The organism is Winogradskyella sp. A3E31 (assembly GCF_046720935.1).
In the GTDB taxonomy this organism is placed as follows: domain Bacteria; phylum Bacteroidota; class Bacteroidia; order Flavobacteriales; family Flavobacteriaceae; genus Winogradskyella.
Genome location: NZ_JBHNWH010000012.1, coordinates 1 through 57,671, shown reverse-complemented (window position 1 = coordinate 57,671; position 57,671 = coordinate 1). Strand labels below are relative to the sequence as shown.

Below are 57,671 nucleotides of genomic sequence, written 5' to 3'. Positions count from 1 at the left end.
AGTTTTACTGCTCCTGTAGGGGTTACCGAAATTAACATCAATTGGACTGATGATGCTGCTTGCAATGAAACTAGTTCTTGTTTTTCAACCACTATTCAATGCACTAGTTGTGCTGGGACGCCACCAGCTGCAAATGATGAGCCTGGAGGTGCTATCCCAATAACACCTTCTGCGTCAGGAACAGGATGTGCATCTTTTACATTTTCTTATACGGCTTCAGGTACTTCTGATAGTGGAAATGATAACTCTTGTTTAGGGACCGATGTTGGGTTAGATCGTTTTTATACGTGGACATCTACTACTGATGCTTTAATATGGAATGACGGTAGCGGCGACCCAGGAATCACTATATGGGATTCGACAGGGACGACAGAAATTGATTGTAGTGGAACATTTGCTTCAGCAGATACCGTTTTATCTGGTTGGACAATAGGTCAAGACCTTTTAATTCAAATTTATGATTTTGATGGCTCAACTTCAGATATTTCTTTTTGCTTAGAAGAGTTTTCTCTACCGCCTGCACCAAATTGTGCAGAAACACCAATTTCACCGACCGATGGTGCAACAGGTGTAATAGTAGGAACTCCGGTCACTGTAACTTGGACTGCGCCATCTTCTGGACCAACTCCTACTTCGTATGACTTTTATGCAGGAGTTGAAAGTGATGGAAGTGACTTGACTTTAGTAACAAATGTAGCTTCTGAAACTGCTGATATTACTTTTAATTTTTATAGCACAACATATTATTGGCAGGTAATCCCAAAAAATGGTGATAGTGAAGCTTCTGGTTGTCCTTTATGGAGCTTTACTACAGAAGATTTTGCTGGCTCTACGCCTACAACTTTACAAACGATTACTATTAATTCTTGTGGTGATATGCAAACAGCAACAAATGCTTATGATGCTAGTGTAGATGGAATTCAATGGATTGAACTTGTTTATTCGGGTGGTTGCGAGGATATAGTAATTGACACGGATTCAACAACCGGGTTTACTGATACCGAATTGGGTATTTATGATTCTAACGGTAACTTAGTTGCAAGTGATGATGACGGGGGTTCTGGTACATTGAGTCTAATGACTTTAACAAATTTAGAAGCAGGTACCTATTTTATTGCGGCAGGTGCTTGGAACGTAACATATGCTCCTGGATATGGTGCAAGCTCAAGTAGTACTACAGCTGCAGGTTCAATGGTTATTGATTTTGTTTCTGGTGCTACACTAAGTAATGATGAGTTTAATAAAACTCAATTCACATACTATCCAAATCCAACAAAAGATAAACTTCATTTTAATTCAGTAGAAACTATAGATGAAATAGCTGTTTATAATTTGTTAGGCCAAGAGGTGCTAAGACAAAGCCCACGTTCTATAGATCCAGAGTTAGACTTATCTAATCTTAGATCCGGCAACTACTTTCTTAAGATTAGGATTGAAAATCGAATAGAAACCATAAAAATTATTAAGGATTAAGTTTTAAATTACTAAAGCTAAAAGCCATCTTTTTATATTAAAGATGGCTTTTTTGTGTTCTGGGTTTGTAAATTTGTTTTGATGGACAGTTTAAAGTATTCTTTTATTATTCCTGTTTTTAATAGACCTCAAGAAATCAGAGAGCTCTTGGAGAGTTTTGAAAATCTTGAAGGTGATTTTGATTTCGAAATCGTTATAATAGAAGACGGTTCAACCCAGTCGTCCGAAGAAATAATAAAGAGATTTGTTGACCATTTAAACATTTCGTATTACTACAAGGATAATTCGGGGCCAGGCGACTCTCGCAATTATGGAATGCAAAGAGCAAATGGTAATTATTTTATCATTTTAGATTCTGATGTTATTCTGCCTAAACAATATCTTGTTGAGGTTGACACTTCTTTAAAAGAGGAATTTTATCATTGTTTTGGTGGACCAGATGCAGCTGATAAATCTTTTACTAACCTTCAAAAAGCGATTAATTTTACAATGACCTCCTTTTTAACTACAGGAGGCATTAGAGGCGGTTCAGAAAGTGTTAAGAATTTTCAACCTCGTAGTTTTAATATGGGACTATCAAAAGAAGCGTTTATTAAAACTAATGGTTTTGGGAAAATTCACCCTGGCGAAGATCCTGATTTGTCTCTTAGGTTAAATGCTCTTGGTTATAAAACAAAACTTATTAAAAATGCCTATGTGTATCATAAACGACGTATTTCTTGGTCTAGTTTTTATAAACAAGTCAATAAGTTTGGGATGGCGAGACCTATTCTAAATCGATGGCATCCTCGTTCAAAAAGCCCAGTTTTTTGGTTGCCAACTATATTTTCGTTAGGCTTTATTTTGGCTTTGGTGTTACTACTATTTAAAATTCAATGGTTTTTTTGGCTTTATGTATCTTATTTTGTTTTGGTCACGATTACTTCTGCTGTCCAAAATAATAGTATAACCATAGGCATACAGTCTGCGTTTGCTATAGCCATTCAGTTTTTTGGCTATGGATTGGGATTTCTTATATCATCAATGAGATTGATGATTTCATCAAAACCAGCTGAAGAACTTTTTCCTAAATTATTTTTTAAATGAAAATACCAAGGCGTAAGTATCATTTTTGGAAGGGTAAAAACATAAAAGGGTTTGGCTTTTTTATCATTGCAGCATTTGTATTCTTGGTTTTGACTAAGCTATCCGAAACATATACCCAGAACATTGAAATTGTGGTTAAAGTCGATGGAGTTGAAGAAGAAATGAAATCTGTTGGAGATTCAACAAACAAGTTGAGTGTTTTGGTAAAGGGAAGAGGGTTTAATTTTATACCTTTTATGTTTAACAGCCCTGAGACAGTACATTTGAATTTTAAGAAAGATCTAAAAAAAGTTAATGATGCTTATAGATGGGATGCTTTTAATAATGCTTTTAAACTTAATGAAAGTTTGGGGAATTCCCTAGAAGTACTATCGATGAATCCAGATACGCTCTATTTTAGATACGATCTTTTAGCCTATAAATATGTGCCTCTCAAAATAAACAAAGACCTTTTTTTTGATTCTGGTTTTGACCTATTACAAGGCCTTATTGTAGAAGTAGATTCGGTGAAAGTCGTAGGATTAAGTGAAGAGCTAAAAGGGATTGACTTTGTAGAAACAGAAACGATTACAATACATAACATTTCCTCTGATTTTGAGAAAACCACAGATGTAATACAACCAGAAAACTCTAATATTGAAATGGTTCCAAACAAAGTTTCAGTTAAAGGTGAGGTTGCCAAGTTTACTGAAGGTGAGGTTAAGGTACCTGTAATTTTAGAAAATGTACCGAGTGGAGTAAGTGTCAATTTTTTTCCAAAAGAGGTTGATTTGTTATTCTATGTTAGCTTAGAAGATTACAATGATATAGAGTCTGAGGACTTTAAGGTGATTTGTGATTATAGTTCAAAAAGTAATAATAATCAACAGTTTTTAATACCTAAGGTTGTTGTTAAACCAGAGAAAGTGAAAAGAACACGTCTAAGACAGAGCCGTATAGAGTTTATTATCTTAGAGTAATAGTAGGATAAGATGAAAATAATCGGACTTACAGGTGGCATCGGTAGTGGAAAAACAACTATGGCTGTGACCTTTGAAGATTTAGGGGTTCCTGTTTACAATGCAGATAGGGAGGCTAAAGACTTAATGGGTCGTTCTAAAATTATAAAAAGGAAGCTAACGGCCCTATTTGGGGATTCTGCTTACACAAACGAAAAACTTAATAGGGACTACATTAGAAAACGAATATTTAATGATGATACCTTAAGGATGCAGATGAATGCTATAGTGCATCCCAAAGTAAAAAGTCACTTTAATCGGTGGTTAAAAAAACAAAATTCAGCTTATGTTATTAAAGAAGCAGCCATTATTTTTGAGATTGGCCAACAAGACAGTTATGATAAAATAATAGTGGTTGTTGCTGATAAGGAAGCACGTATTAAAAGAGTATTAAAGCGAGATGATACGGATAGACAGTCTGTTTTAAAAATTATTGACAAGCAACTTCCAGATGAAGAAAAAACAAAACGCGCCGATTTTGTCATCGTTAATAATGACTTACAAAAAGCTAAAAATCAAGTTGTTGAAATTCACAGGGAATTACTCAAATTCTCGAAAGTCCGATAAATTTTAACATTTGTGTTAATGTAAGGTTAAACCCAATTTGTACTAAATGTTAAAATGTTAAATTTGAGCGATGGGCAAGAAGCTATTTGTGTTGCTGGTGGTTTTGATGAGTTTGTCACTCATCGGTATAATTTTCGTTCAATCCTTTTTTATAAACAATAGTTTACAAAATGAGGAAAAGAATTTCGTTTTAAGTGTAAAACGTTCTTTGAGTTTTGTGTCTAAATCTATTGAAGATATAGAGTTTAGAAACTTTATGGTCAATGTTCAACCGTATCTCTTAAAAGAGGAGAACATAGATTCCACTAACTTGCAAAACATAATCTTAAGAACGGAGAATGACGACAAAACCATTATCCATCGTAATACAGTATTAGAAGAGCGCTTTAAGGTGCCATCATTGTTCTTTGAAATTGATGCAGACAGTATAAATTTTAGTCGTTTTAAAAATGAACGAGTAACAGATGTTTTTAGTACTGGCGGTTTAGATGAGGGCACTAACCTGTCTCCACTTTACACGTTGCGGGAATTTTCTAATCTATCAGATTTAGAAAGAAATATGTGGGAAAAGAGCTATAGATCTACCTTCACAAATTACCCAATATATAAACGTATTAAGCCAGAGCAGGTTAAGATACTTTTAAAAAAGTTTCTCAAGAACGAAGGCATAGAAATCGACTTTGAATTCGCTATTTATGATGATGACTTAGCGACAAAAGTCATTTCGGATAATTTTGAAATGACCGAAGAGGCTAGAGGAGTACCTATATTTTTGGACAATAATAACGAAAGTAGCTATACACTTTGGGTAGAGTTCCCAGAAAGAAAGCAATTTTTGTTATCCACTATAATGTGGATGATAGTACTTTCGGTAATTTTTACTTCGGTTATTATTGTGGCCTATTCTGGTGCTATTTATCAGCTGATAAAGCAACGTCAGATTTCCCAGATTAAGTCAGATTTTATAAATAATATGACCCATGAGTTTAAGACGCCTATAGCAACCATAAATTTAGCGTTGGATTCCATTAAGAATCCTAAAATAATTGATGATAAGGATAAGGTGAAGCGTTATTTGGGAATGATTAGAGATGAAAATAAGCGAATGCACGCTCAAGTGGAAAACGTTTTAAGAATTTCTAAACTCGAAAAGAATGAGCTTAATATCAGCAAGGAACGCTTAAAATTACATGACTTAGTTGAAGATGCTGTCACCCATGTAGAACTGATTGTAGAAGACCGTAAGGGTTATATCAAACTACATCTAGAAGCATCAAAATCGTCTATTTTAGCCAATGAGACACATTTTACAAATGTGATTGTTAATATGTTAGATAATGCCATTAAATATTCGGATGAGGCTCCGAAAATTGATGTTTATACCGAAAATGTTGGCAATAATATTCTCTTAAAGGTACAAGACCAAGGAAATGGGATGTCTAAACAAGTGCAAAAAAGAGTGTTCGAAAAGTTTTATAGAGAACACACGGGCAATGTACACAATGTAAAAGGGCATGGATTGGGATTGGCTTATGTTAAGCGTATAGTGGACGACCATCAAGGACATATATCAGTAGAAAGTGAAAAAGGAAAGGGTAGTGTATTTACAATCAACCTACCATTAATATCATAAATTATGGAAGAACAAAATAAAAAGATTCTCTTAGTTGAGGATGATCCAAATTTCGGAACTGTTTTAAAAGATTATTTAATGATGAATGACTATGACGTCGTACATGCAAAAAACGGAATGGAGGGTTTCGAAAAGTTTAAGAAGGACGACTATGATCTATGCATTTTAGACGTAATGATGCCTTATAAAGATGGATTTACCCTTGCCAAGGAAATTAGAGAGAAGAATGCAGATGTACCAATCATCTTTTTAACGGCAAAAGCTATGAAAGAAGATGTACTTAAAGGGTATAAAGTTGGTGCTGATGACTATCTCAATAAGCCTTTTGACAGTGAAGTTCTTTTGATGAAAATAAAAGCCATTATGCAGCGTAAGGCTACAGATTCAGTGGCTGATAGCAAGCAATTTGAATTTAAGATTGGACGTTTTGACTTAAACTCAAAGCTACGGTTCTTAAAATTCGATGGAGGTGAACCAGAAAAATTGTCACCTAAGGAAAACGAATTGTTACGCTTATTGGCATTGCACGAAAATGATTTAATGCCAAGGGAATTAGCACTAACAAAAATCTGGAGAGATGATAATTATTTTACGTCTCGCAGTATGGATGTATATATAGCCAAGCTAAGAAAGTATTTAAAACCAGACCCGGATGTTGAAATTTTAAATATCCATGGCGAAGGATTTAGATTGGTCATCAATAACCAAGAAGATTCTAAAGACTAAATATAAAAATCCAGCTTTTTTAAGTTGGATTTTTTAATTTACCAACTTCAGCTTCAGTATAATTTATAATTTCAGAAGTCGGGGTTTTATAGTCAAACCACCGAATAGATGTGTCTTTTCTAAACCAAGTTAATTGCCTTTTTGCAAAACGTCTGGTGTTTTTTTTAATCTCTGATATAGCAAATTCTTTAGTCCACTCACCATCAAAATAATTAAAGAGCTCTTTATACCCTACAGTATTGAGGGCGTTTAAATGTTTAAAAGGATAAAGTTTTTTGGCTTCCTCAATCAATCCATTTTCAATCATCATATCTACTCTCTGATTAATTCTTTCATAAATGACAGAGCGTTCCGCAGTTAATCCAATGGAAATAGCCTTAAAGTTTCTTTCGGTAGTTTTATTACTAAGATATGAAGAATAAGGTTTACTCGTTCCTATGGTAATTTCTAGAGCTCTGATAAGACGTTGGGGATTGTCAATTGCAATAGTGTTATAGGATTTTGGATCCAAATCGTTGAGCTGATTTTGAAGAACCTCTATACCGTCAGTTTTCAGTCTTTGGTTCAATTGTTTTCTAATACTATTATCTACTTCCGGAAAATCATCAAGCCCTTGAATTACTGCATTAATGTATAACCCAGAGCCGCCAACCATTATAACAGTTTTTTGCGATTTAAATAATTCGTCTAATTTTTTTATAGCATCCTTTTCAAATTGGCCAACACTATAGTCATTATGTATTGATTTGTTGTGAATAAAATGATGAGGAACTTGGGATAGTTCCTTTTTTGATGGGGCAGCAGTGCCAATAGACATTTCTTTATAAAACTGTCTAGAGTCCGAAGAAATTATTTCAGCATTAAAATGCTTGGCTAATTCAATGCTTAGAGCAGTTTTGCCAATGGCAGTTGGACCAACAACAGACAACAATACCTTTGTCATAAATGTAAACTTTCACCGCATCTATAACAATATTGCGCACTGTCTTTATGCCTTTTGGCATTACAATTACTACAGGACTGGGAATTAAGATCAATCGGTGGTGGTTTATTGGGGTCTTTGGAGGCAGTGGCATATTCAGCAGATACAATTCCCGTTGGGACTGCAATAATACCATAACCTAAAATCATTATAATAGCAGCAATAAATTGCCCTAATGCTGTAACAGGAGCAATATCCCCAAAACCTACGGTTGTTAAGGTCACAATGCACCAATAGACGCTTTTAGGAATATTTGTAAAACCATTTTCTTCACCTTCAACCAAATACATTATGGTACCAAAAATGACACAGGCTATTAACACGGCAAATAAGAATACTGAAATTTTAGCACGGCTGGCCTTTAAAGCATTTGCTAAATGTTGAGAGGCACCTAAGTATCTGGCTAATTTTAAAATTCTAAAAACTCTGAGTAATCTAAGCGCCCTTAGGGCTATTAATCCCTGTGTGCCAGCAAAAATAATCGATAAATATTTTGGGATTGTGGACAATAAGTCGACGACTCCATAGAAGCTGGTGATATACCTCCACGGTTTTTTTACAGTAATTATTCTTAGAACATATTCTATAGTAAAAAGGATGGTAATAATCCATTCAGAGATATTCAAGAAGCTGTGGTATTTTATATCAAAGCTTTTAACGCTCTCTAACATTACTAAAACGATGCTAAATATAATAGCAATCAGAAGAACAATATCAAATACCTTACCTGTAGGAGTATCTGCTTCATAAATAATTTCATGAAGTTTATCTTTCCAATGAGGTTTAGTTTCCTTGTTTTTCATGCTTAAAGATATAAAATCTTAACGCTAAAGTCTTTTAAGAACTATTACTTTGTTGTTTTGGGTTTCGATGACTTTATTCATAAATTCTTTTAGGTAGGGGTAATATTCAGAATTATAAATAGGTTCGTTAAACCTAAGTCTCATAAAGGCTCTAATTGTATTATTTTCTTCCTTAATACTAAAGGTAAAAGAACCAGTATTATTTGGTAACCCAATGTTGATTGACTGTGGTAGTTCAACAACTTCAAGTTTATCGTTTAAATCAATCTCTAATCCGTAGCTATATACTTGTTTATACCCAAAATCTATAGGATACGTCCTTTCTTGAAGCTTAAAGGGGTTTTCTTCGAAAAATCGAAACAAAATGGGATTAAAGAAAATTTTATCACCTACAAATTCTTCATCGACGACAACTTCTAGTTCTTCTTCAAAGAAACCAGAATTTTCATCAGGATTTAAGATTTTATGACTTTTTATTTCTATAAACTCATATTCATTTTTCAATTTTTCTAAATACAATTCTGGATTTTCGTCATAATGTCTTTTTTTTCTATGAGAAGGGTAACTAGCTAATTTATGAGTTGCAACTCCAGATAATTTATTATCCTCGTTTAACTCTAATTTGGTAAGAAACTGCTGTACACCATAATTTTTGGCATTAATATCCTCCCAATAACTTGCCGTTTCAAAGTCAAACAACCTACCGTAATGGTTTAAGGTTCTATAAGGTATTTCACCAAAGGTTAAATAAGGGTCAGTTGCGTCTAAGAGGTATTCTTTTTCATCAATTATAGCTTTTATTAAAATATAATTAAAATCAGTGAGTACAGGATAGACTTTAGTGATAAATCCATTATTGCGTGTAGACGTTAATATGGGATACACTTCGATATCTTCTATGTACAATAGGTTTTCTAGAAAAATATTAAGTTCAAAAGCACTACCGCCTTTGTCGTCTATTAGTCGCTTTATATCAACATCATAACGACCATATTCATTGTTCCACTTGTAATTGTCAATAACAAAACTGTAAATTGCTTTTGCTTTTTCTAATGTTTCAGTTATAGACGTAATTGACTCGGGTAAAATATTTTTAACTAACGCTTTTCTGTTAATAACTCTTCCAAAATCTTTATCTCCTTTTAATTCATCATCTACATCTGACCACGATTTTGAAATTTTATCTACACTACCATCAAAACGTCTAATAACGCTCCTCTCATATTCAATTCTTGATAGGTAATTCGATGAGGTAGTTGTATATGCTTCAGGTTTATATGCTGGTATGTTTTTCATCACATACTTAGTATTAGCACAATTGGCAGAGGCGCCAGCACCAGCTTCTAAGCAGTGGTATTCGATGTCTGTGACTTCTTCATCTAACGGTATTCCACCTACCAACTTTATGTTATATTCATAGTTCCCAGGTATACTTGTGTTAAATTCACTGTAAATTACAGGGTCTTGGCCTTGAAAATACCAAGGGTAATATTTATTAGAATAGCGAGTAGATTTAGTATAGCTAAACGTGAAAACACTACCTACTTTAACATTTGGCAGGGTAAGTTTTACAATGTTAAAGTCTTCATTACTTTCCTCGAAAATTCCTGATTTGGTCAAAGAAGTTGTTGTTACTTCATTGTTTTCAAGAGTATAGGTGGTGCCTCTGATGTCTTTTATGTTTTCTTTTGGGTTTTTTCCTACGTAAATAGGTATTTCTATTGTAGCTCTATCCAAACCATCTACAGTTAAAACCTTAATTTTCTTCTTTATTTCTACATTTAGCCAGAAGGATTCTTTATTAAAAAAAACGTTACCGTAATCATAAATCACTACTGCGCTGGCAGTTGTGTCTTTACTGTAGGTCATATTTGTAAGATCTGCCCTTGAAACTTTAAAACCTGGTGAGTATTCTTGAGCCCAAGAAATGGAATTAAAAATGAAAGTAAGTAAAAGAAGTAGTTTTTTCAATGTCTTAAAAATTAATGAGTTTAAGTCTTTTTTTATTCTTCCTAACATAACTTTGAATGATATGCTGGTGATCTTTGTTGTCTTCCATATTTGTAATTAAAGATAACAAAACCTCTTTATTGTTTATTTGATGGTTTAAATCAAAAAAGCCAAGCCCTATAAACTTCCCATCTTCAATGACCACAACACTTTTTTCATTTACCGTACGTCCTCTATCTATTATCAATAGGCTTTTATCTTCATAGCTGTAATGATTTATAATTTCTAAAACCCGTTCATTATAAGATTCTGGAGATTCTTTTTCAATACAGGCGCCATGGCACTTTTCAATTCCATAATTAAAACACGATGTTTTGGTGGCTGAAAGGTGTGTCAGTTTTTCACACAACTCATAGTTTTCGGTAATTCTACTTAAAAAAGCAATACCGCTTTGACGATTGGTAAATGTGGTTATAATTTCTCCTTTTTTGTTGGCATGATCTACCCTAAAATGAATGTAGCCTTTGTCATCTTTAAATGTGAATAGGGCATGGGAGAATATATTTTTACGTAAAGCTCTATTAAGCTGAGGTTTATTGCTTTTAATTTCTGCACTTTCTTTGAGTAAAGCAACCAATTCACTGCCTGTTTTTTCGTAAGTCACCGAGCTTACTAATGCTTGTATTTTCTTTGACTTGGAGTTTTTATTTGTAAAATGCTGAGTTATCCGTTTTTTAATATTATTGCTTTTACCGATATAAATAATATCCCCTTTTTTGTTATGGATATAGTACACACCTGTCTCAGAAGGTAACTCTTCGATAATAGATTTTAGGTTCGATGCTATTTTTGGCTGCTGCTCAGTTTTAATAAAAGTCTTTACAATCGACTTTTTCGAATCTTTATTAAGCAACATTTTAAAGAGTTTAACAGTGGCTTGTGCATCTCCAGAGGCCCTATGTCTATCACCAACAGCAATACCTAAAGCCCTAGAAAGTTTTCCTAAACTGTACGAATCCATATCAGGAATCAATTGTTTCGACAACTCTACTGTACACAGTGTTTTACGTTTAAACGGAAAACCAAGACGCTTAAATTCCGTTCGTAAAATACGGTAGTCAAAACTACTATTATGTGCTACAATAACGCAGTCTTCTGTAATTTCAACAATGCGTTTTGCCACCTCATAAAATTTAGGAGCATTTCTTAACATATTACCATTGATACCTGTAAGGTTAACTACAAAAGGCTGAATCTCTCGCTCAGGATTTACTAAACTGATAAATTGATCTGTAATTTGGTGCCCATCAAATTGGTAGATGGCTATCTCGGTAATACCTTCCTCATTGTATTTACCACCTGTAGTTTCTATGTCTAGTATTGCGTAAATGGACTCTTATGTCTTAGGAATTTGAAGGCGAAAAGTTAATTGATTTAAAAAGAGTATCAAAGTCTTTAATCATAATTTCTGGCACCAAAAATACTACTGCCAATGCGTACCATAGTACTACCACAGTAAATGGCTAATTCATAGTCCCCACTCATACCCATACTAAGTGTTTTTATGTCATAGTTGGGTAATTCAAACGTTTTGAATTCTTCAAAAATTGTTTTTAAATATTGAAACTCTCTTTTTATCTGGGCTTGATCCTCTGTAAATGTTGCCATTCCCATAAGTCCACAAATTTGAATATTTTCAAAAGATTTAAAACTATCAGAATTTAAAATGGCTTTAGCATCTTCAGCGGATAGGCCAAACTTGCTTTCCTCTTCAGCAATCTTTATTTGAAGCAAACAATTAATAGTGCGTTGAGAACGTTTTGCCTGCTTATTGATTTCCTTGAGTAATTTTAGGCTATCCACACCATGGATAAGGCTTACGTATTCAGCCATGTATTTCACCTTGTTGCGTTGAACATGGCCAATCATGTGCCATTGAATATCTTTTGGCATTTTTTCAAATTTCTCGGTCATCTCTTGGACTTTGTTTTCGCCAAAAATGCGATGACCTGTCTCGTAGGCCTCCATAATTTCAGAAACAGATTTTGTCTTTGATACAGCAACTAATGAGACGTGTTCTGGTAATTCTGATTTTATGGAATTGATATTTTCTTTTATGGACATAAATTAAAATTCATAAATAGTGATTCCACTCCTTAATTTGGGCAATATGTAAGTGCTTTTTGGTGGCATTTTTAAACCTTCGTCGGCAATTTTCTTCATCTGTTCAACTGTTGCAGGCAGCATACCAAAACCCACTTTAAATTTACCGCTATCAACACTGTTTTTAAGGGTTATCACTTCATGATTGCCATCAACATATTCAATTCTTTTATTATCCCTTAAGTCATCGATTCCTAAAATTGGATCTAAAACGGCTTTGTATAGGATTTGGGCGTCCAAACGATCTAATGCTGTGGTAAAGGTGTAATCTGTTTGCCTTAAATATAGCGAGTAATAATCTCCATCCAAATACATACTGAAATGATGTTTTTTAGAAGGCATATACGGAAATTGTCCTCGGTTTTCGATTCTGAAAGCCGTATCTAACTGTATTAAAAACGCCTCCTTGCTTAAACCATTTAAATCAGTCACCAATCTATTGAACTCCTGAATAACTAAATCAGATTCTGGAATGAGATACGACATAAAATGGTTATAGGGCTCTTTACCATTATGGTTTGGGTTTTGTGATTTTAGATCCTTATATAGCAAATAAGATGAGGAAGACCTGTGATGACCATCGGCAATATAAACGGTATCCATAGCCTCAAACTCCTTTTGTAGCTTCGCTATGATTGTATCATCATCAATTTTCCAGAGATAATGCGTGTCTCTATAGGTCATGGCAAACTCAAATTCTGCATGTTTCTTTTGAGCGTCCTTAATAATTTTTGAAATCACCGAATTATCAGGATAGGTAAGTAGTACAGGTTCTGCATTAAAACCTACCGTTTTTAGATAGGTTTTAAATGTTTCCTCTCTACTAGACAATGTGTCTTCATGTTTTTTTATAACATCATTTTCATAGTCTTCAGCACTTGCAGCAGCAACGATACCATTAAATTCCTGATTGTTTCGATTAACTATTTTATAAACGTAGTAACACGGTTTTTCATCTTGAATAAAGATATTTTCTTCCTTAAACTCTAAATACCGATTGCGTACTAATTTGTAGCGCTCTTCACCAGTAACCACCTTATCATATTTATAACCAGGGTTTATAATATGAAGAAAACTAAAAGGATTGTAACCCATACGAGAATCGCGCTCATCAGCTGTATAACTTTGATAGGGCCTCGTGGCAACCAAACCAACAAGTGAACGCTTAGGTTTTACTGCTTTAAATGGAATTATTTTTGCCATTTTTAGTTCCTTTGAGGATAGGGGGGAATTATTTATTTTATAAATTGACTGGAAACCTTTTCAGCCTTTCTACTTTCAGAATAATCGTAAAAACCTTCACCAGACTTTACTCCTAATTTCCCTGCACGAACCATGTTGACTAACAAAGGGCATGGTGCGTATTTGGGGTTTTTAAAGCCGTCGTACATTACATTTAAGATAGACAAGCATACATCTAACCCAATAAAATCGGCGAGTTGTAGAGGTCCCATAGGATGCGCCATGCCTAATTTCATTACGGTGTCGATTTCCTCAACACCTGCAACTCCGTTGTACAGAGTTTCAATAGATTCGTTAAGCATTGGCATTAATATTCGGTTAGCTACAAAACCTGGGTAATCATTAACCTCTGTGGGTACTTTTCCTAGAGTTTTAGAAAGCTCCATGATGATTTCGGTAGTTTCATCACTAGTATTATAACCTCTTATGATTTCTACCAATTTCATAATTGGTACAGGGTTCATAAAGTGCATGCCGATAACCATTTCTGGCCTTGAGGTGACTGAAGCTATTTGGGTAATAGAAATAGAGGAGGTGTTGGTTGCTAGAATAGTATCTTCGGGACAGTCATTATCTAGCTGTTCAAAAATCTTTAATTTTAAATCAATATTCTCCGTAGCCGCTTCAACTACCAGGCTTGCATATTCTACACCTTCAGTAATATCTGTATAGACGGTTATGTTGTTTAAGGTTTCTTCTTTTTCAGCTTCAGTAATCTTTTCTTTGGATACCATCCGATCTAAGTTTTTGGAAATGGTTTCAATTCCTTTTTTTAGAGATGCTTCACTAATATCTATAAGTTGAACTTTAAAGCCTGACTGCGCAAAAGTATGTGCAATACCGTTACCCATGGTTCCGGCTCCTATGACTGCTATATTTTTCATTAAAAGTTTATTTTGTTATTTATTCTCAGGTTTATTTATGGTCTTTAAGGCTCTCTAAGAGACTTTTCATAAATTTTGATTCATTGGTGCCTTTAAGAACCTCAGACATCACTATTAAAATTGATTGATAATCATGTTAGCAACACGCAAAGCTTCTGTTCCATCATGCAAAGTCACAATTGGTTTAGTGTTGTTATTTATGGCATCAGCAAAGGTTTCCAATTCATTTAAAATAGCATTATTGTTCGATATTTCAGGATTGTCGAAATAAATTTGCTTTTTCACACCTTCAGCATTTTGTAAAATCATATCAAAATCACCCGGATTTTCAGGAGCGTCCTTCATTTTAACCACTTCACAAGCTTTCTCTAAAAAGTCCACAGATATATAAGCATCCTTTTGAAAGAATCGAGTTTTGCGCATGTTTTTCAATGAAATTCGACTTGCCGTAAGGTTAGCGACGCATCCATTTTTAAATTCAATACGAGCATTTGCAATATCTGGAGTATCACTAACAACAGAAACACCACTTGCCGAAATATGTTTAACAGGTGAATTCACAACACTTAGAATAATATCAATATCATGAATCATTAAATCCAACACCACTGGCACATCTGTACCTCGGGGGTTGAACTCAGCTAAACGGTGAGTTTCAATAAACATTGGATTGTCAATATTGTCTTTCACAGCTATAAAGGCTGGGTTAAATCGCTCTACGTGACCAACCTGACCTTTTACTCCGTGCTCCGCCACCAATGTTCTAATGGTTTCGGCTTCTTCTACAGTATTAGTAATAGGCTTTTCAATAAAAATATGCTTGCCTTTGGCAATCGCTTTTTTAGCACAATCGTAATGCGATAGTGTTGGTGTAACGATGTCAACAACATCAACAGCATCTATTAACGCATCAATAGAATCAAAATAGGTGTACCCAAATTCATCGACTACTTTTTTTGCATTAGTAGCATCTGCATCATAAAACCCAACAAGTTGGAATTTTTCAGATTGCTTGAGCAACCTCAAGTGTATTTTTCCTAAGTGACCTGCACCTAAAACGCCTGCTTTTAGCATGATTTTCATTTTTAACAAAAATAGCAGTTTTACTACGAATTTGACAATAATGTTTTATTAAAACGTGTAATAATTGAATAGTTCTTATTTGTAATGAATTGTAAGTATTATTCATTGTAATATTGCAATATTACGATGGGTAGAAAGAAGACTAATAATTCCTTTTGTACTTCATAACCTTTAGCCTAATTTTACCCAAACTAAACCTGCCTATTTTTGAAGGATACATATAAACATCAAGGTATGCGCCAACAATTGGTTGGTGTTTTAAAAGACAAAGGAATAAAAGACGAGCGTGTTTTAAACGCTATTGGAACTATTCCTAGACACTTATTTATGGATTCTGGGTTTTTGGACCATGCGTATCAAGATAAAGCATTTCCTATTGCTGCAGATCAAACAATCTCACAGCCTTATACCGTAGCCTTTCAAACAGAATTATTAAATGTAGAGCCTGGTGATAAAGTTTTAGAAATAGGAACGGGTAGTGGTTACCAAGCTGCAGTACTCTGTACTCTAGGCGCAAAAGTCTATAGTATAGAACGTCAAAAGGAATTATTTAAGAAAACTTCAAAGTTTCTTCCAAAACTGGGTTACAGAGCTAAAAAATTAATTTTTGGTGACGGATATAAAGGCTTACCTGAAGAAGCCCCATATAAAAGTGTTATTGTTACTGCTGGAGCGCCGTTTGTGCCAAAGCCTTTATTGCAACAATTGGCTATTGGCGGACGATTGGTAATACCTGTTGGGGACGATGTACAGGTGATGACCTTGTTTATCAGAAAAGGGGAAAAAGAATTCGAAAAACACGAGTTTGGCGAATTCCGTTTTGTGCCTTTACTTGAGGATAAGAATTAATTAGTCCTCAGTAGCTTCATTAAATTCTTCCTTTCCTCCAACAACAGGTAATTGTAATTCCGTTTTGTGCAATTGTACCGTCAATTCTGTTCCTGGTTTTGGGTGTAAGGTAAAATCTTGGTCACTAGAAAAAATCATCAACCCTATGTTCTGCCCTTTTTTAATGACCTGATCGTCGGGTTGCAGCTCAAATACTAAATCATAGAATTGTCCAGGGACTAAAGGTTCACTTTCTGTCAGTGATTTTGAATTTTGCGGATCTGCCCATCCACGAGTGATAACGTTATCCGTAATTTTCACTCCTTCTTCCCATGGCAAGGAGACCAACCACACTGAAAGATTAGCTGCTAGCTTACTACTCGCCACAGAAATCTTAATTTTAGCCAAACCTGAAATATGAAGATCCTCTTTTAATTCTGACGTCACATAAAGCAATCGGTTATTCGATGATTCTGCTTTAGCTAAGTCAGCACCACTAAAGCTAACATCATCCACTAGGGTTTCTTTAGCTAATCGTTTTGTGTGTATGGTCGTTAAAACACCACCTGTATTCGGAAATAATGACACCATTTCTGCGTCTGGGTTTGGGTAATCCTTATAAGCTGTTGGCTCACTTCGCTTATCGTCCTCTCTAACGATGTACGCTTTATTTTCTAAATTTTCAACGCCATTGTCAACTCCATGTAAATACTTTGTGAACCATTGATTCATCATAGACACTGGTGGTGGACCACCATGGCCGTTTTGATGGTAATAAATCATAGCTGGTAAACCTTTTTCTTTAGCAGCTTTATAAATTCTGTAGCTGTGTTCTGGCATTACATTCCAATCGTTAAAGCCATGCGACATTAACAAAGCAGCATTCATAGGTTCCATATCATTAAGGTAATCGCGACTAGCCCAAAAGTCATTATAATCGCCAGTAATACGATCCATACCGTTTTTCATTTCGGTATCCCTAACCGTTTTGTTGTTATAAGGTCTTTTATCTTCTGCACCGCTATGGATATAATCGTAAAGGACATCTATGTCTTCCCCCAAATAGCCTCCAGGAGAACGTACCAAACCATTGGAACGATAGTAATGATAATAAGACGTATTTGGCGCTATTGGAATAATAGCTTCGAGTCCGTCAACACCAGTTGTAGCAGCAGCTAGTGGCAAAGTACCATTGTAAGAAGTCCCAGTCATTCCCACTTTTCCGGTTGACCAATAGGCTTTTACTTCCTCATTCCCATCAGGACTTGTATAACCTTTAGCTCTTCCATTGAGCCAATCAATCACTGCTTTTGGTGCTAATGTTTCGTTATCTCCACCAACCGTTGGTGCTCCTTGTGACAGACCAGTTCCTGGTGAAGAGGAATGCACCACGATATAACCTCTTGGCACCCATGTTTTGATTTGTGAGTTAGAAATGATTGGGCGTTTTCCTCTGCGAGTGACTTCTGGATGTATGCGTTCGTTCGTCGTTTCCCCAATCTCATGCTTTACATTCCAAAACACACCTTCTACATCTGGTGCAACACCAGCGTAATAAGGGCTTGATTCATAAACTACTGGTAGTTTTAAACCCTCAGACTCTGTTTGTTTTGGTCTGGTCACATCAACGTGCATCCTGTCCATTTTACCATCACCATCGGTATCAAAAGTAGTTTCTACCCATAAGTCATGGCGAATCCATTCATCAGGATTATTAAAAGCTTCTACAATTTGTGCTTCCCCATCTTTAAAAACTGGTGTTACTTTTTCAGAAGCTTGTTGTGCACAGTTGACGGTGAAACTGGCAATAGCGATAGCTAATACAATTGAGGATTTTAAAGGTAATTTCATAATTAAACGTTTAGTCTGGTAAATATTCTGATGGAATAGGGCTTGTTTCGGATTCTTGCTGCCAATAGATATTGATTATCCACCAGCGTTCACCATCATTTAGCAACTGAATGCTATTGATGCCTCGCATAAAAGGCTCTTCATCTGCTTCACTATGATAGGATTCATAAGTACTGAATACCTGTGTGATATTTCCAAAAGTATTTACCGAACGGTGGATCTCTTTTTCAAAAAAACCATTTTCCACTAGCCACTTACCTGAAGAGCTAATATAATCTTCTGGTTTTAGAAAACGAGCAACATGTTTACCTTCTTGGGTTTTTCCAGTGGGAATCAATTTTGCTTTAGGATGAAATAAAAACTTGAACACATCCCAATTGCGTTCCTCTCCTTTCTCCCCAGAAATAACTCCGTAAAGTGTTTTTAAAGTAGAGTCGAGTGTAGCAACTTTATCCGAATAATCTGGTTGTTCGTCTTGGGCAGAAAGCTGAAGACTTAAAGCAATAACGAGTAAGAAGACGATTTTTTTCATGTCTCTGAGTATTTAATTCTTAAACTGATAGATTGAAATTTAAAGTCATAAATTTAAAAGAATTTTAGACCAAATACTATTGCATCGCTTTTAAATCCACTTTGATAAGATCTTACATAGTCTAGCCTTAGGAATCTCCATTTACCAAAACCTATATTATCGACACCGATTGAATATTCTTGGTAAGGCTTGTTTTCTGGTATCGACAACAAATGCGCCCCTATAATTAGATTAAAATTCAGTTTATTAATAAGCGGTAGTTTCCCGAGAATGAAACCGTTGAAATCATGTTCTGCATGTGCTTCTAAATAAGAATCATTTGTGCTGGCTGAATAGTAATCCAAATTATTAAAGACATTGGTGTAATTGCCAGAGGTGCTCACATGTGTCTGATTGCCATTAAAATGCTGATAATCTACAAATGCAATATTTTCAGCATTGAAAAATTTACCTGTTTTGATATTATAGCGGAATCGACCTTTATTTCCCAGAGCTAAAGATTGGAACAATTGCGCTTTAACTTGGTCAAAGTTATAACTGTCATTTGTTGCACTAAACCCTTTTTCATAGGTTAGCACGAGTGTCGGATATTTTTCGCTATTTATATTAAACTTACTTCCTGGATAGCTTAAATAGTTCTGGCCGAAATTGATTCGAGCTGAAGTGAAGAATTTTAAAATGTTATGGGATTCAAACGGTGCAATTCCGAAAGCAGTTTCATTTAAAGGATTATTACTGGTGTAAAAATCATTCTCATCATTGTCAAACACTTGATCTGTGGTGTTGAAAAGCGGGTTTCGTTTTTCATAACTTAATAAAGACGTTAATCTAAAGCCATTGAATAATTCTTCCGAATGCCGCAATTGAACAAAATAGCGCTCATAAAACTTAGCGTAATTATCTTCAAAAACTAATGTGCTTATTGAGTTTATAAAGGGACGAATAGGGTTTGCATTGTTAAACTGTAACACCTGGGTACCACTAGAAAAGGTTAAAAAAGCATCAGTAATATCGTTGAATTTGTATGTGGCACTAAATGTTCCTCGGAGGCGCTCGTCTGAAAACCCGTATTGCAAATTTCCATTGATGTTTAAATAGCGTTTAAAATCATCATAGTTTTTTCTGAAAAATACATAAGCTCCAACAGTATAACCTTGAACGGTATTAAATTGTAAACTGCTCAATGGCAAATCATAGCCTAAACGATAATCCTTGTGAGAATTTTGATAGGTATATCCTGTGACGATATTCGGTAATTTAAACTTATTTTCAGCGCGATCTACGGAGTCTAAATAAGGTTTAGAATTCTGAAGTGTTTCAATGCTATCTTTTTTAATGTAATCTTGAACCTCTTCAGACGTTAGAGGAACAGGTCTTAGTTTTTTCCAGAAGAGTGAATCTTTTTTATTGGCTTCAGCTTCAAAGGCTACAAGTTCTCTTCCAAAATCAGAGGTATTTAAACCAGTATTAAATTCGTAGTTGCTAAAAACAGCTGTGTAGCGTCCGTCACCTTTAATTCCGAATATGCCATAGGAAAAATCAATACTTTGAGATCGCATGGCCCAGATGTCATCGGTTTCCGAATATGAAAAATTTTGCTCAAGTGTAATTTTGTCTGCTACAGGAATTCGTGCTTGGACACCAGTTAAGACTAGTTTTAGTGCATAAATGGTCCATTGGTCTTCTACAATAAAAATATCCCCAGAGAATACGGGATCATTTGGTCGGCGTGGAATCACATTAATTTTATTGATGAGATTTCCTCTATCGTCATAAAAAATGCCTTCCAACTTATAACGGTAATAGCCAAAGGCATTATTGGCTATTGGCGAAATCATTTCACTACCAAACTCAAGCGTATTATTGTAAAAATTAAAATCCACATCAATGGCGTTATTAAAGCTAAAGCCATTGTCATCACCACTGACCTTTGATGCTGCTATTTTTTCTTTGAGCTTATCTGGTCGTAGGAATTCAATTTTAGAAATCGTTTCCGATAAATAAATAATACCACTACGCGTAGAATCCAATCCACCACCAAGGTCTCCAATCTCTTGGCCTAGAAATTTCTCAGGCGCATTTTTAATTCGGATTAAACCTCTTGAATAATAATCCGCTTTGTAAGACTGTATTTTTTCGAGATTGGTCTTACGTGCAGCAATGACTTTTCGCATAATAATATCAGCAGGGTTTTCTTCAGCATTAACCACAACTTCATCAAGAGAAACATTTTCTTCAGAAAGACTAATGCTTAATTCGTAAGGGGCATTCGTTTTGGTAATTGTTTTTTTAACCGTTTTGTAACCTAGGGATTGAAAGACGATAGTCAGTTCACCGGTCTTTTCAAGAGCAAGCTCATAATAGCCAGCTTCATTTGATGTTGTACCCTTGTATGTGTTTTCAATATAAATGTTGACATAGGGAATCGGCTGGTTTTCTTTATCTACAATAGTGCCTTTAATTTGTGAGGAGGCTGTAATACTTAGCAGCAGAATAGAGTAGAGTAGAAGATGCTTCATAAATAGGTGATGGTTATACTATGAAAGACGCAAATTTTAATGCTAAAGTTGCCTCCTTAACATCAAACATAGCCTAAATAATAATCTTTAGTTGTTATAACCGTCCTAAAATTATCGAAAATCTTTCTTAATGCGGTCTAGGCGTCGTTTGCTTTCGCGATCCTTTATGGTTTCGCGTTTGTCGTAGAGTTTTTTACCCTTGGCTAAGGCAATCTCAAGTTTGGCTAAGCCACGGTCGTTAATAAATAAACGCATAGGTATAATGGCGTTTCCTTTAATATTGACCTCTTTTTCTAATTTCTTTAGTTCTCGCTTGTTAAGCAACAATTTACGCTCGGCCTTTGGCTTATGGTTGTAATAATTTCCGAAAGAATACTCTTCAATCGTCATATTAATCACAAAAAGTTCCGACTGGTCATTAAACTCACAGAATCCTTCAGCAATAGATGCTTTACCTGCTCTTATGGATTTAATTTCTGTTCCGGTCAGGACAATTCCAGCAGTATATTTATCTAAAATTTCGTATTGAAACTTAGCCTTTCTATTGAGTATGTTCACTTTTTTCTGCATGCTTAGCAAAGGTAGTTTTTATAGTTATAAGTAAAAAGTGATACGTTAAAAGTTTAAAAATCATTAAATATATACGTAATACTATGCTTAGTTTTGCGACTAGAATAATTACAATAGTACCTTATGAAAAACATTTCTATTTTTTTATTAGCTGTTTTGTTTATGGCTTGTAAATCTGAAACTGATACTCCAGAATTAATAGGTGATGTCATTATCAATAAAGCTATAGATGCTTCTGGTGTTGATGTCTTAAAGAATGCTAAGGTAAGTTTTGATTTTAGAGGCACTCAATATTTAGCGAATAGAAATAACGGTCAGTTTGTGTTGGCTAGAGTTTTTTTGAGTGATACTAACGATTCTATTTTTGATGTGTTAAGCAATGATGGTTTTGAACGTTTTGTTAACGATGAAAAAGTGCAATTACCAGACACGTTAATTGCTAAATATACGCCTTCCGTTAATTCCGTACATTATTTTTCGGTATTGCCTTATGGCTTAAATAACAAGGCTGTCAATAAATTTTTGATTGGAAAAGAGATTATTAAAAACACGAATTATCACAAAGTAAAGGTAACGTTTGATGAAGAAGGAGGTGGTGAGGACTTTGAAGATGTGTTTATCTATTGGATCAATTCTGAAACCTATAACATAGAGTATTTAGCGTATTCTTATGCCGAAAGTGATGGTCAAGGGCTTCGTTTCAGAGAAGCCTATAATGCTAGAAACATTGAAGGAGTCAAAATTGTGGATTACAATAACTATAAACCTAATGACGAAAGTGTTGAACTTAAATCCTTAGGAAAATTGTTTGAATCAGGGCAACTTCAATTGCTTTCAAAAATTGAATTAGAGAACGTAGAAATTGATTTAATCGATAACCTTTAGTTCAGATAATACTTCACCTTCTGCAGTAATAGTAACAATGTAAAGGTTAGAATTGTTGTTGTCCGCAATCATTTCATACTTATTTTCACCAACAAGTTTATTAGCAAAAACAGGTGTGGTATTGCTATGGCCGACCACTAAAATCGTTTTGTTTTTAGTTGCGTTCATAAAATCATCATTAGCCATATCACGCGGATCATAAATCGTAATATCCTTTCCTATTCGTTTAGCAATTGGTTCTGCGGTAAGTCTAGTTCTAAAGTAATCGGTGGAATACACCATATCGAATTCAACATCCTTTAAATGTGTGTTCCAATTTTCAGCACGTTTTATTCCTGCTTCACTGAGTTTTGGATTTCTATCTGAAGGGTTTGATCTGTCCTTTTCTGCATGACGAATCAAATAATAGGTAGTGATATTTTCAGCTTCTTTTTCTTTTTTATCATTTCCACAAGACACTATTAATGCAGCAAGAATGAAAAGGGTAAGTATGTTTTTCATGGTTGATATTAGTTTTTAAGGATATGAAGATACAATTTTAGTTATTATACTTTTCCAGAAAATCTAAAACGGTATTAAAAGTGTCATCGGTAGATGATTTTGTACGTTCTTTAACAAGCATTGATGAACCGTGAACGCCGTTTGGGGCCACATAGGTTTGGTGATTAAAAGACTCAGCTAATTTTAACTGCTCTTGTACACTTTCAATTTCAGCTTCTCTGCCAGGGCGAAGAATAAGTAACGAAGGTTTTAAGGTTTCAAAATAAGGACTAGGTAAACACTCTTCTAATTGTTGGCTAGATGCTGGTGAAAACGCTAGTATAGCATCTATGTCATCGGGGCGATTATGTCCTAACTGAATGACTAACGAACCACTATAACTACTTCCCCAAGCTATTCTTGGACCATTAAAACCATTTTCAATTACATAATCTAAAGCTGCTTCCAAGTCTGGGTATGCATCGCAATACCCATAATCTCTATGCTTAATTTTTGCAACGCTTCTATTATAACTTCCATAAATTTGTCCACCGACACGCTGGTCTATGGCTAAGATATTATAGCCTTTGGCTGTTAATATTGGAATAATAGGTTCATATTCCGCCCTAGCATTAGAACCACCTTGATGAAATAATAGGATGGTTGGCGCGGACTTATCTAATTGATAAAGGTCTCCATAGATGTCTAAACTATCGCTGGTTATTAATTGAATTTCAGTTGAAGATTCCGTATCTGATTTTTCTGTTTCTGTAGCTTTTTCTTTTTTCGATTCACATGAAAATGTGAGAAGGGCAATAAAAATAATGTTGAATAATAATAGTTTAGTAGTTTTCATAGTTGGCTCAATTTAAATGCGTTTTTTCTAATGGGCCTTCCCAAATGACCTGTTCAATCATCCATTTGCCATTTTCTTTCGATAATAACATATAGTCAATGCCCCACCAGGCCGTAACCTTAGCCGCAGCAATATGATGACCAATATCTAGGATTTCAACTTTCCGAATGACATCCTTTTCTTTTACGGTGTTTTTTTCTCGGACCCCATTAGCATAGTCCATTGCTTTTCTATAAGTCATTTGACTTGAAAACTCATACTCACCAGAGTCCTTGTTTTTCCAATAGCCAAATTTATAGAGCTTGGGTTTTAGAGCATTTTGAAGTTTTAAAGTGTCTCCTTCGTAGAAGCCTTCAATATAATTTAATAATGTTTTTTCGATTTGTGTTTTATCGTCAGATTGAGCGTAGCTGATTGTAAATATGCACATAATGCATATTGATAGAATTGTTTTCATGATATTGATTGAAGATTAGACTCAAATATAATCTTCTAAATCAATGGGTAAGCGTAAAGATTTGTTAAAAAACTCTTTAGAAAACAGGTTGCACATCTTCATTAAGGATGTCGAGACCTCTAGAAGTTCCAATTCTACTCACACCAAGATCTATATACTTATGAGCTGTTTCAGCATCCCCAATTCCTCCTGACGCTTTAATCTTAGCTCTATCCTTGAGTGTTTTTTTAATGATCTTAACTGCGGTCTGTGTTGCTCCACCTTCTGAAAATCCAGTAGAGGTCTTCACAAAATCAGCCTTACCGTCTAAACAGATTTCACAGGCTTTTACGATTTCATTCTTGGACAAATCACAGATTTCTATGATGACTTTTAGAGGAATATGGCCAATGGCTTTTTTTACCTCTGTAATGTCACGTAATACGGCAACGTGGTTTTTGCTTTTTAAGAAGCCTATGTTCATAACCATATCAATTTCTGTGGCTCCTTGTTCAATAGCTGTTTTAGCTTCAAAAACTTTGGCTTCAGTAGACATGGCCCCTAGTGGGAACCCCACAACAGAGCATACTTTTACATTAGATTTCTTTAAAATTTGATATGCTATAGGTACGTAACAACTATTGACGCAAACTGCATGAAAATTATTGTTTTTTGCTTCTTCACAGACTTGCATAATATCACGTTCGGTAGCATCTGATGCTAATAAGGATTGTTCTATATAGGTATTTAATTCCATCAATATTTGGGGTTAAAATTGTAATAAATAAACTCTACTAATTCCCTGTTATAAGAGGGATACTAGGACAAGAATTAAGAATTGTCTATAGTTTATGTTGGAATTCAATAGCACATCAAATATACGATAATCCGTATTATTTTCACGATAAAACGCATAAAAAAATGCTAAAATCGACGAACGACATCAATTTTAACATTCCTTATTTTTTAACATCCTGATTGTGAGATATTACTCCAAAACGGCTTCTACCGTATATCCTTCTTTACGCAATAAATTAATCACTCCGTTTTCACCAGCCAAATGACCTGCACCAACCGCAAAAAATGTGGGTTCTGCACTGTATTCTTTTATTTTAGGAATCCAATTTTTGTTACGGTTTTCTAAAAGTTTGTCTTGATGTTGGGCAATGCTTCCAGCTTCTTCACTATTCATCATATCTAACATTAAATTAATGTTCTGTGTCTTGTAAGTGTTCAATAAAATAGCGAAGTTTTCTTTGTCTTTTGTCATATTATCTTTGGCTGATTTCAAAAGATCTTTGATTTGATCTTCATACGGAATGTCTTCAAACACTTGAAGTTGTTCCTCAACAGTTTCTAATCCATATATCTCTTCTCCTTCGGCTTGAGATAATTTTACCAAAGTTAATTCATACGATTGCATAGGACAGTCAATCATTTTTGGATACATTGATGCTGAAATCATGAAAGGCTTCATGTTTCCTACCATTTCTAATGACGCACCAAGATTTTTAATTACAAATTCATTTAAGATGTTGTAATCTTCTTCAGAAACCATGTCTTTAATACGCTTTCCGTCTTTCATATAAATACCTGCCATCATTTTGCTTTGCATGCTAGGGTCATCCATATCTAACTCCATAACCATTTGCGTGGTGTCTTCTAGTGCTTTTTTAACATCGTCGCTTAAAGTGGCATCGCAAGTGATATGAATAGTTCCAAAAAGATAGGAAGGATTTTCTAAATCATTACCTGAGATTTTCCAAAGTGTTGAATTTTCTAATTCTTGAGCTGATATTGAGAATATACTTAAAACAGCTATTGCTAAAAGGGATACTAATTTTTTCATACTATTTATTTATTTGTTTAGTTAGTATGAGATTTTCTCAATATGTTACATTGAAATTAATATTACTGATTCTGGTATAGGTTAATTGTATTTTAAAACGTAAAAGCAACGTTCATCCGCTAGAAAACACTCTTTTGGACTCCCGTTGCTTTTACTAGCCTGCCTTAAAAAGGCAGAACCAACCAATCAATTTAAAGACTGTTATTTAGCGTAATTGTTACAGTTAAGCATTACATTTCTTCAATCACTAAGTCACCTTGGTTTCTAAAAACCAATTGATTATCAAATTCATCTAACAGTATAATGCTATCTGTGGTGACTTTACCAGACAGTAATTCCTTACTCAACTGGTTTAACACCTCTTTTTGTATCACTCGCTTAACAGGTCTCGCCCCGTATTCTGGGTTGTAGCCTTTATCTGCTAAATAGGCTTTAGCTTCTTGGGTTGCATCAAACGTTATCTGCTGTTCTGCTAGCATTTTGGTGACTCCTGCTAACTGTAAGTCTACAATAGCTAAAATGTTTTCTTTACTTAACGGTGTAAACATTATGGTGTCATCGATTCGATTTAAGAATTCTGGACGAACAGATTTTTTCAATAATCCAAGAACCTCAACTCTTGCTCCTTCAATAGCAGAAGGAATATCCTTCGTCGCTTCAAAACGTTCTTGTATGATATGGCTTCCCATATTTGAGGTCATGATGATAATGGTGTTCTTAAAATCTGCGATACGCCCTTTATTATCCGTTAAACGGCCTTCGTCCAATACTTGGAGTAAAATATTAAACGTATCTGGATGTGCTTTTTCTATTTCATCTAAGAGCACTACAGAATAAGGTTTACGTCTTACTGCCTCAGTCAGCTGCCCACCTTCATCATAACCAACATATCCTGGAGGTGCACCGACCAATCTACTTACCGCGTGTCTTTCTTGGTATTCACTCATATCAATTCGGGTCATCGCATTTTCATCATCAAACAGATATTCTGCTAAGGCTTTAGCTAGTTCTGTTTTACCAACTCCCGTTGTGCCCAAGAATAAAAAAGTACCTATTGGTTTTTGAGGGTTTTGCAATCCTGCTCTCGATCGTCTCACAGCATCACTGACTGCTTCAATCGCTTCTTCTTGTCCGACGACGCGTTTGTGTAACTCATCTTCCAATTTTAAGAGTTTTTCCCTTTCACTTTGAATCATTTTAGTTACAGGAATTCCCGTCCATTTAGCCACAACATCTGCAATATCTTCATATGTGACTTCTTCCTTAATTAATGAGTTATCTTTCTGATTAGCAAGTATTGCCTGCTGCGCTTCAAGCGCTTCAGTAGCTTCCTTTATTTTTCCATAGCGAATTTCAGCCACTTTGCCATAATCTCCTTCACGCTCAGCTCTCTCAGCCTCTAATCTATAGTTTTCAATATCTTGTTTAATATTCTGAACGTTTTCAACAACTTCTTTTTCACTTTTCCATTTAGCATTAAGTTCATTGCGTTCCTCTTTAAGATTAGCCAATTCAGACTTTAAGGATTTTAACTTTGTTTCATCTTTTTCACGCTTAATGGCCTCGTGCTCAATTTCTAATTGCATAATTTTTCGATCCAAAACATCTAATTCTTCTGGTTTTGAATTGATTTCCATACGCAATTTAGAAGCAGCTTCGTCCATTAAGTCTATTGCTTTGTCTGGTAAAAATCTATTTGTTATATAACGCGTTGATAATTCTACAGCACCAATAATCGCTTCATCTTTAATTCTAACCTTATGATGGGTTTCATATTTTTCCTTGATGCCTCTAAGGATAGAAATCGCACTTTCTGTATCAGGTTCATTGACCGTTACTTTTTGAAAACGTCTTTCTAAAGCCTTGTCTTGTTCAAAATACTTTTGATACTCGTCTAAGGTTGTAGCACCAATAGCTCTTAATTCGCCACGTGCTAAAGCAGGTTTTAATATGTTTGCGGCATCCATAGCACCCTGGCCACCACCTGCACCAACTAGTGTATGGATCTCATCGATGAAGAGAACAATATCTCCTGAGGCGGATGTTACTTCTTTAATAACGGCTTTTAGGCGCTCTTCAAATTCACCTTTATATTTTGCGCCAGCAATTAGAGCTCCCATATCAAGCGCAAAGATTTGTTTATCCTTAAGGTTTTCAGGAATATCTCCATCTATGATACGATGCGCCAAACCTTCTGCAATTGCTGTTTTACCTGTACCAGGTTCTCCAACTAAAATTGGATTGTTTTTGGTGCGTCGCGAAAGAATCTGTAAAATTCTACGGATTTCTTCATCACGTCCAATAACAGGATCTAGCTTACCGTCACTTGCCAATTGGTTGAGATTTTTGGCATATTTTGATAGTGAATTATAGGTTTCTTCCTGACTTTGTGATGTTACACGTTCTCCTTTTCGTAACTCATCAATAGCTGCTTGTAAATTCTTTTCAGTAACTCCTTGATCTTTCACAATCTGAGATATTTTACTTTTTGATTTAAAAATTGCCAAGATGAGATGCTCAACCGAAACAAATTCATCATTCATTTTTTTTGCGATGATGGATGCTTCGTTCATTGTTTTTCCTGCTTCACGTGATAGCATAATATCTCCACCAGACACTTTTGGAAAACTCTCAAGTTCCTTATCTAAAATTTGTCCTAAAAGGGTAACATTGACGTTCAATTTCTTTAAAAGAAATGGGAGTACATTCTCATCAACAGTCCACAAACCCTTAAAAATATGTTCGTTTTCTATCTGTTGATGTTCCAAGCTTTGAGCCAGCTGTTGTGCTTGCTGAATGGCCTGCTGTGATTTAATGGTATAATTATTAAAATTCATGTTTTTATATCTTATTTATTTGTCATCTTTAATGACAGTGATTTTATATTTTATTGGGTATATTTCAATAATCTTACCAATTTAAAAACGCTTAGGCATTGAGACAAAATGTCTGTTAAATTCAATAATAACGTGACTTTTAGTCAGTTTGTAAGATTTAAGAAAGACTACGACTGATTACTTTTAAACTACTTAAATGGGACTATTAAATAAATTATTTGGAAGCTCTTCAGAGCCTAAAGAGGAAAAAGTTTTGCCTTGGATTCCGTTAACTTCAAAAGATCAATTAGATAACATTGCAGAGAAGTCTAAAACTAAAACCCAAGTGATATTTAAACATTCGACACGATGTGGAATAAGTCGTATGGTAATGAATCAATTTATTAGTATGTATGACCTAGACATCAACACTATAGACTTGTACTATTTAGATCTACTCAGTTATAGAGACGTTTCTGATGAAGTGGGTTATAAATTTCAAGTGATGCATCAGTCGCCACAATTATTGGTTATTAAAAACGGAGCTACCGTTACACATGCTTCACATGGTGCAATACATGAGATTCGCTTAAATCAATTCATTTAAAATTTCATTTTAGTTAATCTGTAGAGACTTAAATCACTTCTTGATCAATATTCTTATATTTAAAGACTAAACCAATACACTAGTCTTATGAATAAGTTTTTATTATGCTGTTTGTTATTATTTGTGATGTCTTGTAAACAAGACAAGGAATCTGAAACTACTGAAGATTCCTTAGATATTTCTCAAGTCCTTAAGGACTATAGTGAAGAAGGTTACGAATTAGACCCTATGGTTGCTACAAGGACTGGTGATACTCGATTTAATGATCAATTTCCAAACTTCTTATCTGAAGAGTACAAAGCAAAGAAGAAAGCTTACTATACAAAATATAAACAGATAATTGCGGATATCGATAGGTCAGCACTTACCGATACAGAGAGAATGAGTTTAAATGTCTTGGAGTGGGATTGTGATATTAACCTAGAGGCTATGACATTTAAAAAAGATTTAATGCCCATTGACCAGATGTGGTCTAAAAACTTGGATTTTAATCAATTAGCATCTGCTTCAAATGCGCAGCCTTTTAATTCTGTTGAGGATTATAAAACATGGTTGGTCAGAGTGGATGCCTATTTAGTTTGGCTAGACGCAACCATTGAAAATATGAAGAAAGGAATGGAAGAAGGTTATGTCTTGCCTAAACCTTTAATTAAGAAAGTTATTCCACAATTTGAAACATTAGCTGTAGGCCCTGCTGAAAAACACCTTTATTATTCTCCTATATTTCAAATTTCTGAAGCTTTTTCTAGTGAGGAAAGAGAAGAACTCATTGAGAGTTATACAGCAATGATAAATGATAAAGTTATTCCTGCCCATCAAAAGATGGTTGATTTTCTTGAAAATGAGTACTTACCAAAAGGAAGGGAATCTAGCGGTATAGACGGAACTCCACTTGGAAGTGACTATTACGATCATCAAATTAAATATTACACCACTACCAACATGACTGCGGACGACATTCATAATTTAGGTTTAAGTGAAGTGGCAAGAATCCGATCTGAAATGGAAGCTGTAAAAGATGAGGTTGGTTTTAAAGGTGATTTAAATGCGTTTTTTGAACATGTGAGAACTAAAAAAGAGCTAATGCCATTTACTGAGCGCTCTCAGGTGATTAACTTTTATGATAGTATTCATAACGCTATGAAACCTCAGATTAACAGATTATTTGGTAATCAGCCTAAAACCGGTTTTGAAGTTCGGAGAACAGAACCATTTAGAGAAAAATCCGCTGCGGCAAATTACAATGCAGGGTCTTTGGATGGAACGCGACCAGGTATTTTCTTTACACCAATACCAGATGTTGAAGCCTATAACATCTTTGATAAAGAAAGCCTGTTTCTTCATGAAGCGATACCAGGGCATCATTATCAGATTTCTTTACAACAAGAAAATGAAGAATTACCAGCTTTTAGAAAGACGCTATGGTATAGTGCTTATGGTGAAGGTTGGGCGCTTTATGCCGAATCTATGGGTAAAGAATTAGGCTTGTTTAAAGATCCATATCAGTATTTCGGGATGCTGAGTCAAGAAATACATAGAGCGATTAGGCTTGTGGTAGATACTGGTCTCCATTCTAAAGGCTGGACACGTGAGCAAGCCATACAATATTCCTTGGAAAATGAAGCTGAATCCGAACGTGCTATAACTAGTGAGATTGAGCGCTATATGGCTAACCCAGGTCAAGCCTTATCTTATAAGATAGGTCAACTAAAATTAGTAGAACTTAGGGATAGAGCTTCTGAAAAACTCGGGGATAAATTTGACATCAAAGAATACCACAACCAAGTTCTAGAAACAGGTTGTATTCCACTGCAGTTATTAGAAGACAAGATAGATAGTTGGATTGTTTCTTATAAATAGATTGAATGTTTAGATATAATCTTAGGAACTAAATTTCTAAACAATGATTTATTATTGGTTACACATGATCTACATTTATATTGGATCGAGATTGTTTTGGAAAAAAGTTAAGCCATTATCAGATTTAACAAGGACTAGAAGAGTAAATATTCTGGATTGTGAATCTTTTCGATTTATGGCAAACTCCAAGTATTTTTATTACATGGATTTAATAAGATACGAGGTGGTTTTTCGCTCAAAGTTATATGATAATACAGTTAAAAAGGGAATGTTTGGTGTCCTAGCATCCCAAAAAATCATATACAAAAAGCCATTAAAAATGTTGAAGAAATTCAATATCACTCTAAAATTAGAAGGTGCAGATGAAAAATGGGTATATCATCAGCAAATTTTTGAGCAGAGCGGTCAAATATGCGCTATCGGATTTACAAAAGCTGGATTCTGGAAAAACAAGAAAGCTCAAGACATGAGAACGATATTAATGAATAGTGATTCAGGATATGAAATAAAAATGCCCCCAGCCGAAGTGTTGGATATGTTTGAAAATGACTACGAAATTCTAAAAAATAACAACAAAGCAACTTCTTAAGATAAAAAAGTAAATGTAGCAAAGGTTGAGTTTAATGATAGTTTTTAACTCATCTCTTTTTGATAAAAACGAATTACTAAAGTGATAATTTCTTACCTTACATCAAATTTACAACCATGCTATCAGCCAACACGCCCTTAGATGCATTTTTGCATTGGGAAGAAACGGCTCCAAATCACACCTTTTTAAAGCAACCTATTAATGGAAAGCTAATTTCCTATTCCTATTCAGAAGCAGGAATTATTGCTCGAAAAATTGCAGCAGGATTACAAGATTACAATTTACCAGAAAAGAGCCATGTGGCTTTGTTCTCCAAGAATTGTGCGGAATGGATTATAGCGGATTTGGCTATAATGATGGCGGGTTATATATCCATTCCAATCTATCCAACATTAACATCAGATTCTATACATCAAATTTTAACGCACAGCGAATCTAAAGCCATTATTATAGGTAAATTAGATGAATTTGAAAACCAAGCTACTGGCATATCTCAAATACCTGTAATAAGTATTAAGGGTTATGGTAACACTATTGGGGGCATCTGGGAAGATATCATTGAAGAAAAACCAAAATTAGAAAGTATTGACATACGTGGAGAAGATGATTTACATACCATAATTTACACTTCTGGCACTACAGGAATGCCAAAAGGGGTGATGCACACAGGTGGAAGTTTTATGTATTCGGCTGGCAAGTTTGCGGAGTTATTTAAGCTGCCAAATAGAGTCACACTATTTTCGTATTTACCATTAGCACATGTAGCAGAACGGTTATTGTGTAATGCAGGATTATATTTAGGAGGCACAATTTCATTTTTTGATAAATTAGAAACCTTCGCTTCGGATCTCGAAAAAACACAACCGAATCTATTTTTTGCCGTACCACGAATATGGACCAAATTCAGAGAAAAAATATTAGAGTCTTTACCGGATAAAAAGCTCAACGTATTACTGAAAATTCCAATAGTGTCGGGGATGATTAAGAAAAAACTTAAGAAAAAACTCGGTTTGTCAGAGGCTGTATTTATGGCTTCCGCAGCAGCGCCAGCAGCGCCAGATTTATTAAAATGGTATCAAAAATTGGGTATTGAAATTTTTCAAGGCTATGGAATGACAGAAGATGGATGTGTATCCCATTTTAATCGGCCTGGTGAAAATAGAATTGGCACGGTTGGTAAACCGATACCAGGAATAGAAGCAAAGTTGTCGGGTGAAGGTGAGATTTGTATAAAGAACGAGTGCTTAATGAAAGGTTATTTCAAAAACCCTGAAGCGACTGCAGCTGTTTTTGATAATAGCGGTTTTTTAAAGACAGGAGACCAAGGGGAATATGACCATGATGGTTATTTGACAATCACTGGGCGAATAAAAGACCAGTTTAAAACCGATAAGGGCAAGTATATCTCACCGTCATTTTTAGAATTAGCTTTATCTGCAAATACGGATATTGAGCAAATATGTGTTGTTGGTACTGGCATTCCTCAGCCAATTGCTTTAATAATAACCTCAGAATTAGGAAAGGCAAAATCAAAATCAGAACTTATTGAAAGCCTAACAAAGAGCATAGAAGATCTCAATCCAAAAGTTGAAAAGCACGAAAAAATTGAAAAAGTCGTCATAATGAAAGAGGAATGGTCTGTGGACAACGGATTGTTAACTCCAAGCTTAAAGGTGAAACGCAATGCCATAGAAAAAATACATCAACCCTTTTATCTTCAATGGTTCGCAATGGATGATAAGGTAATTTTTGAATAAGTCGATAATGCCAATAAAACAAGACGTAAAGGTTGATGATTTAGTTTTTGACTGTTTGGTTTCTGGAGATAAAGAAAGCCAAATGGTACTATTTCTTCATGGCTTTCCAGAGACCTCAATCATGTGGACGTCTCTCATGGATGAGATTAGTTCTGAAGGCTTTTATTGCGTAGCACCAAACATGAGAGGCTACAGTAAAAATGCCTGCCCAAAGGGGAAACGACATTATACTATCGATAAATTAGCACAAGATGTTATTGATTTAATGCAACATTACGATAAAGATCAAATTCATCTTGTTGGTCACGATTGGGGTGCAGTTGTCGGTTGGTACGCAGTGTATCATAACCCTAAAAAATTTAAAAGTTGGAGTGCGTTATCGGTACCACATATAAATGCGTTTGGTAAAGCATTGCAAAAAGACAAGTCACAGCAAAAAATGAGCAAGTATATCAAGGATTTTCAAATTCCTTTCTTGCCTGAACTAAAACTACGCAAGAACAACTTTAAGCTACTTAAAAAAATATGGAATAAAAGTTCACCTCAAGAAATCGAAAATTACACCAACATCTTTAAACAAAAAGGATCATTAACGGCAGCCATAAATTATTACAGAGCAAATTTCGGTCGAAAGCAATTACTTTCCATAGGTCATATTAAAACCCCAACACTTTTTATATATGGTAAGAATGATTTCGCCATTGGCAACTATGGAGCAGAAAGATGTGCAAATTATGTTGACGGGTTTTTTAAACAGGTCACTCTAGATGCAGGCCATTGGTTAATACAAGAAAGTTATAATGAAGTTAAGCAAGAAGTGAAAGCACACCTTGAAAAATTTAAAAAGACTTAATCCTTAATTTACCTATGATGGTAAGGTTCATTCTTTAATATTGTAAATCCGCGATACAGTTGCTCTATAAAAAAGAGACGAACCATTTGATGAGAAAATGTCATTTTAGACAGACTTAACTTCCCATTTGCTCTTTGGTACACAGCATCTGAAAAGCCATAAGGACCTCCAATAACAAAGATTAGATGTTTGATACCAGAATTCATGTGTTTTTGAAGATAATTTGAAAAGCCCACTGAATCCATTTGTTTGCCATTTTCGTCCAATAAAATGAGTATATCTGAATTTTGGGTTTTTGATAAAATCACTTCACCTTCTTTTTCTTTTTGCTGCGCTTCAGAAAGATGCTTTACTTTTTTTAAATCGGGAATAATTTCGAAATGAAATTTAATATAATGGCTGAGACGTTTACTATAATCATCGATTAACTGAATGAGTCTTTTATCATCCGTTTTTCCTATAGCTAAAAGAGTTATTTGCATAATGCAAATTTACAATTTTAGAATTCAGTTTTTATAATTGTAAAATCGTATATCGAAAATCAATTTCCTATTTTTACATTAAATAGTGAGTACATGATTTCAAAAGAACAATTTCAGAACGAAATAGATATAATTATTGCCAACGCCATACGAGAAGATGTCGGTGATGGCGATCACAGTTCTTTGGCTTGTATCCCTATTAATGCTAAAGGAAAAGCGAAATTATTGGTGAAAGATCATGGTGTTATTGCCGGTGTAGAATTTGCAAAACAGGTTTTTGCCTATGTAGATAAGGATTTGAGGGTAGAAACGGTAATTGGCGACGGAAATATTGTAAAATATGGTGATATTGCCTTTTATGTAGAAGGACGCTCGCAGTCTATCTTAAAAGCCGAGCGACTTGTTCTCAATGCCATGCAACGTATGAGTGCTATAGCAACAAAAACAAAGGTATTTGTTGATTTGCTTGAGGGCACAGGAACAAAAATATTAGATACTCGTAAAACCACACCAGGTATCCGTGCTCTTGAGAAATGGGCAGTTAAAATTGGTGGAGGTGAAAATCATCGCTTTGCATTGTATGATATGATTATGCTAAAAGACAACCACATTGATTTTGCAGGTGGAGTCTCAAAAGCTATCTCAATGACTAAGGATTATCTTGAAAATACAAATCGTGATCTTAAAATTATTGTAGAAGCTCGAAATCTAAACGAAATACAAGAGATATTAGAAAGCGGAGGAGTCTATCGCATACTGATAGATAATTTTAATTATGAAGACACTGAAAAAGCAGTAGAACTCATTGGAGATAAGTGCTTAACTGAATCCTCAGGTGGCATTAATGAAAAAACCGTTCGTAAATATGCTGAATGTGGAGTAGACTATATTTCTTCTGGGGCATTAACACATTCTGTTTATAATATGGATTTAAGCCTTAAGGCAGTTTAGCTCTAAACATTTAGCTCTAAACATTTAGCTCTAAACATTTAGCTCTAAACATTTAGCTTTAATCGTAAATCGTAAATCGTAAATCAATCTATGTCTCAACCCACAGAAGATAATTTAAAAAAAATACCCGTAATTAATACGATTGTGGATTTTTTTAAGCGGATTAGACTTCCGGGTTTTGAAGGACTTTCTTTGTACGATTTATTAGAGCTTTATACGTTGGGAATAGCAAAAGGTGCTTTAACTACAAGGGCTAGTGCGATTGCCTTTAGCTTTTTTACGGCTATTTTTCCATTTTTATTATTTATAATTATTGTTATTCCTTATATACCAATTGATAATTTTCAGAATGAATTTTTAGAATTTTTAAATTCTATTTTACCTCCTCAAACTTCTGATTTTTTTGAGGAAAATATTTTTAAAAACATTAACAGAAACTCTGGCGGTGGCTTGTTATCCTCTGTTTTTATATTATCCATCTTGTTAATGGCAAATGGTGTTAACGCTGTATTTTCAGGTTTTGAAGGCTCCTACCATGAGCAGTTGACGCGTAATGTCTTTAAGCAGTATCTTTTTTCAATTGGCATAGCATTGATTTTAGCCTTTTTATTGCTACTTACTGTGGCGGTTTTTGGGTATTTTCAAATATTTATTATCACACCTTTGTATGATCGATTTGTGGGTAATGATCCATTATCTGGTCAGTCCGATTTAGGTTGGGTGATTGCTGCAAAATATGTGTTTTTTGTCATAATGACCTATATCGCCACTGCGACCTTATATTATTTTGGCACTAAGGAAGGCCGGGAGTCGCGTTTCTTTTCGTTTGGCGCTTTATTGACCACAGTATTGATAATGCTGACGTCGTATTTGTTTGGTCTTTATATAGATAATTTCTCTCAGTACAATGAGCTTTATGGGTCTATTGGGGCCTTACTGATTCTTCTGTTTTATCTTTGGCTGAATTCTAACATCCTACTTTTAGGTTATGAACTGAATGCCTCTCTACATTATTTAAGGAAATATCCACGGCAAATAGAAGATGAGGACGCATGATGTATTTTGTTGATGTAATTCTTCCTATCCCTCTTAAAAAGGCATTTACCTACCATATCACAAATGCGGAAGCTGATTTTTTAATGCCGGGAATGCGTGTGGCTGTTCCGTTTGGGAAAAGTAAAATTTATACAGCTTTAGTGTTAAACACACATACAAACCCACCAACGGCATATGAGGCCAAGACCATTCATCAAATCCTTGATGAGACGCCTATTGTAACAAAGCCGCAATTAAAGCATTGGCAATGGATTTCTGAGTATTATATGTGTTCCTTGGGTGAGGTAATGAGAGCGGCAATGCCAAATGCTTTTCTCTTAGAAAGTGAAACTATTATTAAGCCAAATCCTGAAGGGATCGATGAGCGTCAAAAATTGAATGACGAGGAATATTTAATTGTGGAAGCGCTCCAGCACCAAACCTCTTTAAAAATTCAGGATGTGGTTTCCATATTAGATCAAAAAAAAGTATTGCCAATCATTAAGGCTTTGGTAGAAAAAAATATAGTTCAGCTTCAAGAAGTATTATACGAAAAGTACCAGCCAAAATTAGTGCGTTATGTAAAATTGCACCAAAACCATACGTCAGAAGAAAAGCTTCAAGAATTATTAGAGGTATTAAGTAGAGCTCCCAAACAGCGAGAAGTCATCATGACCTTATTCACCATCTCTGCTTCTAAAAATGAGCCTATAAAAGTTTCTGAATTGACAGAACAAAGTGGAGCATCTTCAGGCATCATCAAAGCACTTATTGATAAAGGGATACTCGAGGAATATTATATTCAAACAGACCGTGTCAATTTTGAAGGTGATGATACTATCTCGGATAAGACCTTAAATTTAGCGCAAAAAGAAGCATATAAAGCGATAAAGACTAGTTTTCAAGAAAAAGAAGTGACGCTTTTGCATGGTGTGACGTCGTCAGGTAAGACTGAGATTTATGTAAAATTGATAAAAGAGCAGTTAGATGTAAAGAAGCAAGTGCTGTATCTGTTGCCTGAGATTGCATTGACCACGCAATTGGTACAACGGCTTCAGGATTATTTTGGTGAACAGGTTGCAGTTTTTCATAGTCGTTATTCTGGGAATGAACGTGTTGAGGTTTGGAATCATTTATTAAATAATTCAGAAAAAGCTCAGATTGTCATTGGTGCAAGGTCTTCGCTTTTATTGCCTTTTAAAGATCTGGGATTAATCATTGTCGATGAAGAGCACGAGCAATCCTACAAACAGTTCGACCCTGCTCCGAGATACCATGCGCGCGACGCGGCAATTGTTTTAGCGCATATGTTTAAAGCAAAAACGCTCTTGGGGTCTGCAACACCAAGTTTAGAGAGCTATTTTAATGCTAAGGAAGGTAAGTACGGCTTTGTAGAATTAAAAACACGGTATAATGACGTATTGATGCCAGATATTGAGTTAGTGGACTTGGCTGATAAATACAAGCGTAAACGCATGAAAGGGCATTTTAGTGACCGTTTGATTGCCGAAATGACCGAGACTCTGGATGAGGGGTTTCAAATTATACTGTTTCAAAATCGAAGAGGGTATTCACCAATCATAGAGTGTTTAACTTGTGGTCATTCACCTCAATGCCCCAATTGTGATGTGAGTTTAACCTATCATCAATACCGTGACCAATTACGCTGTCACTATTGTGGTTATAACTCAGTGATGCTAAAAAACTGTCAGGCTTGTGGCAATGCTAATTTAGATACCAAAGGTTTTGGCACAGAGCAAATTGAAGCAGAAGTAAAGCAGTTATTCCCAGAGAAGAAAGTAGGAAGAATGGATTTGGACACCACGCGTGGCAAGTATGGTTTTGAAAAAATAATTACAAGTTTTGAGCAAAAGGAGATTGATATTTTAGTGGGAACACAAATGCTTACAAAGGGTCTGGACTTTAGGTATGTTAAACTCGTTGGCATTATGAATGCTGACAACCTACTCAACTTCCCAGATTTTAGAGCTCATGAGCGTAGCTACCAATTAATGGTTCAGGTATCGGGTAGGGCAGGGAGAACGGATTTAAGAGGCAAAGTTTTGATACAAACCTATAATCCACACCATAACATATTGCAGCAAGTGTCAACTAATGATTATGATACCATGTTTAAAGAGCAATTAGATGATAGATATAACTATAAATACCCTCCAATCTATAGGATAATTAAAATCACATTGAAGCATAAGGATTACAGTCGTGTAAATTTAGCTGCCGACTGGTATGCTAAATCTTTGCGTCAAGTCTTCAAGCATCATGTTTTAGGGCCAGAGTTTCCGCCTGTGTCACGTATCCGGAATCAATATTTAAAAAACATTTTGTTGAAAATTCCCCCCAAACAATCCTTATTAAAAACAAAAGAAGCTATCATGAAAATTCATAATAGCTTCGAGAGTGTCAAAGACTTTAGGTCAGTTAGAGTAATTTTAGACGTTGATAACTATTAAAATAGTATCCAAATTGTGGTTAGTTTAGTTTAGGGGCTTCTTAACCTTCTAAAATATACTCACTAACTACATATTGTTTAAAGCTTCAACCAATTGGGTCTTTTTATTTCGACTCAATGGGATTTCATAAGCTCCAACTTCAACATTCTTACTGTTAAATCGGTCTATTTTATCTAGGTTGACGATATACGATTTATGGATTCTTAAAAATTTACCTTCTGGCAATTCTTTATCGAAAGCTTTCATAGTGGATAAGACCACTAAGCTATTCTCTTCAGTGACTACTTTTACATAGTCTCCAAGGGCTTCAATCCATTTAATGTCTTTGATGTAAACCTTACGCTTTTTTAGATTACTTTTAACAAAAATATGTTCACCGTCTGCTTCATTAAAGTCGAGCTTTAATTTGTACTGCTCAATTGCTTTTTCAACAGCAGTGTTGAAACGTTCTTTGGTAATCGGTTTTTGTAAATAGTCCGTAGCGTCGTAATTAAAAGCCTTAAATGCATATTCAGTTTTACCTGTCACAAAAATAATTTGGGGTTTATTATTGAGAACATCTAATAGCTCAAATCCATTAAGGACTGGCATTTCTATATCAAGGAAGATGAGATCTACCTTATGGGTGTTGAGACCGTTTTTGGTTTCCAACGCACTACTATATTCGGCTATTAAGTTAAGAGAAGAGTGATTTTCAATTAACTTTACGATAGAGAGGCGCTGGATCGCAGAGTCGTCAACAACTACACAGTTTAAAGTCATAACATTTCAATTTTAGGTTAAGATATTCGACAATGTTACAAAAAATTCGGTTAAAAAACAAAAAATACCGACAAAGTGTTGATTTTAACATTTCGGGTTTAAGGAAAAACTTACATAAAATAAAATCCTATTTTGTTGTACCAATGACAATTAATCTCTATTTTTGCACCCGTTTTAACAACAAATAAATATTTTTTATGAATCATTATGAAACTGTTTTCATCTTAAATCCCGTTTTATCTGATGACCAGATAAAGGAAACAGTGAAGAAATATGAAGATTTTCTTGTTTCTAGAGGAGCTAAGATGATAGCCAAAGAAGATTGGGGCTTAAAAAAACTAGCCTATCCAATCCAAAACAAAAAAAGTGGTTTTTATCACTTATTTGAGTTCACTGTAGATGGTGAGCACATTGGACCTTTAGAAGTAGAGTTTAGACGTGACGAGCGTTTTATGCGTTACTTGACTGTAAAATTAGACAAGCACGCTGTTGCTTGGGCTGAGAGAAGAAGAGAGAAAAACAAACAAAAAGCGTAATTATGTCTTCAATTGAACAACAAGCAAAAGGAAAAAAAGACGGAGAAATCAGATATTTAACTCCGTTAAATATAGAAACTACAAAAGCTAAGAAGTACTGTCGCTTTAAAAAGTCTGGTATTAAGTATGTCGATTATAAAGACCCAGATTGGTTAATGGGCTTTGTAAACGAACAAGGAAAATTATTACCAAGACGTTTAACAGGAACTTCTTTAAAGTATCAAAGAAAAGTATCAGTAGCGGTAAAAAGAGCTAGACATTTAGCACTTATGCCTTATGTTGCTGATTTATTAAAATAAAACAATCATAACATGGAACTTATATTAAAACAAGACGTTGAGAATTTAGGATTTAAAGACGATATTGTAACAGTAAAGAACGGTTATGGTAGAAATTTTTTAATTCCTCAAGGACAAGCAGTTATAGCAACAGCTTCTGCTAAAAAAGTCTTAGAAGAAACATTGAAGCAACGCGCTTTTAAAGAAAAGTCAATTATAACTGAAGCAGAAAAAACTGCTGAATCTATTAAGACTTTAGACATTAAAATTACAGCTAAAGCTGGTGCAGGTGCAACAGCGGGAGATAAGTTATTTGGTTCTATTACCAATATGGACTTAGCCAATGCTTTACGTGAAGAAGGACACGAGATTGAAAAGAAATTTATTTCTATTCAAGGAGGAAACATTAAGCGTTTGGGGCAGTACGATGCTGAAATTAGATTACACAGAGAAGTAACTGTCGATTTAACTTTCGAGGTTATTGCTGAAAGTTAACAAATCGTCTAGTAAAGTTAATAAAAAGAGAGTTTCCGTCTGGGGACTCTTTTTTTTTGTGACTATTTTTACGTTGAATTAAAAACAGATTCTCATGAAAAAAATTTTACTACTACTCTTAATGTTAGCATCCTTGTGGTCCTTTGCACAAGTTACCACATCTAGTATTAAGGGATTGATTTTAGATGATACTGGTCAACCATTACCTGGCGCCAATGTTGTCGCAGTACACACTCCAACAGGTACTGTTTATGGTGCTGCAACTAACTTTGATGGTCGATACAGTCTATTAAACTTAAGAGTTGGGGGACCATATAAGGTAACTATCACTTATGTTGGTTTTGCCGATAAGGTCTTTGAGGGCATTTATCTTTCCTTAGGTAAAACAGAAAACATCGATTACCAAATGACCCCAAATAGTGAAGAATTAGATGCTATTGTTATCCGGGGTTCTGCTAATGGTACATTTGGAAGTGATAGAACTGGTGCAGAAACCAATGTTGGCAGACGAGAAATAACAACCCTACCGACAATTTCAAGATCTGCTTCTGACTTTACGAGACTAGAACCATCCTCTACAGGAAATTCTTTTGGTGGGAGAAATGACCAATTCAATAATTTTTCTTTGGATGGGTCTATTTTTAATAACCCATTTGGTCTAGATTCACCAACGCCTGGTGGACAAAGTGGGGCACAACCAGTATCATTGGATGCTATTGATCAAATACAAGTATCTATTGCGCCTTACGATGTTAGGCAGTCTGGGTTTACAGGTGCTGCTGTCAATGCGGTAACAAAAAGCGGTACCAATGATTTTCATGGAACGGTATATGGTTTTACAAGAAATGAAAGTTTAACAGGAAGTAAAGTCAATGGCGATGATGTGCTTCAGCCAGAACTTTCGCAGAATCAATTTGGTTTTAGTGTCGGTGGTCCACTTATAGAGAACAAACTATTCTTCTTTGCGAATTTTGAAAAAGATCAGAGAACAGATTTAGGAACCAATGGTTTCTTTCCTGGAACAGGATCTAACCTTGCTGGTGAATCAAATGTGTTAAGGTCAGATTTTGAACTGGTTGATAATATATTAAGACAAGTGTCTATTGGCAATGGTCAATTTTATAACCCTGGTGCTTTTGAAGGATTTACGTTTGATAGTAATTCAACCAAAGGTATTTTTAAGTTAGACTGGAATATTAGCGATAAGCATAAACTTGCCTTTATCTATAATTTCTTAGAGGCTTCGAGAGCGCAACCAGCTCATCCATCAGCTTTAGGATTTAGAGGCCCAGGCCCTAACCAGCTTCAATTTAGAAATGCTGGGTATCAAATCAATAACAATCTAGATTCGTTTCAATTAGAGGTAAATAGTAATTTTGATGATGGTGTAAGCAATAAGCTTCAAATTGGTTATACGGTATTTGACGATTTCCGTAATCCATTTTCATCACCAGCACCAACAATTACTATCACAAATAGTGGAGCAAATTATATTATTGCAGGTCACGAACCATTTTCAATAAATAATACTCTTGATCAAAAAGTATTTCAATTTTCGGATAATTTAAATTTTGTGAGAGGCTCCCATACCTTTACGGTTGGTATATCTTTTGAAAAATTTGAGTTCGACAATTCTTTTAACTTAGGTGCTTACGGTGCGCAAGGTGTGTTTTTTCCAACGGCGGATATTCAGTCCTTTAGAGATGCACAAGGAAATCCATCAGCAGAAGCTGACTTAGTTGATTTTTACCAAGGATTATTTAATGATGCAATAGCAGCAAATAGCGCTTTAAATGCATCAGGTGTTGGTAATCCTGGTGGTTGGGCACTTGCAGAAACTAACGTCGGGCAATTGTCATTTTATGCGCAAGACGAATGGAATGTTACAGATGATTTTAAGTTAACTTATGGTATCCGTTTTGACAAGCCATTGTATTTTGATACTGCAGACAAGATTAGAGAAAATATAGATCGTAAAGGTGGTGTGTTTAACCCTTCAGACTTTTCTGGAGGAACCTATCAACCCACTATTGAGTACTTCGATCCAGAAACTGGAGAAATGGTCAATTTAGATTCTACGGTTTTACCATCTAGTGATTTTTTAATATCCCCACGCGTTGGTTTCAATTGGGATGTTAATGGAAATAACACAACACAAATTAGAGGTGGTAGTGGTATTTTTACAGGTCGTTTTCCGTTTGTATGGTTAGGAAATCAGGTGCAAGGTGTGGATTTTTTCTTTTATCAGATAGTTGATCCAGACTTTAAATGGCCACAAGTATGGAGAACAAATATTGGTGCTGACCATCGTTTCGAAGATGGTCTTACCTTAACAGCGGATTTATCATACACCAAAGACATCAATGGTGCCCATGTGCAAAACTGGGCCTTAGATAATCCAAGTGGTACATTGCAAGGTGTTGATAATCGTCCGGTTTATGAAGCATCAGATATCGCTACTAACGAATTTGGTGGTCCTACCAATGCTTATGTGTTTACTAATTCTGATAAAGGTCGTGTATGGAACGGAACTTTAAAAGCGCAAAAGACCTTTGGTCAAGGATTCTATACTAGTTTAGCATATAACTATTTGAATTCAAAAGATGTCAACTCTATTGAGGCAGAAATTACAGGTGATGCGTTTGCAGGAAATGCTATTTCTGGTAACGCTAATGATGATGTTTTATCTTTTTCAAGATATGGAGATACGCATAGAATTATAGGCGTAGGCTCTAAGAAGTTTACTTATGGAAATGATAAGTTCGCAACTACTATCTCAACATTTTTTGAATATGCAAGAGGAGGACGTTACAGTTATACGTATGGTGGTGATTTAAACGGGGACGGTTCTAATTTCAATGACCTGTTATACATCCCTACGAGTTCTGAAGTGCAACAAATGAATTTTGAAAGCCCAGGCCAAGCGGATGCCTTTGAGCAATTTATTCAACAAGATGACTATTTGAGTGACAATAGAGGAAGTTATGCTGAGCGCTATGGAGCATTGTCACCCTGGAGAGGCCGTTGGGATATAAAGATTCTTCAGGATTACAATTTTAAAGTCGGTGAGAATACACATACCATTCAATTTAGTGCTGATATATTAAATGTTGGTAACCTGATAAATAGTGAATGGGGTGTAGTTGAAGTGCCTAACAGTATTCAGCCTTTAGGTGTTTCTGTCGATGCCAACAACAATCCAACATATAGTTTTGATGGAAATTTAACGGAAACCTTTAGTGCAGATGTTAGCTTATTATCGCGTTGGCAAGCACAATTTGGACTTCGATATATTTTCTAGTAGAAACAAACATATTTAATTAATTTTGCGCCCTGAATAAGGGCGCATTTTTTTATGAAGAAATTTATAGTTTTTTGTCTTTTGGTAGCTGTTATTTTTGCTTGTAAAGACAAACCAGAGGAAGTAGTATTAAAAGAATCAACACTTTTAGAAACATTCAGAATACCATATTCAGGGCCTCAGATTAGTGTACATAGAGGTGGTATGGATATATTGAATTACCCAGAGAATTGCTTAGAAACACTGAAATTTGTTAATGACAGCATCAATGCTATATACGAAATTGATATCTCACAAACCAAAGATGGACATTTGGTTTTGATGCACGATAATTCTATTGACAGAACTACTACAGGGTCTGGTTTGGTTAAGAATATCACATTAAAAGAGCTCAAAACCTTTAATCTAAAAGATGATTATGGTAATATCACTGATTTTAAGGTGCCGTTGTTTTCTGAAGTGCTTAAGTGGAGTGTTACTAATGATGTTATTTTAACTGTAGATATTAAGCGAGGTGTGTCTCAAGAAAAAGTCATAAAAGCTGTAGAAAGTGCCAATGCTGAAGACACAAGCATTATCATCACTTACCATTTGGAACAAGCCAAATCAGCATACAAAACCAATCCAAACCTTATGTTATCAGTTTCCGCAAGGAATATGGAAGAATTTCAATGGTTATTAGATTCTAATATCCCGACCCAGAATATGATTGCTTTTACAGGAACACGACTTTCGGATAATGAATTATATGAAACTATTCATAATGAAAATATAGTCTGCATGTTAGGGTCACTCGGTAACCTAGATAATAGGGCTAAAGCCAATGGCGATGATTTATATAAAACTTGGTTCGATTTGGGCATTGATATAATGGCTACAGATCGCCCATTTGCTGTGGTTCAGGTGTTAGAACAATAAAAGAGAGTTATAATGAAATACATAAGATTAACAAAAGAACAATTAGAAGAGTTACACCAAGAGTTTATCAACTTTTTAGCCACACAGTCTATTACTGCAGATGAGTGGGCGGATATTAAGCAAAACAAACCCGGAGTGGCAGAAGAAGAAATAGATGTTTTTAGTGACTTGGTTTGGGAAGGCGTTTTAGGAAAAGTTGAATACATTGAGCACATATCAAAGCATCAAGTCCATTTATTTAAGGTTGAAGACAAACAGTTTAGGCTAATTGCTCTAAAGCTAAATAACCAAGAAGAAGTTGACCTAACGACCAAAGAGGGTTTTCAGTGGTTGCGAGAAAACTTATTGTCAAACGATATTGAGCTATTCAATGCTAAAAAAGAATTCTCGGATGACAAGCATCTAGATGTTTTTAAGCTAATTCAGCAAGGGGGGAATATCACTAAAGGTGAATTATTCCAGTATTTTGATACCTTAATTTCTAAGAAGTAGTTGTAAAGTTAGAGGGTTGTGAAATATATTTAAAGAACTAAGAACTAAGAACTAAGAACTAAGAACTAAGAACTAAGAACTAAGAACTAAGAGCTAAGAGCCAAGAGCCAAGAGCCAAAAAGTTAAAGGATAAACGTCTCAACACATCAACCTATAAACACCTATTCATACCTCAACGACTCTATCGGATCTAATTTCGCTGCTTTAGTCGCAGGATAAACACCAGAAACGACGGCAACAATAAAGGCAATACTCGTTGCCCAGAACATGGCAAACCAAGGAGTAGAGAAGGAAAGATTAAAAGCTGATGACAAGCCCCAACCAATTAAAATTCCTAACATAATTCCGAGAATTCCTCCAAGTTGACCAATAATTACTGTTTCCATAAAGAACTGAAAAGCAATGGTTTTACGCTTAGCACCTAAAGCTTTTCTTACACCTATTTCACGTGTGCGTTCAGAAACAGAAACGAGCATTATATTCATCAATGCAATGGTAGATCCAAAAATGGTAATGATACTTATAATCCAAGCTGCTATATAGAGATAGCTCGATATGCTGCTTATTCTATTAATAAGGTCATCGCTTCTAACAATCCCAAAATTATTAGATTCAACAGGGTTAAGACCTCTAATATTTCTAAAGGTCAAAATGGCTTCTTCTTGCGCAGCCTCTAATAGTTCCTTTTTGTTGACAAGAACACTAATATTGTAATTAATATTAGGTTGTGTAAAAATACCTCTTGCCTTTTGTATTGGTATGATTGCTCTTAAGTCTTGGTTATTACCAAAGGTCGATCCTTTTCTCTCTAATACACCAATCACCTTAAATTTGGAACCTCTAATACTTATCGTTTTATTTAATGGGTTTACATCCGGAAATAAGGCTTTCCTTAAGTCATCACCAATCACAGCAACAGCATTGTTATTACTAACATCAACCCTACTAAGTCCTCTGCCTGATTCTAATTCTAAGCCAGAATTTGGTAAGAAATATGCATTTGCACCAATAATAGCAACTTCTGGATCTGTTTTTATATTATCATATTTAACTTCGGTAGTGTTTGATCCAAAAAACCACATAGCATTCTGTGATCCTGGGAATTCGTAATTATCAACAAACTCCTTGGCATCTCTATAGTTTATTATCGGATTAACTTTTGTTCGTTCTCGCCCTGAATTTCTCCCTCCTGTAGACACCCTAACCGTTAGCTCATAGCGTCTAAGATTAAAAGTATTGGCTCCCATAGATGAGAAATCACTCGAAATAGTGTTTTCGAGGGCAGAAACACCGCTTAAAATGCCAACTAAGGCCATAATACCAATGGCGATGATCAAAACCGTTAAAATAGTACGTAATAATTGACTTTTGATGGAACCAAAAGCAATTCTTATATTCTCCTTGACTAATGAAAACATGAAATTTAAAGCTAAAGTTAGTATCGATTTTCTATAAGACTACCAATTACCGATAAAGTTACTATAAAATTGAAATTCCTTGGGTTTGCCTTTAAAAATTATAATATTTTTGTGAAGTTCGACTAGACTGATAATGTTGTATGTCATGTCGAGCGTAGTCGAGACATCTTTATATTTCTAGCATTAAAGCATTTCGACTACGTTCAATTTGACGGATAAACTAAAGAAATAGTAATCTTTAAAAAGATTCCTGCTTTCGCAGGAAGTAAATATGGCGCAAAAACCAAGTATTCCAAAAGGCACAAGAGATTTTAATGCAGAAGAAGTTTCAAAACGAAGCTACATTGTTGATACCATAAAAAACCATTTTCAGAATTTTGGATTTCAACCTATAGAAACACCAAGTTTTGAAAATTCTGAAACCCTTATGGGAAAATATGGAGATGAAGGAGACCGCTTGATTTTTAAGATTTTGAATTCGGGTGAATACTTAAGTAAAGTTTCAGAAGAAGATTATACGTCAAAGAATGAATCAAAATTGACACCAAGAATCTCCGAAAAAGCCCTTCGATACGACCTTACCGTACCTTTTGCACGCTACGTGGTACAACACCAAAACGATATAGAATTTCCGTTTAAGCGTTACCAAATTCAACCTGTATGGCGAGCAGATCGCCCACAAAAAGGGCGCTTTAGAGAATTTTACCAGTGTGATGCTGATGTTGTAGGTTCTAAATCCTTATGGCAAGAAGTAGAGTTTGTACAACTCTATGATGCTGTTTTTACATCCTTAAAACTTAAAGGCGCTACCATAAAAATCAATAACAGAAAAGTATTGTCCGGTATCGCAGAGGTTATTGGAGCACAAGACAAGTTAATTGACTTTACTGTAGCCTTGGATAAATTAGATAAAATAGGAGAGGAGAAAGTAAAGCAAGAAATGCGAGATAAAGACATTTCTGAAGATGGTATTACAAAACTTCAGCCTCTTTTCGACCTCAAAGGTAGTTTCGGTGAACAGATTGATGGCTTAAAATCCATTTTAAACACTTCGGAAATAGGGCAAAAAGGCATTGAGGAATTAGAGTTTATCAACAAAGGAATTTCATCACTAGGTCTTAAAACCGCTCATTTAGAACTCGATGTTACTTTAGCACGTGGATTAAACTACTATACAGGCGCCATTTTTGAAGTCTCAGCACCAAAGGGTGTCAAAATGGGCTCGATTGGTGGAGGAGGACGCTATGATGATCTTACAAGCATTTTTGGTAAGCCAGACACTAGTGGAGTAGGCATAAGTTTTGGTCTTGATCGGATTTACTTGGTTTTAGAAGAATTAGGGGTATTCCCAGAAGCCGTTACTGAAAACACAAAAGTTCTCTTTATAAACTTTGGTGATAAGGAAGCTTTAGATTGTTTAAAAGCGATAAAAGCCTTGCGAGAAAATGGCATCAATTCCGAATTGTATCCAGACGCTACCAAAATGAAAAAGCAAATGACGCATGCCGACCGCAGAAATATTCCTTATGTTGTTTTGGTCGGTGAAGAAGAAATAAAAGCAAATGTCTTCACACTCAAAAACATGAAATCTGGGGAGCAGTCGAAGCTTTCGCTTTCAGAACTGATTTCAAACTTTTCGTACTAAAAAGAGGTATTAATTTTAAGTTTAAAGCCGTCACTTCGAGTGCTACGCCGTAAGCGTGGTGTATCGAGAAGATTTTTTATTCTAAATTTTCTTGTATGCAATCTTTCAACAGTCAGTCAGGCAGAATTTTCAATACAAAAAAACAAAAAGCCCCGGATTTGGGTCGGGGCTTTTCAAGTAGGTTAAGGTTAAGTAGTGGGGAAATTAATTCACTATTATTTTCTTAGATACCGAACCGCTTACAGTATTTAATCTAATGATATAAGTTCCTGGACTTAAATCCCTAACGGTATATTCAGAGTAACCGCTCTCTGAAATATGCTCTATTGTTTGTACAGATTGACCTAATAAATTGATTAGTTCAATACTATTGACATCGATGTTATGCGGATTCATCAATACAATCTTTTTAATATTATTGGCGTAGCGCACATCTAATTTATCGCCTAAATCAATAGGATCTAAATCTTCTGCAACGTCAACGTCAGTATCTGGCTCTTCGTCATCTGGTTGCTCTTGTTCTCTCAATTGGAATGTTATTTCGAAACGCGTATCATAATAAGCTGCTTCCAAGAAAATGGTATAATCACCTTCTTTTAAATTATGGTAGAAGTCAACTTCCTTATCGTGTAAGAATACATCCAAATTATCAGGAATGTTTACCAGTTCATCAATGGTGAATGTATTTTCACCTTCAACAGAGGTATATAATGCTAATGGGTATGTTGCATCCTCAATTTGGTTAGATGCCTGTATGACATAGAAATTATCTTCAATCAACCAGAACATATCATCTGTTTGATAATCGTAAGTTGTTCCGTCATAACCCCAATCAACTCCAGTTGTTGTGTTCTCATCAAAGGTCAATAATAACTGACGGTGTAAATTTCCGACAGAATTAAATCCGATTTTTACTTTTTTACGCGTGTCTTCTTCATCAGTTGTTGCAATATCATCTTCATTTTGAGTCGTTCTCATAAAGACTCCACTAGAAACTGTTTCTTTTTTGAAAATACGTTGCCCATTGTTAAACTGAATAGTTCCTCCATCTTCGTTTCCAACGACAAAGAATCCTTGACCAACAGGGATATAATGCCCTGGGGTTTTTGTAGGTGTTCCCGCAGAGGATACATCAGGGTCACTTGTACCTTGATCTAAACGAGGTGCTGCAACAGCTCCTGAAAGGTTGTAGGTGGCATAACCACCTTGGTAATTGGCAAGGACATGGTCTCCACCTCCCCAGTGTTCCCAGAAATATAAAGTTCCATTGGTTGCAGGTGTATTTCCTGTAGCATCCGGATCGGCTGATCCATCGTCGTAGAATAATCCTGCACCATTATCAATAATAAACTGTCGTGCATCGATTGCCGAAGCATATGGGTTACCAACTAAGTAATCGTTATAAGGGCTTACAGAAAGTTCAATATCACTATTATTTGGCTTTCCTAAGTAGGTGTAGTTTTGGTAGGCTGTAACGTCTCCAGAACCTTTCATGGTAAATCCTTCACCAGCTAGCATATTGCCTGTACTACGTACGTGTTCCCACTGGGAATAATCACCATCAGTATTATCTGCAAATTTCCAGATCCAATAGTCAGCAATTTGTACTGCTGTACCTCCTGTACCAGGGTTACCGTCATAGGTATTGATAATAAAGTCTACATCAAAGGTTCTATCCTTAAGAATATCTGCTACTGCATAAGAATACTCATTGACTTCAGCATCTGTTATACCGATAGGGGCAGACCAATAGTTATAATGGTATCTGTTAGATGTACCTTGTTGGTCACGTTCTAATTCACCACTTAAGCCAACCACAAGGTCGCTATCTGTAGATTGAATTAATTGTGATTCTCCTTCGAGATCTATTTTTCCGTTAAGCTCTAAATAATGGGTTACAACATAACCAAAACCAGTTTCTGATGCAACGTCACCATCAACAGTCACTTCACCAGAGTCCAATACATGGGCAAGGACTGTACGGCTATAGTTACCATCACCATCATCTAACAACCCAGAATTATCCATCGTAAGGTCGTGCGTGGTTTCAACAATGTTCCAATCCACAGTTTTTGTGTTATCAGCTAAGGCCACATCACCAGGCATAGTTTGTACATCTCCATTAACCCAAGTGGTATCTGTATCCCAATCACCAGCTTGTGTAGAAACATACGGAAGCGGTGCTGTTTGGTAATCAACTGTTCTTAATTGTTTTAAAGAACCGGTACGTTGGTTGCCAGATTCATCTTTGGTATTGGTATATGTATATGTGGACATTGGATAATACCCTTCAAGATCAGCATACGATAAAGTTATCGCTGCATTTTTGGAAGGCACCACCGATTTTGAATTAAAATATTGCCCAATGGTTGAAGCATTATCTTCAAGTTCCTGATTCATAATATAATGTAGCTCATCTGTACTTAGGGCTTTGTTCCATACACGTACTTCATCAATATTTCCGTGGAAGAAAGCTTCAGGAATTATTTTCGCAGCTGCACCAATAAAAAAGGACGAATTGGTGTCCAAAGGAGCTGCTAAAGGTGCTGATTTCTCTTCAATGCCGTCGATATACATAGTGGCTGTTCCACTAGAATATATAATGGCTACTTGGTGCCATTCATCTACTGGTATAACAACATCTGACGTAATACTTTGTAATGAACCATTCATCCAAGACATTTCAACATAGCCAGAACTGTTTATTTTTAAATCATAACCTTCGGTATAACCAACATTTCTTTTAGAAAGAATTGAAGTGTTTGCAGAACTTGCATCTCTTTTAATCCATGCAGAAATGGTGAAGTCCCCAGAGGCTAGGTCGAAATTATCTTCCATATCTATATAATTCTGACCAGCAGGATCGAAATACACAGATCTTGAATAGGTTTCTTCTGGTGCCCATCCAAAGGTGATATATTCAATACCGTCAAAATCATACTTCACATAGAGAGAATCATTTACTTCTGTCATTTCTCTATAATCTGCTGTTGGGTCGAATTGTCCATTCTGTGAGATAAACATTAAATAACGTCCATCAGGTGGAGTTGCTGTTCTAACTACACTTTTAGGAATCGAAACTTCTACCGTGCCTACATCAGCAGGTACCCCCAATACAGTTGGGCCAGTTTCTTTTACTTTCCAGACGCGAGACATAGATTCAAAGGATACAGGGGTTGATAGTCCAGTTACATTTGCACTCATATCTACTGTAATAGAAACAGGTGCGGCATCTAAACTGGCATTGTTATTACCCCAAACCAAAAATTCACGGTCTAGAAGGGTTGTGGTGTTTGCCACATTAATATTGTTTGTGTCATAAGTATCCTCAAGTGCAATAGTTAAGAAACCGCTTGTAGGTCCTGTGGCATCAGCTTCGTCATTTTGACTACGAGATTGTCTTTGATCTAATAGCGATGCATCATCTCTTCCTATACCTGCAACGTCATAGTTATAGAAATTACTAAAAGCATCACTTTCTGAAGTATCCCAAATTACTGTGCCTTGTGAATCGATATAATCTGTATCGTTTAATCTGTGATCTAATAAAGCTGAAGCAGGGGCTTGAAGCGTTGCTCCATACTTTATGGCCAAATACGATTCAATTTTTTGTTGGTTGATGGCTGAATTTGGTGAGGAATAAGAAATAACCTCTGCAATTAATCCATTCATCTGTGATGTGGTACGTCCGGCAATACCAGAGCGCCCCATACCGATTAAATACTGTAGGTTATTAAATTCGTTAAAGTTTAAATCTGATCCGTTACCAGCAACTCCAGTAATATTATCAATTTTTTTACCGTTTTTATAAATTTCGGTTTGTGTTCTAGAAGCATTAGATTTTACATTAACAATCAATGGGTGATTGCTAAAGGTATCAGTAGTCGTAGAATAAGCCCTTCCGTATGATTCATCATTTGGGGGCGCACCCGATGAATTTGGGAATGAACTAATATTATGTGCTAGAATTTCATTAGGATATCTAGAAGTAGAACTACCCATACCTAATCCAGTCGGATCTTCGTGATAAGCGTCGTCAGAAAATCGACCTCCAATAGCAAATTGTCTTCCTGGTGTAAAGCCACCAGTATTATTTTCTACATTATCATCACTTCTAAAAACCACAAAATAGTCTTGAGAAAAATAACCGCCTTTACCATTCATATAGGCTTGATCCGTATGGTCAAAATCCAATGCAGGATTATAATTCATATTTCGAGTCGCATTATCTCTATAGATAGGTGCTAAATCAGTAACTGTAAAAGCATCTTCTTTATCTAATGTGGTGTCATAAGCCTGGTCTTCCCATAGCAAAAGGTTATCACCATCCGTAGCTGATATACCTGTATTTCCTTTTAACCATAACCTTAGGTCAGTGGTAACATTTGCTGGAGCTATGGTAGAAGCATTTAATGCAGTTGAAGGGTCTGCTTCAATCAATACGTTATCGAAGGCAACACCTTCAAGACCAGTACTGGCATCACTACTAAACTGAACTCTGAATCTAACGTTAGATTGATTGGCAAATGTTGCATCAGATAAAGTCATCGAAGAGCGTCCAAACTGACTATGTGGTGAAAATGATGGAGTGGCTGAATGTCCATCGTCATTCCAACCATCAGTGCCCAAAGCTGTCACGGCATCTTCATACCAGTTGGTTCCACTTCCACTGGCACCTAAGGTGACAAATGCTCCTCCTGCCACAGAATATAAAATGCGCATACCGTCAACACCGTTTTGAGTGTTGTATTTGACATCGATACTGAATTTAATATTTTCAAGACCTGTAAAATCATAGACTGGGCTTTCTACAACAATATTTGTATTAGCAGGGTAAGTGTTATACGCTGAGTTCCTCCAAAAATAACCTTCTCCCATTTCATCTGTAGTGGTAAAGGCATTAGTTCTTACCCAAGAGTCGTTTGTTGAAGTCACGGCTGTCCAGCCTTCAGCAGAGTCATCAAAGGTGTGAAAATACGCTGTGTAAACAGGGGGAGGTAATGTACCTGTACCCTGTACATTGAATGTATAAACATCTTTAGGAGATGCAGCATCGTTGTTTATGGTTATAATGCCGCTTATACTTCCGGCACTTGTTGGTGTAAAGGTCACTGTAAATGTTGTGGTAGCACCAACGGCAACTGTTGCAGATGGAGAAACCGTAATAGCAAAATCTGGGTTACTCGATGTTACTGATGAGATATTTAATGTACCAGTTCCATTATTTTCAATAGTATAGGTATATGAAATTGGATTCAACGTATCCGTGCTCCCAAAAGATGTACTATTTAATGTAGTAGGACTATTTCCGCCACCATCATCAATAGCATCGTTTGTGTCGTCCACAACATCGATGTCTGGTGTTGGCGCTAAGCCAGTTCCTTGTATTTGATATGTATAGGTTTGCTCTGTAAGGTCAGAACTATTATTAATAATAGTGACAAGAGCAGTTCTAACTCCAGCCGCACTCGGATTAAAATCAATGGTAAATGTTTCAGAATTACTTCTTGGTATTGTTGTAATTGTACTATTTATGGTAAAATCTGCGGCATTGGCACCAGAAAGTGAAATACTCGTGATCGTCAAGACATTATTACTCGGGTTACCACCTGAGTGAGTGTTCTCAATTTCAAAGGTATTAGTCAATGGTCCAAATCCTACAGTAACACTTCCAAAATCGGTATTATCGGCAACTTGCGGTGTTAAATCACCATTTGCAATTGAAATTGCATTCCCTAGAACGTCAATATTTTGATTTTGGGAATTTGTAGTTAGTGTAAATGCACAAAAAAACAGGCATGCTACAATAGTGTATAAATGTCTCATAAGCGGTTAATTAATAGTTTGGGACTAATTAATTTATACCACAAACATAAGTACAAACTCTATGAAATGCAAAAATAATCGATGAAATGCAATATTATATTTTAATCTATTAACTATGAGGTGTTTAGTAAAATAGAAAAACCAGTGAAATTTTTAGTTTCACTGGCTTATCATATAAATTTTGTGTATTAAAACTTAATTAATCGCTTTTTAATCGATAGCCCAGACTGACTATTTGTAATCTGAATCAAATAAGGTGCCTGTTCTAATTTTGAAAGCCCAGTAATTGAAATCTTTCCATTAGTTACAGGTTTTGTATTTGAATATACTGATCTTCCATTCAGGTCATAAATTTTTATAGTAAAGGCATCTCCACTATATCTATTAGGAACAGTTATTCTAATGTGATCATTAAATGGATTAGGTGAAACCTTTAGTAATTTAAAGATTTCCTCATCTGTACTTAATGTTACATTATCACTACCATCGCAATCTTCGTCGATGCCATTATCTGGGATATCAAATGCTCCTGGGTTTCTAGTATTATCCGTATCATCACAGTCATCTGTACCATTACCAGAGAGTTCGGATAACAGGAACCCATTGGTAGGTCGTTCACAAGCTGTTTGTGAAGAAGCGCCATAGCCATCACCATCAGCATCGATGTACCAGGTCTGTCCAGGGAACTCATCCGCATCGTTGTCATCACAATCGGTATTATTTGTACTATACCCAGCAGGTGCTGTTGTAGAGCAGAAATCCGCAGACGTGGTGGAACCAAAGCCATCACCATCATTGTCTTCATAATAGGTTATTGGTGCGTTGATCGCAGGATTGGAATCGTCACAATCGGAAGTTCCGGATAGTTCAGAAGCCAGGAAGCCATCTGTTGGTCTAAGACAAGCCGTGGTAGCAGAGGTACCATAGCCATCACCATCAGCATCTATGTACCAGGTCTGTCCAGGGAACTCATCAGCATCCGTATCATCACAATCGGTATTATTTGTACTATACCCAGCAGGGGCTGTTGTAAAGCAGAAATCCGCAGACGTGGTGGAACCAAAGCCATCACCATCGTTATCTTCGTAATAGGTTATCGGTGCGTTGATTGCAGGATTGGAATCGTCACAATCAGACGTACCTGAAAGTTCAGAAGCCAGGAAGCCATCTGTTGGTCTAAGACAAGCCGTGGTAGCAGAGGTACCATAGCCATCACCATCAGCATCGATGTACCAGGTCTGACCCGGGAATTCATCCGCATCCGTATCATCACAATCGGTATTGTTTGTGCTATATCCAGCAGGTGCTGTTGTCGAACAGAAGTCTGCGGATGTAGTAGAACCAAAGCCATCACCATCATTGTCCTCATAATAGGTTATCGGTGCGTTAATCGCAGGATTGGAATCGTCACAATCAGAAGTACCTGAGAGTTCAGAAGCCAAGAAGCCATCTGTTGGTCTAAGACATGCCGTTGTAGCCGAAGTACCATAGCCATCACCATCAGCATCGATGTACCAGGTCTGACCCGGGAACTCATCCGCATCGTTGTCATCACAATCGGTATTATCTGTACTATATCCAGCAGGAGCTGTTGTCGAACAGAAGTCCGCAGACGTGGTGGAACCAAAGCCATCACCATCATTGTCTTCATAATAGGTTATCGGTGCGTTGATTGCAGGATTGGAATCGTCACAATCTGAAGTGCCCGTTAGTTCAGAAGCCAGAAATCCGTCCGTTGGTCTAAGACATGCTGTGGTAGCAGAGGTGCCATAGCCATCCCCATCAGCATCGATGTACCAGATTTGACCAGGGAACTCATCCGCATCGTTATCGTCACAATCGGTATTGTTTGTACTATACCCAGCAGGTGCTGTTGTCGAACAGAAGTCCGCAGACGTGGTAGAACCAAATCCATCACCATCATTGTCTTCATAATAGGTTATCGGTGCGTTGATCGCAGGATTGGAATCATCACAATCGGAAGTTCCGGATAGTTCAGAAGCCAGAAATCCGTCCGTTGGTCTAAGACATGCTGTGGTAGCAGAGGTGCCATAGCCATCCCCATCAGCATCGATGTACCAGGTCTGACCAGGGAACTCATCCGCATCGTTGTCATCACAATCGGTATTGTTTGTACTATATCCAGCAGGGGCTGTTGTAGAGCAGAAGTCCGCAGACGTGGT

46 protein-coding genes (1 of these 46 running past the window's edge) are annotated in these 57,671 nt (G+C 35.8%); 23 read left to right on the top strand and 23 right to left on the bottom strand.

The genetic code is table 11. From position 1 onward, the window contains the following. The 6 genes from ACFEMA_RS14145 to ACFEMA_RS14120 form a co-directional block, all read left to right on the top strand. Positions 1-1,473, top strand: partial view of a T9SS type A sorting domain-containing protein gene (locus ACFEMA_RS14145; protein WP_411768859.1) — the 3' portion only. It extends 282 nt beyond the left edge of the window; only the last 1,473 of its 1,755 coding nucleotides appear in the window; its start codon lies beyond the left edge, outside the window; its stop codon occupies positions 1,471-1,473. 81 nt (positions 1,474-1,554) lie between these two features. Continuing rightward, positions 1,555-2,559: a glycosyltransferase gene (locus tag ACFEMA_RS14140; RefSeq protein WP_411768858.1), complete on the top strand. Its 1,005-nt coding sequence runs from the start codon at positions 1,555-1,557 to the stop codon at positions 2,557-2,559. Beyond that, positions 2,556-3,518 (top strand): CdaR family protein, encoded by a 963-nt coding sequence (locus tag ACFEMA_RS14135; RefSeq protein ID WP_411768857.1) that lies wholly within the window; start codon positions 2,556-2,558, stop codon positions 3,516-3,518. The genes ACFEMA_RS14140 and ACFEMA_RS14135 overlap by 4 nt, the downstream gene beginning before the upstream one ends. A gap of 12 nt (positions 3,519-3,530) precedes the next feature. After that, the gene (gene coaE, locus ACFEMA_RS14130; protein WP_411768856.1) at positions 3,531-4,124 is read left to right on the top strand and encodes a dephospho-CoA kinase; all 594 of its coding nucleotides are present in this window, start codon (positions 3,531-3,533) and stop codon (positions 4,122-4,124) included. Between the two features lie 70 nt (positions 4,125-4,194). Next, a complete protein-coding gene (locus ACFEMA_RS14125; protein WP_411768855.1) occupies positions 4,195-5,757 on the top strand; it encodes a sensor histidine kinase in 1,563 nt (520 codons plus the stop codon). A 3-nt stretch (positions 5,758-5,760) separates the two neighbouring features. Beyond that, positions 5,761-6,483 (top strand): response regulator transcription factor, encoded by a 723-nt coding sequence (locus ACFEMA_RS14120; RefSeq protein WP_411768854.1) that lies wholly within the window; start codon positions 5,761-5,763, stop codon positions 6,481-6,483. Between the two features lie 19 nt (positions 6,484-6,502). Here the strand turns inward: ACFEMA_RS14120 and miaA are convergent, their stop codons facing one another. From miaA to ACFEMA_RS14080, 8 genes are all read right to left on the bottom strand, one after another. After that, positions 6,503-7,426 (bottom strand): tRNA (adenosine(37)-N6)-dimethylallyltransferase MiaA, encoded by a 924-nt coding sequence (miaA, locus tag ACFEMA_RS14115; RefSeq protein WP_411768853.1) that lies wholly within the window; start codon positions 7,424-7,426, stop codon positions 6,503-6,505. After that, positions 7,423-8,268: an ion transporter gene (locus tag ACFEMA_RS14110; RefSeq protein ID WP_411768852.1), complete on the bottom strand. Its 846-nt coding sequence runs from the start codon at positions 8,266-8,268 to the stop codon at positions 7,423-7,425. Before ACFEMA_RS14110 ends, miaA begins: the two co-directional genes overlap by 4 nt. 24 nt (positions 8,269-8,292) lie before the next feature. Next, positions 8,293-10,239, bottom strand: coding sequence for a DUF3858 domain-containing protein (locus ACFEMA_RS14105; RefSeq protein WP_411768851.1), 1,947 nt, complete (start codon positions 10,237-10,239; stop codon positions 8,293-8,295). A 4-nt stretch (positions 10,240-10,243) separates the two neighbouring features. Further along, on the bottom strand, positions 10,244-11,608 hold the full coding sequence (locus ACFEMA_RS14100; RefSeq protein ID WP_411768905.1) for an exonuclease domain-containing protein: 1,365 nt from the start codon (positions 11,606-11,608) through the stop codon (positions 10,244-10,246). Positions 11,609-11,673: 65 nt separating this feature from the next. After that, positions 11,674-12,342, bottom strand: a complete 669-nt coding sequence (locus ACFEMA_RS14095; RefSeq protein WP_411768850.1) for a YggS family pyridoxal phosphate-dependent enzyme — start codon at positions 12,340-12,342, stop codon at positions 11,674-11,676. A gap of 3 nt (positions 12,343-12,345) precedes the next feature. Next, positions 12,346-13,584, bottom strand: coding sequence for a DUF1015 domain-containing protein (locus ACFEMA_RS14090; RefSeq protein ID WP_411768849.1), 1,239 nt, complete (start codon positions 13,582-13,584; stop codon positions 12,346-12,348). A 32-nt stretch (positions 13,585-13,616) separates the two neighbouring features. Continuing rightward, complete coding sequence (locus ACFEMA_RS14085; protein WP_411768848.1) at positions 13,617-14,507, bottom strand: 3-hydroxybutyryl-CoA dehydrogenase; 891 nt, start codon at positions 14,505-14,507, stop codon at positions 13,617-13,619. A gap of 114 nt (positions 14,508-14,621) precedes the next feature. Continuing rightward, entirely contained in the window at positions 14,622-15,581 is a 960-nt protein-coding gene (locus tag ACFEMA_RS14080) for a Gfo/Idh/MocA family protein (RefSeq protein ID WP_411768847.1), read from the bottom strand. Positions 15,582-15,797: 216 nt separating this feature from the next. On the opposite strand from ACFEMA_RS14080, the gene ACFEMA_RS14075 reads away from it, so the two are divergent. Then, entirely contained in the window at positions 15,798-16,439 is a 642-nt protein-coding gene (locus ACFEMA_RS14075; protein WP_411768846.1) for a protein-L-isoaspartate(D-aspartate) O-methyltransferase, read from the top strand. Here ACFEMA_RS14075 and ACFEMA_RS14070 read toward each other — a convergent pair whose 3' ends face one another. The 4 genes from ACFEMA_RS14070 to smpB form a co-directional block, all read right to left on the bottom strand. Next, positions 16,440-18,269 carry a Xaa-Pro dipeptidyl-peptidase gene (locus tag ACFEMA_RS14070; protein ID WP_411768845.1) on the bottom strand — a complete coding sequence of 610 codons (1,830 nt, stop codon included), beginning with the start codon at positions 18,267-18,269 and terminating at the stop codon, positions 16,440-16,442. It abuts the gene before it with no gap. Between the two features lie 10 nt (positions 18,270-18,279). After that, the gene (locus tag ACFEMA_RS14065) at positions 18,280-18,801 is read right to left on the bottom strand and encodes a hypothetical protein (protein WP_411768844.1); all 522 of its coding nucleotides are present in this window, start codon (positions 18,799-18,801) and stop codon (positions 18,280-18,282) included. Positions 18,802-18,854: 53 nt separating this feature from the next. Continuing rightward, positions 18,855-21,320 carry a DUF5686 and carboxypeptidase regulatory-like domain-containing protein gene (locus tag ACFEMA_RS14060; RefSeq protein ID WP_411768843.1) on the bottom strand — a complete coding sequence of 822 codons (2,466 nt, stop codon included), beginning with the start codon at positions 21,318-21,320 and terminating at the stop codon, positions 18,855-18,857. A 111-nt stretch (positions 21,321-21,431) separates the two neighbouring features. Next, a complete protein-coding gene (gene smpB, locus ACFEMA_RS14055; RefSeq protein ID WP_411768842.1) occupies positions 21,432-21,890 on the bottom strand; it encodes an SsrA-binding protein SmpB in 459 nt (152 codons plus the stop codon). Positions 21,891-22,013: 123 nt separating this feature from the next. Between smpB and ACFEMA_RS14050 the strand changes: the two genes are divergently transcribed. Next, on the top strand, positions 22,014-22,775 hold the full coding sequence (locus ACFEMA_RS14050; RefSeq protein ID WP_411768841.1) for a DUF6503 family protein: 762 nt from the start codon (positions 22,014-22,016) through the stop codon (positions 22,773-22,775). On the opposite strand, the gene ACFEMA_RS14045 is transcribed toward ACFEMA_RS14050, so the two are convergent. The 6 genes from ACFEMA_RS14045 to clpB all read right to left on the bottom strand — a co-directional run bounded on the left by ACFEMA_RS14045 (position 22,758) and on the right by clpB (position 29,233). Beyond that, entirely contained in the window at positions 22,758-23,276 is a 519-nt protein-coding gene (locus tag ACFEMA_RS14045; RefSeq protein WP_411768840.1) for a SixA phosphatase family protein, read from the bottom strand. The genes ACFEMA_RS14050 and ACFEMA_RS14045 overlap by 18 nt on opposite strands. 37 nt (positions 23,277-23,313) lie before the next feature. Further along, positions 23,314-24,111 (bottom strand): alpha/beta hydrolase family protein, encoded by a 798-nt coding sequence (locus ACFEMA_RS14040; protein WP_411768839.1) that lies wholly within the window; start codon positions 24,109-24,111, stop codon positions 23,314-23,316. Between the two features lie 7 nt (positions 24,112-24,118). After that, positions 24,119-24,568, bottom strand: a complete 450-nt coding sequence (locus ACFEMA_RS14035) for a nuclear transport factor 2 family protein (RefSeq protein WP_411768838.1) — start codon at positions 24,566-24,568, stop codon at positions 24,119-24,121. Positions 24,569-24,644: 76 nt separating this feature from the next. Further along, the gene (deoC, locus tag ACFEMA_RS14030; RefSeq protein ID WP_411768837.1) at positions 24,645-25,304 is read right to left on the bottom strand and encodes a deoxyribose-phosphate aldolase; all 660 of its coding nucleotides are present in this window, start codon (positions 25,302-25,304) and stop codon (positions 24,645-24,647) included. Positions 25,305-25,535: 231 nt separating this feature from the next. Further along, positions 25,536-26,396 carry a TraB/GumN family protein gene (locus ACFEMA_RS14025; protein WP_411768836.1) on the bottom strand — a complete coding sequence of 287 codons (861 nt, stop codon included), beginning with the start codon at positions 26,394-26,396 and terminating at the stop codon, positions 25,536-25,538. 230 nt (positions 26,397-26,626) lie between these two features. Continuing rightward, positions 26,627-29,233 carry an ATP-dependent chaperone ClpB gene (clpB, locus tag ACFEMA_RS14020; RefSeq protein ID WP_411768835.1) on the bottom strand — a complete coding sequence of 869 codons (2,607 nt, stop codon included), beginning with the start codon at positions 29,231-29,233 and terminating at the stop codon, positions 26,627-26,629. 196 nt (positions 29,234-29,429) lie between these two features. Here clpB and ytxJ point away from each other — a divergent pair, with 196 nt between their 5' ends. From ytxJ to ACFEMA_RS13995, 5 genes are all read left to right on the top strand, one after another. After that, entirely contained in the window at positions 29,430-29,819 is a 390-nt protein-coding gene (ytxJ, locus tag ACFEMA_RS14015) for a bacillithiol system redox-active protein YtxJ (protein WP_411768834.1), read from the top strand. 87 nt (positions 29,820-29,906) lie between these two features. After that, positions 29,907-31,679, top strand: a complete 1,773-nt coding sequence (locus ACFEMA_RS14010; RefSeq protein ID WP_411768833.1) for a DUF885 domain-containing protein — start codon at positions 29,907-29,909, stop codon at positions 31,677-31,679. A 43-nt stretch (positions 31,680-31,722) separates the two neighbouring features. Beyond that, on the top strand, positions 31,723-32,268 hold the full coding sequence (locus tag ACFEMA_RS14005) for an acyl-CoA thioesterase (protein ID WP_411768832.1): 546 nt from the start codon (positions 31,723-31,725) through the stop codon (positions 32,266-32,268). A gap of 116 nt (positions 32,269-32,384) precedes the next feature. Further along, a complete protein-coding gene (locus ACFEMA_RS14000) occupies positions 32,385-34,025 on the top strand; it encodes an AMP-binding protein (protein WP_411768831.1) in 1,641 nt (546 codons plus the stop codon). 7 nt (positions 34,026-34,032) lie between these two features. Further along, positions 34,033-34,878 (top strand): alpha/beta hydrolase, encoded by an 846-nt coding sequence (locus ACFEMA_RS13995; protein ID WP_411768830.1) that lies wholly within the window; start codon positions 34,033-34,035, stop codon positions 34,876-34,878. Positions 34,879-34,886: 8 nt separating this feature from the next. On the opposite strand, the gene rlmH is transcribed toward ACFEMA_RS13995, so the two are convergent. Continuing rightward, positions 34,887-35,360 carry a 23S rRNA (pseudouridine(1915)-N(3))-methyltransferase RlmH gene (gene rlmH, locus ACFEMA_RS13990; RefSeq protein ID WP_411768829.1) on the bottom strand — a complete coding sequence of 158 codons (474 nt, stop codon included), beginning with the start codon at positions 35,358-35,360 and terminating at the stop codon, positions 34,887-34,889. 93 nt (positions 35,361-35,453) lie between these two features. Between rlmH and nadC the strand changes: the two genes are divergently transcribed. The 3 genes from nadC to priA all read left to right on the top strand — a co-directional run bounded on the left by nadC (position 35,454) and on the right by priA (position 39,817). Continuing rightward, complete coding sequence (nadC, locus tag ACFEMA_RS13985; RefSeq protein WP_411768828.1) at positions 35,454-36,311, top strand: carboxylating nicotinate-nucleotide diphosphorylase; 858 nt, start codon at positions 35,454-35,456, stop codon at positions 36,309-36,311. 90 nt (positions 36,312-36,401) lie between these two features. Beyond that, the gene (locus tag ACFEMA_RS13980) at positions 36,402-37,367 is read left to right on the top strand and encodes a YihY/virulence factor BrkB family protein (protein WP_411768827.1); all 966 of its coding nucleotides are present in this window, start codon (positions 36,402-36,404) and stop codon (positions 37,365-37,367) included. After that, positions 37,364-39,817 carry a primosomal protein N' gene (gene priA, locus ACFEMA_RS13975; RefSeq protein ID WP_411768826.1) on the top strand — a complete coding sequence of 818 codons (2,454 nt, stop codon included), beginning with the start codon at positions 37,364-37,366 and terminating at the stop codon, positions 39,815-39,817. The genes ACFEMA_RS13980 and priA overlap by 4 nt, the downstream gene beginning before the upstream one ends. Positions 39,818-39,883: 66 nt before the next feature. On the opposite strand, the gene ACFEMA_RS13970 is transcribed toward priA, so the two are convergent. Further along, positions 39,884-40,579, bottom strand: coding sequence for a LytR/AlgR family response regulator transcription factor (locus tag ACFEMA_RS13970; protein ID WP_411768825.1), 696 nt, complete (start codon positions 40,577-40,579; stop codon positions 39,884-39,886). A 197-nt stretch (positions 40,580-40,776) separates the two neighbouring features. Here ACFEMA_RS13970 and rpsF point away from each other — a divergent pair, with 197 nt between their 5' ends. The 6 genes from rpsF to ACFEMA_RS13940 all read left to right on the top strand — a co-directional run bounded on the left by rpsF (position 40,777) and on the right by ACFEMA_RS13940 (position 46,599). Then, positions 40,777-41,115 carry a 30S ribosomal protein S6 gene (gene rpsF / locus ACFEMA_RS13965; protein WP_411768824.1) on the top strand — a complete coding sequence of 113 codons (339 nt, stop codon included), beginning with the start codon at positions 40,777-40,779 and terminating at the stop codon, positions 41,113-41,115. Continuing rightward, a complete protein-coding gene (gene rpsR, locus ACFEMA_RS13960; protein WP_411768904.1) occupies positions 41,115-41,414 on the top strand; it encodes a 30S ribosomal protein S18 in 300 nt (99 codons plus the stop codon). The genes rpsF and rpsR overlap by 1 nt, the downstream gene beginning before the upstream one ends. Positions 41,415-41,426: 12 nt before the next feature. Next, on the top strand, positions 41,427-41,888 hold the full coding sequence (gene rplI / locus ACFEMA_RS13955) for a 50S ribosomal protein L9 (RefSeq protein ID WP_411768823.1): 462 nt from the start codon (positions 41,427-41,429) through the stop codon (positions 41,886-41,888). Positions 41,889-41,982: 94 nt separating this feature from the next. Next, a complete protein-coding gene (locus ACFEMA_RS13950; RefSeq protein WP_411768822.1) occupies positions 41,983-45,189 on the top strand; it encodes a carboxypeptidase regulatory-like domain-containing protein in 3,207 nt (1,068 codons plus the stop codon). Between the two features lie 54 nt (positions 45,190-45,243). Beyond that, positions 45,244-46,107 carry a glycerophosphodiester phosphodiesterase family protein gene (locus ACFEMA_RS13945; RefSeq protein ID WP_411768821.1) on the top strand — a complete coding sequence of 288 codons (864 nt, stop codon included), beginning with the start codon at positions 45,244-45,246 and terminating at the stop codon, positions 46,105-46,107. Between the two features lie 12 nt (positions 46,108-46,119). Then, positions 46,120-46,599, top strand: a complete 480-nt coding sequence (locus tag ACFEMA_RS13940; RefSeq protein WP_411768820.1) for a DUF6495 family protein — start codon at positions 46,120-46,122, stop codon at positions 46,597-46,599. Between the two features lie 161 nt (positions 46,600-46,760). Here ACFEMA_RS13940 and ACFEMA_RS13935 read toward each other — a convergent pair whose 3' ends face one another. Further along, the gene (locus ACFEMA_RS13935) at positions 46,761-48,017 is read right to left on the bottom strand and encodes an ABC transporter permease (RefSeq protein ID WP_411768819.1); all 1,257 of its coding nucleotides are present in this window, start codon (positions 48,015-48,017) and stop codon (positions 46,761-46,763) included. Positions 48,018-48,288: 271 nt separating this feature from the next. On the opposite strand from ACFEMA_RS13935, the gene hisS reads away from it, so the two are divergent. After that, entirely contained in the window at positions 48,289-49,662 is a 1,374-nt protein-coding gene (gene hisS / locus ACFEMA_RS13930) for a histidine--tRNA ligase (RefSeq protein WP_411768818.1), read from the top strand. Positions 49,663-49,866: 204 nt separating this feature from the next. Here the strand turns inward: hisS and ACFEMA_RS13925 are convergent, their stop codons facing one another. Both ACFEMA_RS13925 and ACFEMA_RS13920 read right to left on the bottom strand, forming a co-directional pair. Further along, positions 49,867-55,488 (bottom strand): LamG-like jellyroll fold domain-containing protein, encoded by a 5,622-nt coding sequence (locus ACFEMA_RS13925; protein WP_411768817.1) that lies wholly within the window; start codon positions 55,486-55,488, stop codon positions 49,867-49,869. Between the two features lie 188 nt (positions 55,489-55,676). Then, positions 55,677-57,671 (bottom strand): T9SS type A sorting domain-containing protein (locus tag ACFEMA_RS13920; protein ID WP_411768816.1); only part of this gene is annotated, 1,995 nt, incomplete at its 5' end.

Coding starts and splice junctions, on each gene's coding strand:
- clpB (WP_411768835.1), bottom strand. CDS start 29,233: ATGAATTTTAATAATTATACCATTAAATCACAGCAGGCCATTCAGCAA.
- ACFEMA_RS13995 (WP_411768830.1), top strand. CDS start 34,033: ATGCCAATAAAACAAGACGTAAAGGTTGATGATTTAGTTTTTGACTGT.
- ACFEMA_RS14000 (WP_411768831.1), top strand. CDS start 32,385: ATGCTATCAGCCAACACGCCCTTAGATGCATTTTTGCATTGGGAAGAA.
- ACFEMA_RS14040 (WP_411768839.1), bottom strand. CDS start 24,111: ATGAAAACTACTAAACTATTATTATTCAACATTATTTTTATTGCCCTT.
- ACFEMA_RS14125 (WP_411768855.1), top strand. CDS start 4,195: ATGGGCAAGAAGCTATTTGTGTTGCTGGTGGTTTTGATGAGTTTGTCA.
- ACFEMA_RS13935 (WP_411768819.1), bottom strand. CDS start 48,017: ATGTTTTCATTAGTCAAGGAGAATATAAGAATTGCTTTTGGTTCCATC.
- ACFEMA_RS13925 (WP_411768817.1), bottom strand. CDS start 55,488: ATGAGACATTTATACACTATTGTAGCATGCCTGTTTTTTTGTGCATTT.
- ACFEMA_RS13950 (WP_411768822.1), top strand. CDS start 41,983: ATGAAAAAAATTTTACTACTACTCTTAATGTTAGCATCCTTGTGGTCC.
- ACFEMA_RS14085 (WP_411768848.1), bottom strand. CDS start 14,507: ATGAAAAATATAGCAGTCATAGGAGCCGGAACCATGGGTAACGGTATT.
- smpB (WP_411768842.1), bottom strand. CDS start 21,890: ATGCAGAAAAAAGTGAACATACTCAATAGAAAGGCTAAGTTTCAATAC.
- ACFEMA_RS13945 (WP_411768821.1), top strand. CDS start 45,244: ATGAAGAAATTTATAGTTTTTTGTCTTTTGGTAGCTGTTATTTTTGCT.
- ACFEMA_RS14110 (WP_411768852.1), bottom strand. CDS start 8,268: ATGAAAAACAAGGAAACTAAACCTCATTGGAAAGATAAACTTCATGAA.
- rlmH (WP_411768829.1), bottom strand. CDS start 35,360: ATGCAAATAACTCTTTTAGCTATAGGAAAAACGGATGATAAAAGACTC.
- ytxJ (WP_411768834.1), top strand. CDS start 29,430: ATGGGACTATTAAATAAATTATTTGGAAGCTCTTCAGAGCCTAAAGAG.
- ACFEMA_RS14135 (WP_411768857.1), top strand. CDS start 2,556: ATGAAAATACCAAGGCGTAAGTATCATTTTTGGAAGGGTAAAAACATA.
- ACFEMA_RS14095 (WP_411768850.1), bottom strand. CDS start 12,342: ATGTCCATAAAAGAAAATATCAATTCCATAAAATCAGAATTACCAGAA.
- ACFEMA_RS14045 (WP_411768840.1), bottom strand. CDS start 23,276: ATGAAAAACATACTTACCCTTTTCATTCTTGCTGCATTAATAGTGTCT.
- ACFEMA_RS14035 (WP_411768838.1), bottom strand. CDS start 24,568: ATGAAAACAATTCTATCAATATGCATTATGTGCATATTTACAATCAGC.
- ACFEMA_RS14090 (WP_411768849.1), bottom strand. CDS start 13,584: ATGGCAAAAATAATTCCATTTAAAGCAGTAAAACCTAAGCGTTCACTT.
- miaA (WP_411768853.1), bottom strand. CDS start 7,426: ATGACAAAGGTATTGTTGTCTGTTGTTGGTCCAACTGCCATTGGCAAA.
- rpsF (WP_411768824.1), top strand. CDS start 40,777: ATGAATCATTATGAAACTGTTTTCATCTTAAATCCCGTTTTATCTGAT.
- ACFEMA_RS13970 (WP_411768825.1), bottom strand. CDS start 40,579: ATGACTTTAAACTGTGTAGTTGTTGACGACTCTGCGATCCAGCGCCTC.
- ACFEMA_RS14065 (WP_411768844.1), bottom strand. CDS start 18,801: ATGAAAAAAATCGTCTTCTTACTCGTTATTGCTTTAAGTCTTCAGCTT.
- rplI (WP_411768823.1), top strand. CDS start 41,427: ATGGAACTTATATTAAAACAAGACGTTGAGAATTTAGGATTTAAAGAC.
- ACFEMA_RS14060 (WP_411768843.1), bottom strand. CDS start 21,320: ATGAAGCATCTTCTACTCTACTCTATTCTGCTGCTAAGTATTACAGCC.
- hisS (WP_411768818.1), top strand. CDS start 48,289: ATGGCGCAAAAACCAAGTATTCCAAAAGGCACAAGAGATTTTAATGCA.
- ACFEMA_RS14025 (WP_411768836.1), bottom strand. CDS start 26,396: ATGAAAAAATTAGTATCCCTTTTAGCAATAGCTGTTTTAAGTATATTC.
- priA (WP_411768826.1), top strand. CDS start 37,364: ATGATGTATTTTGTTGATGTAATTCTTCCTATCCCTCTTAAAAAGGCA.
- ACFEMA_RS14050 (WP_411768841.1), top strand. CDS start 22,014: ATGAAAAACATTTCTATTTTTTTATTAGCTGTTTTGTTTATGGCTTGT.
- ACFEMA_RS14080 (WP_411768847.1), bottom strand. CDS start 15,581: ATGCTAAAAGCAGGCGTTTTAGGTGCAGGTCACTTAGGAAAAATACAC.
- ACFEMA_RS13980 (WP_411768827.1), top strand. CDS start 36,402: ATGTCTCAACCCACAGAAGATAATTTAAAAAAAATACCCGTAATTAAT.
- ACFEMA_RS14120 (WP_411768854.1), top strand. CDS start 5,761: ATGGAAGAACAAAATAAAAAGATTCTCTTAGTTGAGGATGATCCAAAT.
- ACFEMA_RS14010 (WP_411768833.1), top strand. CDS start 29,907: ATGAATAAGTTTTTATTATGCTGTTTGTTATTATTTGTGATGTCTTGT.
- deoC (WP_411768837.1), bottom strand. CDS start 25,304: ATGGAATTAAATACCTATATAGAACAATCCTTATTAGCATCAGATGCT.
- nadC (WP_411768828.1), top strand. CDS start 35,454: ATGATTTCAAAAGAACAATTTCAGAACGAAATAGATATAATTATTGCC.
- ACFEMA_RS14005 (WP_411768832.1), top strand. CDS start 31,723: ATGATTTATTATTGGTTACACATGATCTACATTTATATTGGATCGAGA.
- ACFEMA_RS14070 (WP_411768845.1), bottom strand. CDS start 18,269: ATGAAATTACCTTTAAAATCCTCAATTGTATTAGCTATCGCTATTGCC.
- ACFEMA_RS14140 (WP_411768858.1), top strand. CDS start 1,555: ATGGACAGTTTAAAGTATTCTTTTATTATTCCTGTTTTTAATAGACCT.
- ACFEMA_RS13940 (WP_411768820.1), top strand. CDS start 46,120: ATGAAATACATAAGATTAACAAAAGAACAATTAGAAGAGTTACACCAA.
- coaE (WP_411768856.1), top strand. CDS start 3,531: ATGAAAATAATCGGACTTACAGGTGGCATCGGTAGTGGAAAAACAACT.